The organism is Desulfosporosinus sp. HMP52 (assembly GCF_000765145.1).
GTDB lineage: Bacteria > Bacillota > Desulfitobacteriia > Desulfitobacteriales > Desulfitobacteriaceae > Desulfosporosinus.
On the sequence record NZ_JMGA01000019.1, the window covers coordinates 1 to 57,671 of the forward strand.

A 57,671-nucleotide genomic window follows, 5' to 3' on the forward strand; every position below is an offset into this window, starting at 1 on the left:
AGTAAGTAAGTAAGTAAGTAAAGTACATAGAGAGGAGAAAATAGGTGAACAAAAGTACTAAGTTGGTTAGTTTATTTCTCACGACTACTCTGATTTTTGGCACTACTGCCTGTGCTCCACAACAGCAAGTTGTCTACGACGATGAAGGAAATCCAATTACCATCGAAGAAGAAGAGGATGATGATGGCTTTTTCGGAAGGATCTTAGCTCCTTTAGGATTTTCTAAAAAGCATTCTTCAGGAGCAATTAAATCCCTAAAGCCCTCTGGTATAACTAGTGGTGGTTCAAGTTATCCAAATTCCAGCGGTACAGGGGCCTCGAATAGTTCGGGAATTACATCAGGAAACAGTTCAGCGAAGGCTTCTGGCTCATCAGGATCAAGCGGTATTACAAGTGGGTCTCACGGGGGAATAGGCGGGGGTGGCTCTAGTGCCAGCTGAGCTGCCCTATTCGAAGATCAGGGAACTCCTTTACACACCGCTAAGGACAGTTTTTTCTTGGGATCGTATAGATGGGGTAGAGTACGGCTTGGCTGGAATTCATTATATAAGTCCTGAATTTCGCAAGGAAATTGCCTGGGCAACTGAAGCATTAGGTGAAATATTTGCAAAAACTGTCTATGCTGTCCAAACTGCAGATGAAGGGTTATTGATGGAATTAGGAATTCCCCAGGAAGCGATCCCCGCAGCTCGTGTTGTTGTGAAGCCTGATCTGGTGACAGCGATAGGTCGTTTTGATTTCATTAATACCTCCGAAGGATTGAAAATGATCGAGTTTAACTCTGATACACCAACAAGTGTTGTCGAAGCGTTCTTTGTAAATCAAAAAGCAAGTTCATTTTTTGGCGCTCAAGGCCTAAACGAAGGGATGGAAGCTAATATCCAAGATGCTTTTGCTGAGATGCTTCAATCCTATAAAGAGCTTGGTTACGGAACAGATTCAATAGTGTTTAGTGCTTTGGGGTGGCACGATGAGGACAGAGATACTGTGAAATACTTAATGAAGGAATCAGGACTCACGGCAAAATTTGTTGCTCTTGAAGATTTGAGGATCTTTGATGATCGATTGTGTGCATTAATTAACGATCAGCTCTTACCTATTGACGTATGGTATCGGCTTCATGCTTTAGAGAAACTTGTTGAAGATAAAGATGAAGTGGATAATTATCCTACGGGAGTTCATGTTCTCGATCTTGTAGCTAGAGGAAAGCTGGCAATAATTAACCCTCCATCAGCTTTTGTCGCCCAATCAAAGGCTCTTCTTAGTCTCATTTGGAATTTACACGAAGCAGGTGAGTTTTTTACTCCTACAGAGCATCACTTAATTGAAAAGTATATGCTTCCCACATACATGGAAAACCAGTTCCAAGATAAAGCTGCGTATGTTACCAAACCGGTGTTTGGGCGAGAAGGCGGAGCAGTTTGTTTATATGAATCAAACGGCGAGCTAGTTGAAAAAGACAATGATAGTTGTTATTGGGACCAACCTATGGTCTTTCAGAAACGAGTCGAGATGGAAGAAGTTGAATGTAATACAGAGAATGGTCTGTTTAGAGGCAGATTGCTTTGGGGTTCCTTCTTAGTTGGAGGCAAAGCATCTGCAATAAGTGCGCGGATAGGTGGTAGAATAACAGGCAATTTGGCATGCTATTTACCTACGGGAGTAAAACAAGTTGAACGTTCTTACAAGAAGAACTGATAAGGTGAGGTGGGAATATAGATGTATTTAATGAATTTTTTAATGTATTTAGGTGTAACGATTCCCTTAATGATTATCTCGATGGCTCTTTTTTCCTTAACGACACCCTATAAAGAATTTAAAATTCTTGCTGATGGGGATGATTTGGATAACCTTCGTAAAGTGTCAGCAGCAAAAGCCGTGGCCTTTGATCTTGGCGGTAAAGTATTAGGAACAGCAATCTTGCTTGCCTCTGCCATTTACCACTCAGTAGATATCTGGGACATGATTGTTTGGACAATGACCGGAACTCTTTCGCTAATCATAGTGTATTGGTTGTTTGAACTATTAACGCCTACTATAAAAGTGCGACAGGAAATTCCTAATGGAAATACTGCAGTAGGTTTTTTCTCCTTTTGTTTAAGTGTTGCGACTGGAATTTTGATGGCTTCATTAATTAGTTATTAATCCTTAGTCAATTAATTGATTGATTAAGAATTCATTCATAGCGCCATATGATCATAACTAATGAGGATTCCAAAGCGGAGTAAGATGCCGACTGGAATCCTTATTTTAAATGTGGCTGAAATAGAGAAAAATAGTTTATAATTTGTTTATAGACTGTTTAGGGAAATTCAAGACCACTGGTTTAAACTATAGTTAGGATCTACAAAACATAAGGAGTTGGCAGGGATGAAATTTAAGAAGAAAACAGCAACGCTTGTAAGTTTTACAGTAGGAACTCTGTTGTTAGCCACAACGGCTCTAGCTGATATTGCAAGTAAAAGCGGATACGAGGAACTAAAGGACTCCATTAAACTAACAGCGGAGCAAACCAGTGAAAAATATGACAGCTTCACTATGGATTTTTCTATGGCTCTCAAGGATAACGGAAAAACGATCGTGAGTAATAACGAAGTAGGTAAGTTTGATAGAAAGAACAGTGCTTCTGAAAGTTTATCAACTGGCTTGAGTCTAAACGGAGATAAAAGATCCTCACAAAGCTACTCGGATAAAACCACTGTTATTCATACATCTGCCGGAGACCCAACTTTTTACGTAACTGAATATACCAAGGAAAGAAAGGAAGAAATCTTTAGTAACCCCTTTAAAGAGGAAGAAGCTGAAGATCTCGAAAAAATTGCGGATGCTCTCGTAGGCAGCCTAAAAGATCATGTTGTAGTCGCGGAAAATTCTGATGGAAGTAAAGCTTTAACCGGTTCTCTTACTGAAGTACAAATTCCTTCTTTAATCAATGCAGTAGCATCATTCCAGTTAAAGCAAGAGTTTAACGGTAATGGCAATCAAGAAAGCAGCATGCCACATTTAACAAAGGATGTCTTTGTTAAAGAAGTAACAGGATCAGCTAAGGTAAACCCTGATGGAGTAATGGAGAGTATCCTAGGTACTGCAATATTGTCAGGAAAAGATGAACAGGGAACAGTACATGAGATCTCGATCGAGGCTTTATTTAAAGTTAAAGATATTAACTCCACTGAGGTTTCGAAACCAAATCTTGAAGGAAAGAAAGTAATCAAGAACGTTGCCAAAGATTATTCCGATTCTGAGATCTCCAATCCAGAGAAGTTTATCGGTAAGTTTAAAAATGATATCGTGATTGAGAAAGACGGAAAGTTCGTTAAAGTTGGTGAAAGAACCCTTGATATCACTAAGATGGATAATATAAACGTTGCGGGTCGATATTCCGAGACATTCAAGCAGGGATTTGAAAATTATGCCTCCGATTTCAGTGAGCTAGCCTTTACTGCTCAAATTAAGAAGGATCAGCGAGGAAATGCAGACTTCGAGGGTACCACCAAATCCGGTGAAAAAGTACGAGGCAACATTTATTTTAGTGAGTATGATGGAAAAGTAAACTTTAACATCGACAATATGAATTCGCCATATGCAGGAGGATTAATGATAGATTCCTCGTTTAGCCCAGATTTAGATTAACAATATAAGCGCTTGCGGCGGACTGCCGGGATACTTCTCGGCAGTCGCCTTAGCTTCTCATGATGGAGGTCAGACATGGAAAAGGTAATTGAGATTATAAACTTGACGAAAACATACGGAAATGGTCGTGGAATATACGATTTAAATCTGGATATTTATAAAGGGGATATCTTTGGATTTCTTGGGCCCAATGGTGCCGGAAAAACAACGGCCATGAAAATCATGACGGGACTGATTCGACCGGAAAATGGGGATGTAAAAATCTTGGGTCATAGTGTCGTAGACGAATATGAAAAAGCTATGGCTAAGGTGGGATGTTTGATTGAAATTGCAGAGTCCTACCAATTCTTAAGTGCCTTTGAAAATCTGAAACAAATAGCTCGCTATTATCCGGATGTTGATCATAAAAGAATTGATGAGGTCTTAGAACTAACAGGAATGTACAAGTTTAAATATGAAAAGACGAAAAAGTTCTCTTTAGGGATGAAGCAACGCTTAGGTCTGGCTGCCGCCGTATTATCGAGACCAAAGGTTGTTATTCTTGATGAGCCTCTTAATGGGCTTGATGTCGAGGGAATGATTGATATTCGTAAAATGATTCTGAGCTTAGCGGAAAAGGAACAAACCACATTTTTTATTTCCAGTCACTTAATTCACGATGTGGAGTTAACCTGTAACCGAATCGGTGTAATCTACAATGGAAGAATACTAAATGTCGAAAATACAGATGCGATTTTAAAGAACTATGCGACACTTGAAAATTACTTTGTAAGTGAGGTAGAGAGAAATGGCCGTGTTTCAAGCAGCGCTTCTTAATGAAATTGAGAAGCTCTACAGAAAGAAAAAAGTATTAGTTGCCATTTTGCTGTCTCTGGCCGTAATTGTTATCGGACAGTTGGTGATTGTGGGAGTAAGAAGTGGATTTGGACTTCGAGGAACGGGCAGTGTAGAATTTCCTATGCTCGTTTTGTCTGTAGTAGTGAACACCATATTGCCCTTATTTACTGCACTGGTTACAATTGACAGTTTCTCGGGAGAGTTTAGCCAAAACAGTATGCGCATTACTCTTACTCGACCTATCAGTAGGTTTAAGATCTATACAGCTAAGATCACATCAATAGTCTTATTTATCTTGGGAGCGCTTCTTCTTCTGCTTGTTTTTTCAATGCTTGCAGGATTTATATTCAATGCCAATTCAGCGTCTTTTGATTCTTTGGGGAGAACAGTCTTTTCCTACCTGGTTAGTATTCTTCCCATGACAGTTTTAGCCTTAGGAATTGTTCTCTTAGCGAATATCTTTAGGAGTGGAATTGCGGTATTTTTTATATCAATCTTAATCTTTCTCGCGTTTAAGGTACTGGGGTTACTCTTTTCCCAGTATTCTAGTTTATTCTTGACTACCCAACTTGATTGGTATAATCTATTTTTGGTTAATTCATTTCCTCTTGCTAAGATAGCCCGTCAGTTTCTAATAATGTTGGGATCAGGAATTATGTTGTTCTCGGCAGGTTTCTATATCTTTGATAAAAAGGAATTCTAAGGTGACGACGTCATGAAGCTTAAAACACGTTTAATTTTAGCCAATGCTTCTACAGTAGTGATCCCAATGATTACTACTGTTATTATTGCATTGGCTGTTTTTTTTGTATTTGGCAAATTATTCGGAATTGGTTTTTCTTATGAGCACCAGCAAAAGCAGTCAATGCTAAAATTCGAGTTAATCAGTGAAACTAGTACATGGAGGAGAACACCTGAGGTTTTCGATGAAATAAGTTATCAGAAATACTTGTTAGAGCAACTTCAAGCAATACAGGGCGAGTTGCTTTTACTAAAGGATGATGACGTGAAATTTTCATCTAGGAGTTTTTCAAAAATTGAGGTGGCCAAAGCTCTAGAAGTAGGTGACAGCGCAGGAAAAGGTGAACATATAAGTATTGATAATACCTCCTATTCAGTTCAGAAGTTTGATATCAAGTACAAAGATGGATCTTCAGGAGTTGCTTTGTTACTTCTGCCTATAGATCATGAGACTAGTATGAACAGTTTGTTAATATTGCTGGTTGTATCATTCATTTTGACCTTTGCGTTCACAAATATTATCGTTTTATATCAGTTTTCTCGCAGTATTATTAACCCTCTCCACACCTTGCAAAGGGCTGCAGCAGAAATTGCCAAGGGGAATCTGGATTACTCCATTGGAGAGGAAGGGGATGAAGAAATACAAGCGTTATGCCGTGATTTAGAACTCATGCGTATTAAACTTAAAGACTCTGTTCACACTCAATTAAAGTATGAAGATAATCGCAAATTGCTGGTTTCGAGTATTTCTCATGACTTAAAAACTCCAGTAACATCGATAAAAGGATATGTAGAAGGGATTTTAGACGGAATAGCAAATACTCCAGAGAAAATTGATCGATACTTAAAAACTATTGCTTTGAAAGCACATCAAGTTGATCAAATGATTGATGATCTCCTCCTCTATGCTAAGTTGGATTTAAACCAAATCCCTTTTAATTTTGAAAGGATAGATATTGTAGAGTATCTTCAGTCATGTATTGTAGAAAATGAACCTGAGATAGAACGTAACAATATCAGAATTTCTTTTTCTAATGAATTGAATCAGCATCAACAAGTGGTAATCGATCGTGAACGAATGAGACGTGTCATAATGAACATTTTCGATAACTCTTGTAAATATATGAGCCATGGTCAGGGGGAAATCTCAATTTTTCTTAGAGACACGGTTTCAAGTATTATTATCGAGCTGCGTGATAATGGATCAGGGATTGAGGAGAGAGATTTACCTCATATCTTTGATCGATTTTATCGATCAGATCCAGCACGCAGCAAAGGCAGCGGTTTAGGCCTGGCTATTGCCAAGCAGATTATTGAAGGGCATAATGGTAGAGTATGGGCTGTCAGTCATGGAAAAGAAGGTACTAGTATCATGATCTCACTAAGTAAGTCATGATGGGGGAAAGAAATGAAAAAGAATATTTTAATCATTGAGGATGATCTAAGTATTGCTGAATTGCAAAAAGATTACCTTGAGGTTGCTGGATTTGAAGTTAATGTTTATAACAATGGGATGGAAGGCTTAAAGGCTTTTCAAGAGAATAAAGTTGATCTGCTTATTTTAGATATAATGCTACCTGGTATGGATGGATTAGAAATACTTCGTAATTTGAAAGATGATAAAGATGTCCCTGTTCTTTTAGTCTCTGCTAAAAAAGAAGAAATTGACAAGATTAAAGGATTAAGCTCAGGTGCAGATGATTATATAACAAAACCATTTAGCCCCGGTGAGTTAGTAGCGAGAGTAAAAGCTCATTTGGAAAACTATGAAAGGCTAAAGCTAAGATTTAGTGAAGGGGCAAAAAAAACCAATGCTTTGTCAATTCGTGGCCTAAAAATTGATATAGACTCCCATAGAGTCTTTGTGTTGGGCAAGGAGGTAAATCTAGCCCAGAAAGAATATGCTTTATTACTGTATATGGCCCAAAATCCAAACAGAGTATTCGGGCGTGAAGAATTGTTTGAACGAGTATGGGGCTTGGAAGCTATGGGGGACTCTGCTACAGTCACAGTTCACATCGCTAGAATTCGTGAGAAGATTGAGAGTGATTTATCGAATCCCCAATATATTGAAACAGTATGGGGAGCAGGGTATAGGTTCAGAGTATGAGTTATTAAGGAGGACAAAATGGATCAACAATCGGATGCCCGAAAAAAGGTGGTGGAGAAGGGGAAAGAAATACTTGCCGCTAATCTTACCATCGGAACTTGGGGGAATATTAGTTGTCGAATTTCGGGTGAGAATTGTATAGCAATAACTCCGTCAGGAATGAGTTACAACACCCTAGAGCCTGAGGATATTGTAGTATTGGACTTGGACGGAAATATTGTCAGTGGGAAGCGAAAGCCCTCTGTAGAAGTACCCTTGCATTTATCAATTTATAATGCTCGCCAGGATGTTGCGGCAATAATACATACACACAGTGCTTATGCCACTGCCATGGCAGTGGCCAGAAAAGAAATCCCCGGAGTGGTTGAGGATTTAGTTCAGATTGCGGGTGGTAATGTACGGGTCAATGACTATGCCTTACCAGGGACGGAACAGTTAGGGATTAACACAGTTAAAGCACTGGAAGGGCGTTATGCTGTACTACTAGCAAATCACGGTATGCTTGGTGTTGGACGTGATTTGGATGAAGCTCTAAAAGTCTGTCAAATCGTTGAAAAATCAGCCCAAATCGTTCTTCTCGCCCAGATGATGGGGGGAGTGGTTGAATTGCCACAAGAAGATATCGACGGGATGCGGAAATTTTACTTAGAGGTTTATAGTCAAGGCTGAGATTGTAGATTTATATCAGGGCAACGTAACAGTTTGAAGAGGGATATACTTTTAGAGTATAATCAGTAGGACAACACATAATTGCTGTAACAGCATATAATAAATCTCAATAGGATTGTATTACATGGACGTTAGGATAATCAGTTTTATAAATGTATTCTGGTCCAAATCTATCATTGAGAATTACGAAAGAAGGTTTTTTACACATGGATATCAAATTTACAATTAGAGATTTATCCTTAGCAGCAGAAGGTCAGCGCAAAATTGATTGGGTTATCCCTCGAATGCAGGTTCTTAATAAAGTTCGTGAGGAGTTCGAGAAGGAACAGCCTTTTGCCGGTAAAAAAGTAGTTATCTGCTTGCATTTGGAAGCGAAGACCGCTTATTTGGCCCAGGTCATCAAAGCAGGAGGCGCTGAAGTAACCGTAGTTGCCAGTAATCCTCTTTCAACTCAAGATGATGTAGTAGCCGCTCTTGTTGAAAGTGGAATCGGAGCTCATGCCTGGTATAATGCTTCAGATGAGGAGTATAATGCTCATCTGCAACTAGCCCTGGATACTGAACCGGATTTTATTATTGATGACGGAGGAGATTTAGTCTCTACAATTCATACCACTCGTCCTGAGCTCCTTAAGAATGTTAAAGGCGGAGCTGAGGAGACTACGACAGGTGTGTTGCGCTTGCATTCAATGGCCCGTGATGGTGTTCTAAAGTTTCCGATGATAGCTGTGAATGACGCTCAATGTAAATTTTTGTTTGATAATAGATATGGTACCGGACAATCGGTGTGGGATGGAATCATGAGAACGACTAATTTGGTTGTTGCCGGTAAGACCGCAGTAGTTGCAGGTTACGGTTGGTGTGGAAAAGGCGTAGCTCTGCGGGCCAAAGGATTAGGAGCGAAGGTGATCATCTGCGAAATTAATCCTATCAAAGCTAATGAGGCTCTGATGGATGGCTTCGATGTAATGCCCATGGCTGAAGCTGCAAAGTATGGAGATTTCTTTATAACGGTTACTGGTAACATGAATGTTATTAATAAGGAGCACTTTCACTTAATGAAATCCGGTGCAATTATGTGTAATGCCGGACATTTTGATGTAGAAGTAAACGTTGCTCAACTGAAAGAAATCGCTGTGTCGGAAAGAGCAGCAAGAACGAACATTACAGAGTATGCGCTTCCTAATGGGCATCTATTGTATGTTTTGGCTGAGGGCCGTTTAGTTAATCTTGCCGCCGGGGATGGGCATCCTGCCGAAGTAATGGACATGACCTTTGCCTTACAGGCACTATCCCTAGAATATGTTGCTTTAAATTATGATAAATTATCTCCTCAAGTCTATCAGGTCAATACAGAAATTGATGAGCGAGTAGCAATGATAAAACTACAGTCCCTGGGTTTATCAATCGACAAATTGACGAAGGAACAGGAAGCTTATCTTGGGTCTTGGAGTGCTGAAGCATAATATAGTTTCTCAAAGTCATTCTCTAGTGTTTTAATTATTAATAGTTACCACTAAAAGACGCATGATCAGCAATTTGATCATGTGTCTTTACTTTCTTAGCATGTACTTATGTTCTATCCTTCTGTTAAGGAAGCTCAAGCTTTTCATATAAATAGGACATAAAACTAGATACATAAGAGGTTAGATTCAATTAACCCTTATAGACCTAATCTGTGGTAAGATATAATAAGCTCAATTCCCCTAAACTTAGGTTCATTGATAAAGAGAGGATCGAGATGATTAGAAAACTTATTATTGCGGAAAAACCTTCCCAAGCTCGTGAATATGCTGCGGCCTTAGGTGTGAAAAAGCGAGGGGATGGGTACTTAGAGAATGAAAGCTATGTGATAACCTGGTGCTATGGCCACCTATTAGAGCTAGAGCGTCCGGAAGTATATATGGATTTAGATAGAGTCGGGAAACGTTGGAGTTTAAAGAGATTGCCGGTATTACCTAACCTTAGAGATTTTCGGAGGGTTGTTAAATCCGGGGCAGAAAAGCAATTTAAAGTAATTCAACAATGGTTAAAGTCTGCGGACATTGGTGAGGTTATTTGTGGAACTGACGCCGATCGGGAAGGACAGTTGCTTTTTCAGGAGGTCTGGGATGCCTCCAAGTGCAATAAGCCTTTGTCTCGGCTCTGGATCTCCTCCCTGACCAATGCAGCAATTTTAGAGGGTTTAAAATCTCTCCGCCCAGGTGAGTCAATGGCAGGATTAGCTGCAGCCGGAAATGGACGGGCCTACGCAGATTGGGATTTCGGAATGAATTTGACAGAAGGATTTAGCTCCTTATTTGGTAGCTTTGATGCAGAACGCAAAAAACCCAATGTTATATCAATAGGTCGAGTACAGACACCGACCTTAGCCTTAATCGTAGAGCGGGAGTGGGAAATCGAACAATTTGTTACTCAGCGATTCTTTGAGGTCAAGGCAGAGTTTACAACTTTGCAAGGGGGATATCCAAGTAAATGGTTTGACCATAGAGATGACTCAAAGCGGATAACAGATCCTCAGGTTGCAGAGACTATTGTTGCCAAAACCCTAGGTAAGCAAGGGCAAATTATAAAAATTGAGCAGAAAGATGTACAAGAGCCGGCCCCCCTGTTATTTGATCTAACCTCATTATCAATTGCAGCTTCGAAAAAATACGGGTATAGTGCCGAGAAAGTACTGCAATTAGCTCAGTCACTCTATGAAAAAAAGGCTATAACATATCCGCGTACGGATTGCGCATATTTATCCGAAGACATTTTACCCAAACTGCCAGATCATCTTAGAGCGACTCGCCAAGAACAGTATACGAACTTAGTTGATGAGGCAGCTCAGTTTGGATTACCTAAGGGGAAAAGAGTAATTAATACAATCACTGCCCACCATGCTATTATTCCGACAACTGAAAAAATTGCCCTAGATCGGCTCAATCGCGACGAACAGAATCTATATGACTTAATCGTTCGGCGTTTTCTGGCTGTTTGGTTTCCTCCTGCTCAATACCATCAAACTGATGTAGTAACCATGGTTGAGGAGGAGGCCTTTCGCACGAAAGGTAAAGTATTGTTGAGCCTAGGGTGGAAAAAAGTATACGGTTCAGGTGAGATTAATGAAGAGAGTGAAGGGAAAAGCAAGAAAAAGCCTAAACAAGATCAGACAGAGGATGAAAGTGTAGCTTTGCCCCCTCTGAGCAAGGGAGAAGACGTGAAAGCTAAACGTGTTCTTATTGAAGAAAAAAGCACAAAACCACCGAAACGCTTTACTCAAGGAGATCTGCTTAAAGCCATGGAGGGTGCTGGAAAACAGATTGATGATGAAATACTTCGCCAGCAACTTAAAGGAAAAGGACTGGGTACAGTAGCAACTCGACCGGCTATTATTGAAAGCCTAATTGATCGGGGATATATCCTGCAGGATCACAAGATCTTAAGACCCACTGAAAAAGGCGTGGAATTGATTAAAGTGATTAAGGAAAAGCTGCCTCAAGCGCAGCTCCTGATTAGTGCGGAAATGACAGGACAAATGGAGTTTGACCTGTCAAAAGTTGAAAGAGGAGAACTCACAATTGAACATTACATGACTGAAGTAGAAGAAGCAATTGTACGAATTCTTCAAGAGCTGCGTTCCTTTGAACAAAGACATGGTAAAACCCCTTTAGCTCTTGCCCCATCCTCAAAGAACTTAAAAAAAGGTAAAGGTACTTTCAAGGAAGTAAAGGAATCAGGAAAGAAAGATAAAACAAAACCTGCAGAGGAGAGTCCGGTAAAAGGATTGGGAAACTGTCCAAAGTGCGGCGGGGAAATAATTGAAGGTCAGAAGGGATTTGGATGTTCAAATTGGAGAGAAGGCTGCCGTTTTGTATTATGGAAAACTCCGATTTGTGGTAAAGTGCTGACAGTGAATCAGGTCAAAAGTTTATTGAAAAAGGGGAAAACCCCTTTGATTAAAGGCTTTAAATCTAAATCAGGGAAAACTTTCGCGGCCTACTTGATATGGGAAGACCAACTTGAGGCAAAATTGAAATTTGAGATTGAGAAATTATGAAACAGACATTTACAATGCTGCAAAAGATTAAACAGTTGTTTTCAATTCTATGGCCGATATTGGTTGCTCAAATCACTATGTTCTCCATGAATTTTTTCGATACGATTATGTCTGGACATGCAAGTACTCCGGACCTAGCTGGTGTGGCCATCGGTTCAAGTATATGGGTTCCCATAGGTGCCGGATTTGGGGGGATTTTCGTAGCTGTAACTCCCATTGTTGGACAACTAATTGGTGCAAAACGAGAGGCAGAAGTTTCCTTTAAAGTCGTGCAGGGAATCTATTTAGCCCTATTTATTGCAATACTGGTTATTGGGGGAGGGGCTATTGCTTTAGACTCAATTCTTTTACTAATGGGTTTGGAAAATAGCGTACTACAAATATCCCGAGATTATTTATTAGCACTTGCCTATGGAATCCCAGCATTGTTTACCTATCAAGTTTTACGTGCATTTATTGATGCCCTTGGGAAAACGAGAATAACTATGATGATTGCTGTCGTATCGTTGCCCCTTAATGTATTACTGAATTACATCCTTATTTTTGGTAAAATTGGTTTTCCTGCCTTAGGTGGTGTTGGTGCAGGCGTGGCATCCACTCTTACCTATTATTGTATGGCTTTTATAGCATTGATCGTGATTTCACATCATAAATTATTCTCTTCCTATCAAGTGTTTAAGCATGTTTATCGAATATCGTTGCAAGAATGGAAAGAACAATTAAAAATTGGTTTACCCATAGGATTTGCAATTTTTGTAGAGACCAGTATATTTGCAGTTGTTGCCTTACTAATGAGTACGTTCAATACTGTTACTATTGCTGCTCATCAGGTAGCTATGAATTTCGCTACTATGCTTTATATGGTACCATTGAGCATTTCTTCTGCCCTAACTATTTTGGTCGGTTTTGAAGTAGGTGCTAACAGGCTGAGGGATGCTCGTCAATATAGCTATCTGGGTATGGGTATGTCTATTGGAATGGCTTGCATTTGTGCTTCTATTCTACTGCTTTTTAGCAAGGAAGTAGCAGCCTTGTATTCTAAAGAGGCTGAAGTCATTAAAATGGCACAACATTTTCTCATATACGCTTTATTCTTTCAATTATCAGACGCAATAGCTGCACCGATTCAAGGAACTTTGCGGGGCTATAAAGATGTGAATATTACCTTTCTTATGGCATGTATTTCTTATTGGGGTATTGGTTTGCCTGCAGGGTATTATATGGCCAACAACACTCCACTTGGTGCATCGGGTTATTGGATTGGACTAATATTGGGTTTGGCAGTAAGTGCAGTCAGTTTATTCGCACGTCTCTTGGTGGTGCAGAGAAGACAGAAAGCTACAAGAGTAACTCAATAAAGAAGAGAAAAGTGGTAAGTCTTGTTGACTCAAGGGTTTGCTTCCTTTGAAATCTACTCCCTTAACATGATGGTTATCATGCTGTTATCAAGATACCTTGGACAAAGTTATATGTAGATCAATTAAAATTAAGTCTAATTGACTCAAGAAAAGTCAATTAGACTTAATTTTTTACATAATTGAAAATAATCAAGAAGCTGAAATGTTAAATTGATCTTAGAATATCTTTTTTATTGAATAAGAAAAACTTTTTATTAAGTTATATAGCCTATAAACCGAGAGAATACTACTCAATTATAAATTATTTCGCATAGGAATATTTGTTTTATTGATAGTTGGCAGCAAATTTGCAAACAAATGTCTTATAGAGTTTGACAGTTATTACGTGAAGGAGGTTAGAAGAGGTATAGATATCCTGGTCTTAGATTCTAAGACCAGCTAATAATGGCAAGAGATTTTGATTAAACTCGAATTTGCTAGGTTAGAAAAGGAGGGTATAACAAACTACTCCATGAAGAATTTGATCGGAGGAATAAAAGTAAAGGATTAGCGGTATTATAACGCATTTTTCATGATAGCGGGCATCAGCATAGGATTTTTATCACGGTTTGAAAATACCAAGAGGGTAATAACCAAGGATTTTGTTTTGGTAACACACACTATAGATAGACACGTGGAATTTATCAACTGACTTATCTTCTACCCGGTTCTCAGATTAAATCACAAGAAAGGGTGAATAACTTGTCACAAGAGAAGTCTAAAGGTAAATCTGTTCTTATTAATCCTGTTGTTTTCTGGGGCAGTGCTATTTTATGCGTTCTATTATATGCCCCAATGCTTATTTTTGGTAAGGAATTGCAACCCTATGTATCAATAATATTAAAAGCTATAACTTATAGAATGGACTGGTTATGGTTATTATTTGCTTTAGGTTGTGTAGTGTTTTCACTTTGGTTAGCTTTTGGCAGATATGGCAATGTAAAATTGGGCGGAAAAGATGATAAACCTGAATTCTCAGACTTCAGTTGGGTATCGATGATGTTCACAGGCGGTGTCGGAGCAGGTTTAGTTTATTGGTCCATGGCTGAGCCTATTTTTTATCTTAAGTTTCCTCCTTTCTGGAATGAGGCATTTTCAGGGCAAGCTGCTCAATTCGCTATTGCTTATGGAATATTTCACTGGGGTATTACGGCCTGGGCTATCTTTGTCCCAGGGGCCATCGCCTTTGCCTACATGCTTCACGTACGAAAAAAACCCTTCTTCTATCCAAGCTATGCTTGCCGGGGAGTATTGGGGGACCGGGTTGACGGATGGCTGGGCAGAGCTATCGATATCTTCGTAGTTATCGGTCTGGTAGGTGGATTAGGAACAACCTTAGGAACGGTTATACCTATGATGTCGGCTGTCAGCGCCGATATGTTGGGAATTGAGAATACTATGACGGTAAAAGTTGCGGTCACCCTGGTGGTTGCAGCGGTATTTACCTATAGTGCTTTTGCTGGTTTAAATAGCGGAATTAAAAAGTTGTCGGAATTAAATAGTTGGTTGTGTATGGGATTATTAGCTTTCGTTATGCTTGTAGGCCCCACCTTATTCATGTTATCCTTTTATGTTGACAGCCTAGGGGTTTTAGCTACTAACTTTTTACGGATGAGTTTATACACAGATCCCATTACCAAATCCGGTTTTCCTCAAGACTGGACAGTGTTTTACTGGGCATGGTGGGCAGCATGGGCCATGTATTTCGGCTTATTTGTTGCTAGGATCTCCAAGGGGAGAACGATTAAAAACGTTGTTATAAATATGATGGTTGTAACGACAATTGGCTGTTCACTGTTCTTCTTAGCCTTCGGCACTTATGCAGTAGATCTTCAGCTTAATCAAGGGATGGCCCTTGATCAGATTATGAAAGACGCCGGTCCTGCGGGAATGATTTCCGCAGTCTTGCATACCTTACCCTTAACCAAAATAGTGATTCCTTATTTCTTATTTGTAATGCTTATTTTCCAAGCTACGACTATTGATTCCAATGCGTATATTATTTCCATGATTTCTTGCAAAGAGGTTAGGAATGATCAGGAATCCCCCCGCTGGACAAGACTTTTCTGGTGTTCACTCCTTGCTGTGATCGGGGTGGCTATCATGATGGTGGGTGGATTACCCGTAGTTCAGCTTTCATCTGTTGCCACCAGCGTACCTATTATATTAATTATCATCATCTTAGGGCTATCCCTTCGCAAGTGGCTCAATGAGGATTTCGGCGGAGATAGTAAAGTGCAAGCTGTCGATTATCCCGAAGAAGACTAATTATAACAGGGCTGTCGTAGTAAGACCGCCCGGAAAATAGTCAAAAGGCGGCTTCAGCCAGAAGCCGCCTTTTGACGTCAAATATATAATGAGGTTGATTAAGTAAAAGTATACCAAAGAGGATGGCTCATCCCGGACATCCTCTTTGGTATTTTTCTCTCTTCAGATAAGATACCCCTTGCATTCTAGTTGCTAACTTGAAATTGGCGCAGCAGTTTTACACATAGATTTCAGGGCTTCCACAAATTCCTTTTCAACGAGAGAGACTGCATGGCGAGTTGATCTTATGAGACCGACGGTAATACCTAAACTAACGTCACTGATAGGTATCGGGACTATCTCTCCGGATTGCAAATAAATATCGTCTATCGACATAAATCTGGGGAAAAAGGAGATGGCGATTCCCTGAGATACTACTCTTTTAATCAATTCAAAATTACAAAATCTAAAGACTACATTAGGTTCACCATGTTTTTTAAGAATACTTGTAATACCACCATTATTCTTCGTGAATTCATCATTATAAGCAACAAAGGGATATCCAAGTGCTTCTTTTAGCGATACTGATTCCTTTTGAGCAAGAGGGGAGTCTTTAGAAGCATAGATTAGAAATTCATCTTTGAATAATTCTTCACAGAAAATGTCTTTGCCGGTTATTTCTTCAGTTAGTAATACAATCCCAATGTCGTTTTTGCCGGATTGAATATTCTGCAGGATGTTAATCGATTCAGCAACAGTTAAGGAAATATTAATACTAGGATGCTTTTCCTTTAAGTAATATAAAACATTAGGAATAATTTTATCCCCCATACTGGGTATAATCCCAACGGATAGGTTGCCTGTTAATGCTGAGGTGTTGGAAATCTGTTTGATTTCTTCGATGGTATCAAGAATATGGCGAGCCTTTTCAATGACAATTTCTCCGATTGAAGTCGGATAAGCACCCTGAGGAGTTCGCCTAAAAAGTTGTGTTCCCAGCTCATCTTCAAGTTTACTAATTGATGAGCTTACAGCCGGCTGGGTAATAAAGGCATGTTCAGCTGCTAATGAAATTGAGTTATATTTAGCGACTTCGATTAAAAGAAATAATTGTTCTAATCTCATAATCTATATACCTCCGCTGCGTAATCCCTCGGTGCTACTTATGAAACTAACCCTACACTTTATCCAGCAAAATATTCCGTATTATAGTGTTTTACTTGAGAGTAGAACGTTGCTTATGGTTGCGTACGATACGTGTTACTTTACTTTGACTAATATTTAAGGTGTTTGCAACTTTATATGAACTCCCCAGCATATTATACAATCTGATTATGATAGCCTCTTCATCACTGGTTTTTTTGAGATTTTTCCAGTTGGATAGTTCCTCTTCTAAAATGTTTGAGTGTACATGTCCAGATGGTATTTTAAACATTTTACTGGGTAAATGTTCGGGTAGTATATATCCCTCCGGAACTGTAACCACCAATCGTTCGGCTAAATGCTCCATCTCTCTAATATTTCCGGGCCAGGCATAGCTTTTTAGAACAGCGAGACTTTGTTTATCAAACTTGTGAGTGTATTTATACATCAAGTCATATTTATTCAAAAAAAACTCCAATAGCGGAATAATATCATTAGTTCTTTCTCTTAAAGGCGGAGTATCAATTTCAATGACGCTTAATCTATAGTACAAGTCTTCGCGAAACTTTCCTTCATCGATTAATTGAACTAGGTTTCTGTTAGTCGCGGCGACAATTCTTACATCAATTTTCTTATGCTCCTTGCCACCAACGGGAATAAATCGGCGCTCTTGAATAAGTTCTAATAGTTTTGCTTGGATTCCCAAAGGTATTTCTCCGATCTCATCCAGAAATAAAGTGCCACCATGGGCTAGTTCCACTAATCCTACTTTCCCGAACTTATCTGCGCCGGTGAAAGCGCCCCGGCAATATCCAAATAGTTCTGACTCTAAGAGGTGCTCCGGGATAGTGGCTCCATTAATGCAGATGAAGGGACCATCTTTCCGCTCACTCATTTTATGAATATCCATGGCCAGTACATTTTTTCCGGTACCGGATTCCCCAAGGATAAGAACTGTAGAATTAACTAAGGCAACCCTCTTAACTATTTCCAGACATAACTTCATTCTTTCGTCTCGAAAGGAGTATCCCTTAAAATAGCTGACTTGTTGACTTAACTCATCGACTTTGTTTTTGTAATGTTTTACTAGTTTTTTAGTTTTATCTAAATCCTGTTTTAACTCTTCAAGCTGTGTGATATCACGGCTATTCATAACGATGAATTCAACTTCACCGTCCTGGTTAATCACTGGAGTGGCGGTGACAACAAGTTTTATTCCGGTTTTCGTTTGCTGTTCAACGGTAACAGTTTGCTTGTTTTGAAAGACAATGGGAGCCAAGGCAGGTGAATAATAACCTTCACTCAATAAATAGCTTACATTTTTTCCGATTATCTCAGAAGGATCTAAGCCATAATGCTTCTTACATACTTTATTGACATAGGTTACAATTCCCTTGCTATTAACGACAAAGATCTCATCGAATGAATTATCCAGGATCATTTTGAAGTCTTCTCTGTTCAAACTTTGTTCGTTTATATCTAGCAACTTCGACAACTCCCTTTTTGCAATATTCACAGCAAAATTGATTGAGTATCAACAATAATTGGTATATATTATAGTCTAATGTCATACAAGAGAGTTTGTTTTGAAAATATTTAATTAACTGATTTTATTTATTCGTTAAGATAAACATAAAATCCTGCCACGTTGGAATATTTGAGTCAATATGACTTAAATATTCTGCCATTTTATAACGAGGGTAAGGTGAACAAATAGAAAGGGAAGAAAAACCCGCCTGATTAATGATTTCGGCGATGATAGTTAGATAAAACAAGCATTGACTTACAAGGTTTTACCATTGTAGAGAACAAGTTGACTCAATACTTAGAACGGCATGAAAATTGCATTATATTTTGACATGTTGACTTAAACTTCAGCTAAACAAAAAAAGGAAGGCTAGACTACCTCTATCTAGCTATAAAACCGACGAGTGGTAGTAGTTTATAGGCCAGCAAGGAGATTTGGGGGGTGAAAAGCGCATTATTAAAAAATAAGGAATTCCTGGAGTTCTGAATCACTAGGTATTGAATTAGAGATCGTTTTATTTTTAACATCAAGTCAAATAGACTCTACCTAAGTCTATTTGACTCAAAGTGACTTTAAGGATTAAAGCTAATTAGCTGCCTGAAGTTTCGCGCAAGTACGATAGGAGATGGTGTAATAATGGCTTTAAAATCACGGCTGGAAGTCTTAACGAAGGATGATTTAGTGAGGGTTCATGATGCCACCCTAAAGATTCTTCGGGAGACCGGAGTAGTATTTCACAATGATGAAGCTATTGAAGTCTTTAAGAAACATGGAGCAAGAGTAGAAAATAAAACAGTTTTCATTACTCGGGAATTGGTAGATCAAGCTCTGGCTACAGCTCCACGTACCTTCCGCATGAGGGCTCGTAATGATAAATACTCGGTTACCGTTGGGGAAGGTTTTTTGATACAGCCAAACGTTGGGCCGGTTTATATTCAAGACTTACAGAAGGGACGTCGAGAGGCAACTCTTGAGGATTATGCAAATATCCAAAAACTCTGTCAAGCCAGCGATGTTGTTGATCTAGTAGGCACAATCCCGGTTGATCCCAGTGATGTTAAGAGCAGTGATAAGTATCTACTTATGATGTACGAAGCATTAAAAAACACTGAGAAACCAGTGATAGGATTCTGTGCTAATACCCAACAGGTTCGCCAACAATTGGATATGGTTGAGATGGTCTTGGGTAAACCTGGATTTTTATTGGAGAACCATTGTACAGCGGTACTAGTAAATTCATTAAGTCCATTAGCCTATGCTCCTGATACTCTCGAAACTATGATTGAATATGCAAAACGAAATCAAGTTATCCTACTTGCACCGTGCATTATGGCTGGAGTAAGTGGCCCAATATCACTTTTAGGAACGGCAGTTTTGCAAAACACTGAAACCATAGCAGGACTGGTACTGGTTCAATTAGTGAATCCGGGGACACCGTTAGTCTATGCTACAGCATCAACTTCAGGTTATATGAAAGAAGCTACTTTTGCTGCAGGTTCTCCTGAGGCTATGTTAATAAATACTGCCAGCTTGCAAATGGGTTTAGATTACTATCACTTACCTGTTAGAACTATGTCGGGAATCACCCATTCAAAGACAGTTGATTGTCAGGCAGGGTATGAAACCATGCAGAGCCTGCTAATGGGAATGATGAGCGGTGCCCAGATGTCAGTTCAAAGCTTGGGTGTTTTAGACGCCATTATGACCACTTCCTACGAAAAGTTTATTATTGATGAAGAATTGATCAGAAGAGTACGGCGGATTTCTCAAGGGATCGATACCTCGGATGAAGCATTAGCTGTTGATGTTATTCAAGAGATAGGACACACTGGAACCTATTTGTCGCATATAAGCACATTTGAGAATTTCAGATCATTGTGGACGCCTACTGTTTCAGATTGGGGAAATTATAGCGATTGGAAGAACGCCGGTTCAGAAGATGTTGTTATCAAGGCAAACCGAAAGTATCAACATATTCTGCAAAATGCACCTGAGACTTTACTCGATTCAGAGACGGATAAGGCTTTATTAGAGTTTATCGAGAATGCTAGAGCTCATTAATTTTAATAATTTTTCTAGCTGTCCAGATTTATACCCGGCATAAAAAGACGGAATTATACAACGAAATGTAATTATAATATGATCTATTTGGGAAAGGTTACTAGTTTGTAATTTACAAAAGGTATTGCATAAAGGGAGGATTTATAAATGAGCGATTTCGATCAATTAGCCGATTATGTGTTTAAAGGAAATGCTGCTGCAGTAAAAGAGCTTACCCAGAAGCTGGTAAATGCCGGTGGCGATCCACTGGAAATCATCTCCAAGGGTCTACTAATTGGTATGGATATTGTAACTCCAAAATTTAAAGCCGGAGAGATGTATGTTCCTGAGGTAATGATGGCGGCAAGGGCTTTATCAGAGGGGATGAATATTGTTAAGCCGTTGCTTACCGGAGAAGACATTGCAGTTAGTAAAACAATCATTATTGGAACAGTTGCCGGAGATCTACATGATATCGGTAAGAATTTAGTTGTCATGATTATGGAAAGCGGCGGTTTTAATGTAGTTGATTTAGGTGTCGATGTATCTCCGGAAAAATTTGTAGCAGCTATTAAAGAGCATAATGCAAAAATCGTTGGTTTATCTGCTCTCTTGACCACAACAATGCTAAATATGAAAGTCACAATTGACCATATCGCCAAAGAAGGATTACGAGATCAAGTTAAGATTCTTGTGGGAGGGGCTCCGGTTTCTCAAAGCTTTGCAGATGAAGTCGGGGCAGATGGTTATTGTGCAGACGCTATGGCTGCTAAAGAGATGGCTACTGCATTCTTAAACTAGTTTTCTGTGAAAAGATATCAGAACATATTAAATGTTGCAGAAGTTATGGAGGTGGAAGAATTGAGAAGTGAAGTTCAAGCAGGAGTTTCAAAATTTGAGGGTTTCGGACTTAATATTTTTTCTGACAATGAACTTTATGATATCCACAGTGGAACCCTTGAAGTTCTGGAAAAAACAGGGATTAAAGTCGAGTCTAAAGAAGCCTTAGAAATTTTCGCTGCAGGAGGAGCTAGTGTAAATTTCGAAACACGAGTCGTGAAAATTCCTCCGCATATTGTAGAGGATGCTATTCGCTCAGCTCCTAATACAATTCTTTTGGCAGGTAGAAATCCTAAACATGATATTATACTGGGTGGCAAAAGAGTTCACTTTATTAATTTTGGCGAAGGAGTCTCAATCATCGACCCGTATACCAAAGAGTATCGGAAGACTACTAAGCAGGATGTAGCTAATATTTCGCGTTTTTGTGATGCAATGAGTGAAATGGATGCGGTTTTACGTCCGGTGGCTCCTCAGGATGTACCGGCAGAGGCTGCTGTCGTTCATAATGCTGAGGTGATTTTCAATAATACTTCCAAGCATGTATTCATCGGTACTGAAGGTGGAAAAAACTTTAAAAAGGTTCTGAAGATGGCTGCTGCCATAGTCGGGGGAGAAGAAAAGCTGCGGGAAAGGCCAATCTTCTCTTGCAATGTTTGCCCAACAAGCCCGTTACAATTAGTAGGCCATTGTACTGAAGTAATTATTGAAGGTGCCCGGGCTGGCATAGCAGTAAACGTACTATCAATGGCTATGGCTGGAGCTACCTCCCCAATTACCTTAGCAGGGAGTCTTGTAACACACAATGCTGAAGTTTTAAGTGGCATCGTCTTAAGCCAGCTAACCCGCAAGGGAGCACCGGTTATCTATGGTAGTTCAACAACAATTATGGATCTGCGTTTTGCTACGGCACCGGTTGGATCTCCGGAACTCGGAATGATCAATGCAGGTGTTGCGAAACTTGCCCAGTTTTACTTACTGCCGAGCTGGGTAGCCGGTGGCTAGGTAGATAGCAAACTCCCGGATGCCCAGGCATCTCATGAGTTCACAATTACCGCTATGCTGACAGCGTTGGCAGGGTCCAACCTGATCTATGGCGCAGGTATGTTGGAACTCGGCATTACCTATGACTATGCACAAATGGTCATGGATAATGAGATGGCTAGGATGATTAAAAAGGCTGTTTGTGGGATAAGTGTGTCTGATGAAACTCTGGCAATAGATGTTATTAAAGAGGTAGGTACCGCTGGTAACTTTATTGGTCAAGAGCACACCTTCAAACACATGCGTTCTCAATCTAAAAGTAATGTTATTGACCGCCGTATGAGAGACGTCTGGCTGGCTGATGGTGGTAAAGATTTTTCGGAAAGAGCTTATGATGTGGCTAGATCCATACTCGAAGACTATAAGCCGGAGCATCTGCCAGAACGTGTTCAAGCGGAATTACGCGCTATAGTAGAAGAAACTGAAAAAGAGTATGGTGTCAACCGTTAAGTTACGACAGAAATAACTAAATATTAAGGATAGTAATGAGGAGAACGAGCTAACAACTTTAGTTCTTCTCATTGCTAAATAAAGATACCTAATGAGTTCCAACCCATGGTAATACTCAGGCCACCATCAATAGCGATTCTTGGATGGGGCTAGGAGTAATTCTAGCTGTTAAGCGTAGATAGTCAGATAGTAGGCCTGAAAGTATTGAGCTCGAAATGAGTAAACCGGGAAGGTCGACAGTTTCGAAACTCTTTGAGGAGTTGTGATTTAACAATGAAAAGAGAAGCACTAACCCAGAAATTATTGGTATTAGGGGTCGACGGGATGGATCCCAAAATAACCCGGAAGTTCTTGGCAGAAGGAATAATGCCAAACTTACAAAAATTTATAGAAAAAGGTTCGGCAAGAGAAGACTTATCCCACTTAGGTGCCCTGCCAACGATTACACCTGCCTGCTGGACGACCTTGGCAACAGGCGCTTATCCTGGAACACACGGAATTACCTGCTTTTGGCGGCAGTCACCAAAGAGCTTGGACGCTGTTGTCTATAATATGGATTCTAGAAATTGTGAAGCTGAGCAGTTATGGAATGTAACGACTGAAGCCGGCCTCAAAACCTTAGTATGGCATTGGCCCGGTTCCGCCTGGCCTCCGACCAGTGACAACCCAAATTTACACGTGGTTGATGGAACACAACCGGGTTCTGTTAATATGGGTGTGGCACAACTTGATTGGGAAAAAGTTATCGCTGCTAATGAGGAAATTACAGAATTAATATATGCTCCCAAACTTGAACGTCCTGCCGGTACCGGTTGCATGATTTCCGATCTGAGTGCTATTACTGAGGATGAAGAAGAACCAGCTACCGATATGATGGAATTATGGTATGGTGAAGCTGCCATGACAGGCAGTGAAATCCGCGAATATATCATGGGACCAGAAAATATGGAAATGGTCATTGAATCTATTCCTCATTATGATGTAGTCAATTCACCGCTGAAAAATGCAGAAGGATGGGCAGCTGCACCGGCCGACGCCAAAGAATTTACTATTTTAACCTCCGATGGTATTGTAAGACGACCCACCCTGATTTTGAAGAATGCTGATGGTATTTATGACCGTATAGCAATTTATAAAAATAAGAAGGCAGAGAAGCCAATCGTAGTATTAGAACTCGGGAAAATGGTTTCCGGTATTGTAGATGACATTAATAAAGAAGGTGTATTAAAACCAGCCTGTCGTTCAATGAAACTCCTGGAACTTTCTACCGATGGTACATCGGTGAAACTGTGGATCAGTAATGCCTTGGATATTGCCCAGGATAAATTATGGCATCCAAAAGAATTGTTAAAAGATGTCGTAGAGAATGTTGGACCGGTTCAGCCTGTCAGCTTGGTTGGGGGAGAAGATGCTTACCTGGTTGAGAAGGTTTATGAACCTGCCTGGGATTCATATAGTCAATGGCAAGCAAAGGCTTTAAATCATTTAATTAAAACCCGGGATTACCAGGTAGTGTTTACTCATTTGCATAATGTTGACTGTGCAGGTCATATGTTTTGGCACTTAGCGAAAAATCTAGAGCGCTGGAGTTATACTGACCCTGAAGTTAATCAGAACTTTATTCGGAAGTTTTACATTCAGACAGACAAATATTTAGGCGAATTCTTACATCTGTTAGATGAAGGATGGACAATCATGATTCTAGCTGACCATGGTTTATTGGTAGGGGAAGAATTCCCACCACAAATCGGTGAATATGGCGGCATGAATGTACAGGTAATGGAGGAACTCGGTTATACCGTAATGAAAAAGGGCGAAAACGGTAAAACTTTGAAAGAAGTAGATTGGGAAAAGACAACAGCTGTTCAGACTCGAAGTAACTATATATATATCAACTTAAAGGGTCGTGATGCCCATGGCATTGTTGATCCGGCAGACAAATATGAGCTGGAAAGAAAAATCATGTCCGACTTGTACTCCTATAGATATAAAGGACAGCGAGTTATCGGGCTGGCAATGCGGAATAAAGACGCCGTTGTCTTAGGAACAAACGGTCCTCAGTGTGGGGATATCTTCTTTACTGTCGATGAGGGGTTTAGCCGTTTACATGGCGATGGGTTATCCACTGTAGAGGGCGCTTTCGAGACTTCTGTTTCCCCAATTTTCCTAGCAGCAGGGAATGGAATTAAAGAAAACTTTAAAACAGTTCGAACCATTAGACAAGTTGATATTGCACCGACTATCGCAACATTAGTAGGTGTAAGAATGCCTGCCCACTGTGAAGGGGCACCAATCTATCAGATTTTAACCGAAGAATTCTAATAAGGAAAAGGCAGGCTGATTCGCTGACTTCGTGGAATAGCCTGCCTTTTTGATGAAATTTTTGTCAATAGGGACTATCTTAAAGGAGTGAAAAACATGTCCTTAGAACAATTAAATGCAAATAGTTTCGAAAAAATAATCTATGATAATGAGGAATCATGTCTCGTTATTTTCTCAAGAAAAGCTTGCCATGTTTGTAAAGAGGTCGTTCCTCTTTTGGAAGAGCTTCAACCGCAATACCGAGACAGAGTTGGTTTCTATTACGTGGATGTAGAAGAAGATAAAAACTTGTTCCAACGATTCTCTTTAAAAGGAGTTCCTCAAATTCTTTTCTTTAAGGACGGTGAATATCAAGCAAAATTGGCAGGGGCTGTTGACGAAGAGAAAGTCATAGATAAAATTGCAGAAGTTATGGAATCGTAATCACAAACATTCTACAGAGAGGAGTAATATGGAAAAATGGGATATGTGACCTACGATTTAATCATTATCGGCGGGGGGCCCGCAGGACTAACGGCGGCTATTTATGGGGGAAGAGCGAAGCTGAGAACTTTGGTTATTAACAAAGGGACGGTTGGCGGTTTGGTCAATACGACACGAGAAATTGTCAATTATCCGGGCTATGGCCAAATCAGTGGATCCGATCTTATGAAAGACTTTAAAAAGCATGCTGATTCCTTTGGTGTTGAATTCTCACGAGATGAAGTTGTAAGTGTTAATTTTTCTCAAGAAGATAAAATCATCTGTACGAAGAAAGGGAAAGAATACATGGCTAAGGCGGTTATCATTGCTTGTGGCAGTGAGCCGAGACTATTAAATATTCCTGGCGAAAAGCGGCTTCAGGGTAGTGGAGTTGCGTATTGTGCAACTTGTGATGCCGAGTTTTTTGAAGGCGAAGAGGTTGTTGTCGTTGGCAGCGGGGATCAAGCCATTGAAGAAGGTATGTACATTACCAAGTTCGCTCGCAAAGTCACTGTGATTGTACTTCATGATGAAGGCGTGCTCGATTGCAATAAAGTGAGTGGGGAAAGGGCTTTCCAAAATGAAAAGATGGAGTTTGTATGGAACTCCACTATTCAAGAAGTCCTGGGCGAGGCTAATGTCGAGGGGGTTAAAATCAAGAACTTAAAAACGGGACTTTCCAGCGAACTTACTTGCCAGGGTGTTTTTTTCTTTGTTGGGATGATTCCTTCGACTCATTTTCTTAAGGAAAGTGGCATTGGGATGGACAGAAGAGGCTATATTCCTGTCAATGACTTAATGGAAACAGATCTAGAAGGGGTCTATGCGGTGGGAGACAATCGGGTTAAATATTTAAGGCAAGTGGTTTCAGCGGCAGGTGATGGGGCAACGGCCGCAGTCGCTGCCGAGCGCTATATTGAGGAACTGAACGGGTTTCGTACCAGTGTACTGAAAAGCGATAAAAAAGTGCTCTTACTTTTCTTCAATGCCTTAAATAATGAAAGCTTGGAGTTTAGCACGTTATTAGAAGAGGCAAATCAAGAACTATCGGAACCCTACAAGGTGTTGAAAATCGATACGGCTACAAAGAAAAGTCTGGCACAAAAGTATGATGTTGAAATCGTGCCAGCAGTTGTTGTATTGGACAGAGGGCAAGAGATCAAGCGATTGGACTATTCAATGGATAAAGAAAAACTTAAAGCTCAATTAAGATAAGACAAATCATTATTAGGAAATAGTAAAGAATTAAAATCAAAGGAACCTACCTTTGTGGGATGGGTTCCTTTAATTTTTGCCTATTTTTTCAGTTTGGGTTAAAATGATCAGTGGCCTGAATTTTATAACCATTAGAATAGGTTTGCTGTAATGAGTTAATTATGACGCTTTATTTCTGATATGCGAAAAAAAAGGATATAATGAAGCTATACTTTATTTTAGACAGGATGGATTATCAATGAATACCTTTAATAAACTTGGAATCGACGAATCTTTAGTAACTGCTCTTAAACAACAAGGGATTGTTGAGCCAACTGTAATTCAAGAGCAAGCAATACCCTATATCTTAGCTGCGAAAGATGTATTGGGCCAGTCAGAAACAGGAACAGGTAAAACCTTAGCTTTTCTGCTTCCGATTATTCAAAAGATCGATACTCTCAAGAAAGAAACTCAAGCAATGATTCTTACTCCTACCCATGAACTAGCAATCCAAATTCAGCGTGAGATAGAAACTTTAGTAAAAGATTCTGGTATTGCAGTTACTTCCGCTGCAATCATTGGAAACGTAAATATTTCTCGGCAAATTGAAAAATTAAAGCAAAAACCGCATATAATAGTGGGTTCCAGTGGAAGAATTCTTGAGCTAATTCAAAAGAAAAAGATAGTAGCTCAAACTGTTAAGACAATTGTGCTTGATGAAGCTGATCGTCTGCTTGATGAAAATAACAGCGATATTGTTAAAGGGGTAATAAAGACGACCCTAAGCAGAACCCAGCTATTGTTGTTTTCGGCGACCTTATCCCCGCTGACCGAACAGAAGGCATCGGCACTATTAAAAACTCCTGAAGTCATTCGAGTGACCGAAACAATCATGATTGCTCCCACTGTTGAACATATGTATTTTTTAGCAGAACAGAGAGATAAAATTGAAGCCCTGAGAAAATTAATTAGAATAATCATCCCTACGCGAGGGCTGATTTTTATTAATAAAAGTGAAGAGATTGAAAAAACCGTCTTAACACTAAAATATCACGGTTTAGAAGCAGAAGGCATTTTTGGAGGGGCTAAAAAGGCTGAACGAAAAAAGGCGATGGATGACTTTAGGAGTGGAAAAAGCTCATTGTTAGTGGCTTCAGATATAGCTGCCAGAGGATTAGACATAAAGGGTATCACCCATATCTTTAACTTAGATTTGTCGGAAGATCCTCAGCTTTATCTTCATAGAGTCGGCAGAACAGGCAGGGCAGGTAATAAGGGGATTGCAATTTCAATCGTCAATCCACAGGAGGTTCAGGTTTTAAGAAAGTTAGAAAGCGTTTTTGGAATTCAGATTAGCTCCAAGGAAATGTCTCAAGGAAAGATCGTTGACGTAAGAAAAAAGTTACAGAGGAAAGTGTGATGTAGTATAATCAAGTAAAACCTAGATGGAATCCAAGGGTTTAGCCACGAAGTGGAGGGAATTCTTGATATGCAGTCTTCTCCTTTAGAGTTAGCGCAAAAACTAGATGAAGAAGGTTATTTAATAGATCCAATAACAGCGACAACCTTATTTCTTGCTTTAGCCCTAGATAAACCTTGTCTTATTGAAGGGCCTGCCGGGGTGGGCAAGACACAGTTGGCTTTAGCTCTGGCGCGAGCAGAGAAAAGAAGACTTATTAGGTTACAGTGTTATGAAGGACTTGATTTAAGTAAGGCGTTGTATGATTGGAATTATGCTAAACAACTCTTGCGCTTGCAGCTTGCCAAAACTGAAGAGTGGGATGAAATAAAGTTTGATTTATTTTCGGAAGAGTTTTTACTCTCTCGGCCGCTTTTAGAAGCAATTCTATCTTCTGAGCCAGTTCTATTACTCATTGATGAGTTAGATAAAAGCGATGAAGAATTTGAGAGCTTTCTTCTGGAGCTGCTAGCTGAGCGACAGGTTTCTATTCCCGAATTAGGAACTATAACTTCGAAAACAAAACCAATTGTAATTTTAACCAGCAATAATTCTCGCGATTTTAGCGATGCCTTAAGACGACGTTGTATACATATTTATTTGACATATCCCAGCTTAGATAGAGAAATATCGATTCTTAGAGCCCATGCTCCGGAGCTGGCGGATAGCTTAGTTAGAGATGTTTGTGAGTTTGTTGCTAAAGTAAGAAAATTGCCGTTGCAGAAGCTGCCTAGTGTATCCGAGACCATTGACTATGCTCGGGCCTTAAAAGTTCTTCAGATGGAGGAATTGAATTATGGTAACCTCCTTGGGACTTTGAGCGTTTTGTTAAAATACCCTAAGGACATTGGGAAGCTAGAAGAACGCCTTAAAAAGTGGGAAACCGAGAGTAGACAAAGTAAGGATAATCAATAAATGGGAGCTATGAATGGATGGACTTTTATTCGTCTAATCAATGCTCTCAGGCAAGTTTCTCTATCAATATCCGCTAAAGATATTCTGGATGCTCAAACCTGTCTGGCTCGCTACCCGGAAATACCGCCTAAACAAATATTGAGATCATTATTTATTCATCGCCCACAAGATACTGGGGTCTTTGAGGCGGTATGGAGAATAGTCGTAGGATGTGCAGAGTCCTTAAATTCTCAGGATTCAAAGGATACATCTGTCAAAAAGGATTTGGAAGACCATAATAGTCCAGGGATAGGCGGACAAGGCACGGGTCGCGGTACCGGAGGAATTAGCCTTACAAGTTGCAGAAATATTCTGGATTCGTCTAAAGTTTCCAGAATGATTTCCTTATCGAGGATAGAAGAGTTGGTAGGTAGTGAGCAGGAATTTGAAGATATTGTGAAAAAGATTTTAACGGATCTGGATTATTTTACTTGGATTAATTCTTCTGACTTGGCTTATCAACGGGGTTCGCTTTCAGAAGATGATTGGATTTTACATCATAATGCTCGAGCCACTATCATAAATGAAATTCAGCAGCAGATTTTGACGGTTCAGGTAAAGCACCATAACAGTTGGGAACCCCTGGTTCGACAGCATTGGCTATATAAATCTTTAAGTTTATTGTCAGAAGAGGAAAAGGAGCTTGTAAAATCCAGTATTAGAAAATGGACCCGGAAATTAGCCTTAAATCAAGGAGCTCGATGGAAATCCTCTAAGAAAGGAACCATAGATATAGCTCAAATCATTCGGCAAAGTGTTCAATGGGATGGACATTTCTTTAAACTATACTTTAGAAATAAAATACCGCAAGTACCGGAATTAGTAGTGCTTTGCGATGTTTCAAATTCAATGGCCTCCTTCGTGGAATTCTTAATCTATGTGGTGACCTGCTTTAGAGAGAGAATTAGAAAGGTACGAATATTGTTTTTCATTGATTCAATATGGGATGTGACTGAGCTTGTTAGGAATGAAGAATTAACTGAAGTAAAACAGGAAATAAAAAGCTGGGGTCATAAAGTGAGTTCTGGCTTTTCGAATTATGGAGCTGTCTTCAGAGAACTTGCAGAGAAAAAACTCCAAGATATATCTTCGCAAGCAGTGCTTGTTATTCTGGGAGATGGTAAGAACAACTATCATCAAGCTCAAGCAGAATATCTTGCTCAGATCGCGGAAAAAGTACGCAAGGTGTTTTGGCTGAATCCTTTGGAAAGAAGTGAGTGGTCGGAACCGGATAATACAATGAGAGAATATCAAATCTATTGTTCTAAGGTATATCGGTGCCGTACTGCGAGAGATTTACAGAAAATCGTAAAAGATGTGTTTTAGCGATAAAGGCATATAAGCTGAAGCTTTGTACAATGCATATTGTAAAAATGTCGGTTGTCTTCGATGAAGCAGCCGGCATTTTTTTTTTGACTATTATCAGACCTCAGAATCTCCACTTCTTTTCTGTGAGCTCTTCAAGCCACTTTACAATTTTAACAAGTACTACATTTTACTGACACCAAATGATTATGTCATGTATATACTGCTATAAGGCATATGCTGATATTGTTGACCGATACATATAGGTAGGTATTTAGGGGGTGTCTTGTAATGATAAAACATACTGTTAAAAAGGGTGAAACACTACATAATATTGCAAAGAAGTACGGTATAAACCTTAACGCATTACTGGCTGTTAATTCATCGATTAGAAACCCTGCGTTAATCCAGCCGGGTCAAGTAATTAACATTCCAAGGCCGGCAGTTCAGAGAACCATTGTAATTCCCCGAGAAAACTATGGTTATGACGAAATGCTTAATGATCTGCAGTCTCTGGAAGAGTTATATCCTTTTATTGAAGTCAACTCTATTGGATCTACCGTTATGGGCCGTTCTATTCCGGTTGTAAAGCTCGGACATGGAAAAAAGGAAGTCCACTATAATGGTTCTTTTCATGCTAATGAATGGATTACAACTGTCCTGTTAATGAAGTTCATTGAAAACTATGCTAAAGCATATGCTTCAGGGAAAAAAATCGGTTCCTTTAATATCCCAGGCTTGTTTGAAACGACTTCTTTATGGATTGTTCCTATGGTCAATCCGGATGGAGTGCAGCTTGTGCAGGGGAAAATTGCGACGAACACTAAGACTTATCAAACTGCCTTAATGATTAATTCAGGTTCTCGAGATTTCAGTGGGTGGAAAGCCAATATTCGAGGTGTAGACTTAAACGATCAATTTCCAGCTCATTGGGAAACTGAAGTTTCGAGACGAGCAGCATCTGCGCCTTCCCCGCAGAATTATCCCGGGAATGCACCTCTATCAGAGCCGGAGTCTAGGGCTATAGCGGAGTTTACCCGATCACATAATTTTCGGTTGGTTAGTGCATTCCATACCCAAGGAGAGGAGATTTATTGGGGATATCGGGGGTTAGAGCCTAATGAATCTCAACTGATCGTAACCCGTTTGGTTGAAGTCAGTGGATATGAAGCTGTTCGTTATGTTGAAAGTGATGCAGGGTATAAGGATTGGTTTATTCAAGATTGGAGACGCCCGGGATTTACCGTCGAGTGTGGTCTTGGGGTAAATCCTCTGCCCATTGCTCAGTTCTGGGATATTTGGGGCAAAGTGATCGGGATTTTCTTGATGGGAATTAATGTTTAGAAAACTGGTTGAGTTTATCTCATTTCTTAATTTCCCTGGCAATTAATGCAGCCCCTAAAGCGGCTGTGATGACTGGTTCTTGTGATATAAGTAAGGAAAAGAACTTTTTGTCTGGGTAACGCTTCATTCGATAATTGCCCTTTAAGCTGGCCTCTTTAAGAAGTAATTCCAGTGCATTTGAAAAGTTTATTTGGCCGTTATTATCAGACATTCATAGTACTCCTCTCCATATGTTTAACACTTTGATTTTGGGTTTGTTGATAAGATTGATACTATTCCTCACGAAGAGCACGTTTCAAAATTTTCCCAATAGCAGTCATAGGAAGCTCATCTCGAATCTCTACCTGCTGAGGGACTTTGTACGGTAAAAGATGTTGTCGGCAAAATTTGATAACATCATGCTCCTTGGCACTGGCGTCTTCTTTTAAAGTAATAAATGCCTTAACGACCTCCCCTTTATAATCGTCAGGAATACCGATTACGCATGCCTCTTTTACAGATGGATATTGGTAGAGGACATCTTCAACTTCGCGGGGATAGACATTAAATCCCCCGCTAATAATCATGTCCTTCTTGCGATCGATTAAATAGAAGTAACCATCTTCATCCATATAGCCAATATCGCCGGTATATAACCAACCTTCTCGAAGTGCTTGAGAAGTTTCTAGAGGTTGATTATAATATCCGAGCATGACCTCCGGACCCGTGAGTGATATTTCGCCGACTTCTAGGGGCGGCAAGTTCTTCCCGGTCTGAAGATCTTTTACTTGCATATAGACATCCGGAAAGGGTATCCCAATACTGCCGGTTTTATTAACACCACGATAGGGGTTGGCACAGACAGCTGTAACCACTTCAGTCAACCCATAGCCTTCCATAAGCCTGCTTCCTGTTAGGTCTTCGAATTTGCGCTTAACTTCAGGGGCTAAAGGAGCTGCTCCGACAAAACAACCTCGCAGAGAGGAAAGATTATACCGAGATAAACAGGGATTGTTAATAAGGCCTATAAACATGGTAGGAACTCCAGCAAATAGTGTTGGATGGTAGCGATGAATACCTTTGAGAATCTCATCTCCATTAAAACGCGGAATAAGGACACAGGAAGATCCTGAGATTAAAGGTGCATTCATACAAACTGACATTCCAAAACCATGAAATATTGGTAGAACTGCAAGTAAACGATCATTTTTATGCATTTGAACCCAGGCTGCGCCCTGACTCGCATTGGCAACTAAGGCTTGATGTGTGAGCATAACCCCTTTCGGCTTACCGGTTGTTCCTCCGGTATAAATTAACACTGCGATATCTCTATAAAGATCAATTGCGCAAGGGTTGGGTAGCTGTTCTTTTTGAACAAGTAGGGTTTTAAGCCACTGGCAATAGGGTAAGCGTGCTTTGGTTTCGGCAGGTACTTTCCTTGACAATCGATAAATATATTTAATTGGGATAGGCATAAATTCATTTAGCCCCGTATAATAGGTATGTTCTAAGATCAGATGCTCGTTATTGTTGTGTAAAGATCGCCGTACGTTTTCCAATCGCCCAGCTAAGAGATCCAAACTAATAACCATACGGACTTGGGCATCACGAAAAATATGAATTAGTTCAGATTCTGTGCTTAAAGGATTAACTGGGACTACTATTGCGCCTAAACTTAAGATGGCATAGTAACTTATTACATATTGAGGGCAGTTCGGCAGTAATAATGCGATTCGATCACCCTGTTGAATGCCAATTTTATGTAATGATGTTGTTAAGCTATTAATATATGAGCCTAATTGTTGATAACTTATCTTGCGGCCGAAAAAAATCAAGGCAATAGCCTCAGCGTGATTTTTGACACTTTTATGAAATAAACTAGGAAGAGGTTCTTGAGGATAACTCAATGTTATAGGAACCTCAGAATCATAATGTTTGGTCCAAGGAAGGAATTTTTCATGGGTAGAGACCTTGCTCATCGCTTTTCCCCCTTTGAAAAAGTTAATTTAGTATATATCATTACTATATAGGGATATGTTTTGATGATAAAAAATATTTTAAATATTCAAAAAATAACCATTCTTAGAGTTGTCTTTGCGATTTGAAATTATTGGAGATAAATTCGTTTTTAATTTTTATTGCAAAAAAGTAATATTTATAAGGAGGAAAATTTAAATATTTGGAGAATACTATTACACATAGAATTAATCTAAAAGATGGAGGCTGAACTATGACAAATCTAAGAGAACTTTATGTATGTAGCATTTGTGGTAATGTTGTGGAGGTTGTTAATACTGGAGCATCTGCATTGGTCTGTTGTAATAAACCGATGAATATACTACAGGCGGGTACAACAGATGCTAGCCTAGAAAAACATGTTCCTGTAATTGAAGCAGTAAGTGGGGGTATTAAAGTTAAAGTTGGCAGTGCTGCTCACCCTATGGAAGAAAAACATTTCATTCGGTTTATAGAGGTTTTGACAAAGGAACAAGTCCTTAGGGCAGAACTTGAACCGGGGCAAGCGCCTGAAGCTACTTTCTTGGTTGCTGAAAACGAGGTTATTGAGGTTAGAGAATACTGTAACATTCATGGTCTATGGAAGACGAGTAAGTAAAATGGTTAATAGAGCAGGTAGGTAGGCAAGTTTTACCTGCCTGCTTTTTTCAGCATCCACGGTTATTTATTACAACGGCGATGCTTTTGTTCTTTTATGACTTTAAATTAGGATTGCTTGACACTTTTAGAGGGATATTCTATAGTTTTATTGTAATAGGTAAAAATGTTCTATTATGATTACAATGTGGTGTTTAGAACTTTACATAATCACCAGTCTGTTATAGCAAAATGTTAATGGAAGGGGTAAAAACTATGAACCTAACTAAAGAGAATACAATTATTGGCTTTATTGGTACAGGTGTTATGGGTAAGAGCATGGCCGGTCACTTGCTTAAGGCGGGATATAGGGTAGTGGTCTACAACCGCACTAAGGCAAGCGCTGAGGATTTAATTATAATGGGTGCAGTGTGGGAAGATTCAATTGCGGCGTTAGCTGCCAAGTGTAATGTAGTTATTACAATGGTTGGTTATCCAAAAGATGTAGAAGAGGTATATCTAGGAACTAATGGAATTCTGCAAAATGCTAAGAAGGGCAGCTATTTCGTTGATATGACTACCTCATCTCCCGACCTTGCTAAGAAGATCTATAATGAGGCATCAGTCCTCGGTATGTATGTACTAGATGCACCCGTATCTGGAGGAGATGTAGGAGCCAAAGAGGCTCGTCTGGCGATAATGGTCGGTGGGGATGAAGAAGTATTTAATAGAATACTGCCAATTTTTGGTTGCTTAGGGAAAAATATTGTTTTACAAGGAAGTGCCGGGGCCGGTCAATACACAAAGATGTGCAATCAAATAGTAATTGCCTCAACCATGATCGGGGTATGTGAATCAATGGCCTACGCTCAAAAGGCAGGGCTTAAGCCTGAGGTTGTCTTAAAAAGTATTGAAACGGGAGCGGCAGCAAGTTTCTCCTTAAGTAACCTTGCGCCGCGTATGTTAGCTAATAACTTTGCGCCGGGTTTTTATGTTAAGCATTTCATTAAGGATATGACGATTGCTTTAGAGTCCGCAAAACAGATGGGATTACTCACACCGGGTTTAGAGTTAGCAAAGACCTTATATGAGAAGCTCGCAGAACGTGGAGAGGAGAATAGCGGGACACAAGCGCTGTTCAAACTGTATCTGGAGCATAACTAAAGATAATCGTAAATTGGTTAAGGAGAGCATATATGCTCTCCTTTTTAACAAGCTCAATATTAAGATTACATGAGGTTTCCTTATTGTGAATTTAAGGTTAGCAATAAAACAGTAAAAAACTAGAAGGTATTTTTGGGGGATATGTAGAAGAGATGATAATATAAGGAAAAATTCGTAAAGATTAAGAAATAATATCCTGTATAAGGTGATTCCTTAGCTTTTTACATATTTTTCTGCCTATTTATAGCCGGAAACGATAATCGTATTTGCATAATAACTTCTATAGGAAGAGAATAGATCGTTAGAATATCATTTCAACTAGATTTACCAAGGTATCGGAGATCAGTTCACTATATAATATCTTAATTATCGCCATATTGACTTATTACGACCACAGTGCTAGTCTTATTTTGTAAGTGAAATAAATAATTTGCAAAATAATTAAATACAAGTTTGTGCATTTTGTTACGTTTGACGTGATATATATCTAATAGGACAAGTTTTGTTGCTAATTAGTATGTGAAAGAAATCATATACCTCATGATCAACGAGTTAGTGGGAGCGAGAAAAAGCTAAATACTATGAAAGCAAATATCTCCTATTAAGGTAGGAGGAGTGCTATAAGGTTGGTTCGAGAAAGCTCTTGATCCAACTGCCTCGGTTAATGCCGAGAGTCTATTGACATATAAGGGAGGTAGAAGGATGGCGCATAAGAGTATTTTAGTGGTCGGAGGAGGAGTGAGCGGACTTACAGCCGCTATTGAAGCTTCCGAGGCAGGAAGCGAAGTTTATCTGGTTGAACAGAAATCCTACCTAGGTGGTAGAGTGGCCCAGATGAATCAGTACTTTCCTAAGCTGTGCCCACCGAACTGCGGGCTGGAGATTAATTTTAAACGGATTAAGCAAAATCCCCGCATCAAATTCTTCACTTTGTCAGAAATCGAAAAGATTGATGGAGTAGAAGGAGACTATACTGTAACTGTTAAGTCAAATCCTCGTTATGTGAATCATAATTGTACTGCATGTGGCAAATGTACAGAGGCATGTCCGGCAGAGCGGGCTAATGAGTTTAATTATGGAATGGGTAAAACAAAGGCTATTTATAACGCTCACGAGTTTGCATTCCCAATGAAGTATGTGATTGATGGATCAGCTTGTTTGGGAGCAGAATGTGGGAAATGTGTTGCTGCCTGTGAATATGGCGCTATTGAATTAGATATGTCGGCTAAAAGCTTTAATTTAAATGTTGGAGCAATCGTGTGGGCTACCGGTTGGGAACCCTATGATGCTAAAAAGGTAGACTATTACGGTTTTGGACGTCATCAAAATGTTATCACAAACGTTATGATGGAAAGATTGGCTGCTTCCAATGGTCCTACCGCGGGAAAAATCCTTCGTCCATCTGACGGAAAAGAAGTAAAAACCATTGCTTTTGTTCAGTGTGCAGGATCCCGAGATGAAAATCATCTTCCTTATTGTTCAGGAGTTTGTTGTATGGCTTCGCTTAAACAAGCAACCTACGTAAAATCCGCCAGCCCAGATGCAAAAGTCTATATGTTTTATATAGATGTTAGAGCGATGGGAAAGCACGAAGATTTTTATACAAAAGTCCAAGATGATATAAACATGATAAAAGGAAAAGTTGGCGAGATTTCAGAAGATCCTGAGACGAAGGATTTAATCGTCCAAGTTGAAAACCAATTAACTGGTGAAATCATGAAGGAAACCGTTGATATGGTTGTACTAGCGACAGGTATGGCGCCATCTACCTCGAGTGCACTCGATACAATATCCTATGATGAGGATGGCTTTATTGTTTCCCAACCAGGAATTTTCGGTGCAGGATGCGCTAAGAAGCCTTTGGATGTTTCCTCATCGGTAAAAGATTCTACATCTGCAGCGCTTAAGGCCATTCAATCTACGGTGAGGAGGTAGCCCAATGGTTAAAAAAACAGGTGTTTATATCTGTACTGGATGTAGTCTAGGAGAATCTCTGGAAATAGAGAGCCTGTCCAAGGTTGCTACCAAGGAAGGCAAGGTTCCTGTATGTAAGACCCACCCCTTTCTCTGTGGTTCTGAAGGGGTAGAGTTAATAAAGAGCGACATTGAGAATGAAGGCGTTAACACAATTCTTATTGCTGCTTGTTCCCCGCGTGTTAATTATGATGTTTTTGAATTTGACTCAGTTATTATGGAGAGAGTAAATCTTCGGGAACAGGTCATCTGGAGTCAAACAGCAAACGACGAAGACACCCAGATGATGGCTGAAGATTATCTAAGAATGGGTCTTGCTAAGGTGAAGCACATTGAATTGCCTGAACCTTATCAAGGTGTAAATATGGTTAAAACCCTATTAGTTGTTGGCGGTGGCTTGACAGGTATGACATCTGCGCTAGAAGCTGCCAAAGCAGGGTATAAGGCTGTTTTAGTTGAGAAAAGCCCAGCTCTTGGAGGCTGGATGAATAGCTTATTTAAACAAGTTCCTCGAAAAGCACCCTATACTGCACCTGAAGAGGTAGATGTTGCTGAGTTAATTAAAGAGGTTGAAGCTAATCCAGATGTTACAGTCTATACAGGTGCAGAGATTCTTGAAATAGCTGGTTCACCAGGTATGTTCGATGCATCAATCAGCCAAAATGGTGCAACAATTTCGGAAAGAGTCGGCTCCGTCGTTCTTGCTACAGGAGCTGTGCCATATGATCCGACAAAATTGGATTATCTTGGGTATGGTAAATATGAGAATGTAATCACTGGACTGCAAATGGAAGAAATAGCTTCTAAAGGAAAAATCCTTCGTCCGGATGGTAAAGAAGTACAAACTATTGCCTTTATCCAATGCGCAGGATCACGGGATCCTGAACACTTACCCTATTGTTCGGCAACATGTTGCGTAGAGTCCTTAAAACAGGCTTCTTATATTAAAGAACAAAACCCGGAAGCAAATGTTTTTGTTTTCTATAAAGATATGAGAACACCGGGTCAATACGAGAGGCTCTATCAACAAGTTCAAAAAGATGGAAGTATTTTCGTCAGGGGAGAAATTAAAGGTATTACCGAAGATGGCGAAAAGAACCTGCTTATTGAAGCAACCGATGTTCTATCTGGAGCAACGATATCTACTGAAGCAGTAGATATGGTAGTTCTAGCAAATGGTATGGTTCCAACAACAGCGTTGGGAGAAGATTTCGCAGCTAAAGCTGATGCAGAGGAAGATAAGAAGGATGATGGTCCTAAGCCGGAAGTTATTCTTAAATCAAATCTCCTCAATCTCTCATATCGTCAAGGCCCTGAAATGCCTACTTTGAAATATGGATTTGCAGACTCTCACTTTATCTGCTTCCCATATGAAACTCGCCGTACCGGAATTTATGCAGCCGGTAGTGTAAGGGCTCCAATGGATGAATTGTCTTCGATTGAAGATGCTACAGGAGCAACCTTAAAGGCAATTCAATGTATGGAATCAAGTGCCCAAGGCATGGCGGTACACCCTCGAGTAGGGGATATGTCTTTCCCAGACTTTGCAATGTCGAGATGTACTCAATGTAAGCGTTGTACTGTAGAATGTCCTTTCGGTGCTATTAACGAAGATGATAAATTCAATCCGTTGCCAAATCCGACCCGCTGTCGCAGATGCGGAATCTGTATGGGCGCATGTCCTGAACGGATTATTACCTTTAAGAACTACTCTGTTCCTATGATTGGTAATCTGATTAAGTCAATCGAAGTTCCTGATGAAGATGAAGAAAAACCAAGAATCCTGATTTTTGCTTGTGAAAATGATGCTTACCCCGCTTTAGATATGGCTGGTATTAATCGGCTTAAGTATAATGCATGGGTTCGTGTTATCCCTCTAAGATGTTTAGGCTCATTGAGTTTGGTTTGGATAGCTGATTCGATGTCAGCTGGCATCGATGGAATCTACCTATTGGGCTGCAAGCATGGTGATGATTATCAGTGTCACTTCATCAAAGGAAGCGAGTTGGCCGAGATCAGATTATCCAAAGTGTCGGAAACCTTAGACAGACTGGATCTGGACTCTGAACGAGTGCGAATGGATCAAATCTCCATCACGGATTACGACAAAATACCTGCTATGTTAGATGACTTCGCCGCAAAACTAGAGGAACTAGGCCCCAACCCATACAAAGGGTTCTAAGTGGATCTAAGGTTAGGGGGACAAACTTCCTATTCAGGTAGAAAGAATGTCCCCATAAGATAGCAAAGGAGCAGTATTATGGATGAAATAAAAGAAGTATCTCTGGAGATGAGAGAATATATTATTTCTTCAGGAGCCGAAACGCTCAACTGGTGTATGCAGTGCGGTCTCTGCACCAATCTATGTCCATACCGACAGGTTCCCGGTGAGCTTAGCGAAGTATTTAATATTCGTAAAATGCAACGACAAGGACAACTCGGCTTGGAAGGTTTCGATGATGAAGAAGTTCTTTTTGCCTGTGTCACTTGTGGCATGTGTCAAACAAATTGTCCGAGAAGTGTTGAGATTATTAAAAACGTACGCTCAATGCGTAATACGATTGTAGGTGCCGGCATCTTGCCGAGTCACTTAAGACCTGTAGCAGGAAGTCTTCATGCCAATGGCAATCCTTGGGCCGGACCTCGTGAGAAGAGAGCTGACTGGCTAGAAGGCTTGAATGTTCCAGAATTTACAGAAGGCACGGAATATCTGCTTTATGTATGCTGCACATCCTGTTACGACACGCGCAGCCAAAAGATTGCTAAAAGTGTTGTCAAACTTCTCCAACAAGCTGGAGTTAGCTTCGGGGTCTTAACAGCTGAAGAGAGTTGTTGTGGTGAAACTATCCGTAAAATCGGAGATGAAGAACTTTTCGCTAAATTAGCTGAATCTAACATCAAGTTGTTTAATGGAAAAGGTGTTAAGAAAATCATTACAACATCTCCACACTGCCTGTACTCCTTTAAACAAGATTATCCAGAGCTTGGTGGAGAGTACGAAGTAATGCACTATTCTGAGCTCCTTAGTGAACTCTTGAAAGAAGGAAAGCTTTCCTTACCAGGGGAAATTGCAAAAAAAGTAACATTCCACGATCCGTGTTACTTAGGACGACACAATTTAGTCTATGACGCACCACGTGAGTTGCTTCAAGCAGTTCCAGGGGCTGAGCTTGTTGAATTAGATCGAACTAAGAATAAGAGCCTTTGCTGTTCAGGCGGCGGCGGACGGATTTGGGCCGAAGTACCCTTTGGTGAGCGCTTCGGAGAATTACGGATAAATGATGCAGTGAAGCAAAATGCTGATGTCATAGTCACTGCTTGCCCATACTGTATTACAATGTTAGATGATGCTTGCGCAGGACTAGAAAAGAATGACGTGTTAAAAGTAATGGAGATGTCAGAATTTCTCTGCGAGTCCCTTGAAAAATAATAAGGGTCAATGTTGACAAAGGGTTTGTGCTTGAGTCTAGATGTTGAGCTAACCTCATATCAAAGATGTTCTTTACTTAGAATTCAAGTTATGAGGTTAGCTAACTGATATGGTGAAAAAAGTATCAAACGTTAGTGAAAGGGGGGATGCCAGAAACGCTGTTTATATAGTATCCTTCCGACAGAAATGATGTTGGCTGTGTGCATCATAAACACTAGTTTCTGCAGTATACTCACATTCATTATAAAAAAATTTGAGGAGGATTGTACTATGTCAAAACTAGTACCACCCCATGGTGGAAAGTTAACACCTGTATTGCTCCCTGAATCACAAAGAGCTGATGCATTAGCAAAAGCAAAAACCTTACCAGTGGTTCGCATGTCTTCAAGAGAAACATCTGACCTTTTAATGATCGGGATGGGGGCATTCAGCCCACTAACAGGATTCATGGACAAAGCCAATTATGAAAGTGTTGTAAACACAAAACACTTAACCAATGGCTTAGCATGGCCTCTCCCAATTACATTGTCAGTTACTCCTGAACAAGCTGAAACTATCAAAATTGGTATGGAATTGGCTTTAGTTGATGATGAAACTGATACGTATTGCGGTATCTTAACAGTGAACGATAAATATGAGTATGACAAAGTTAAAGAGTGCAACGCTGTATTCTTTACAGATGACGCAGCACATGACGGCGTTAAAAAAGTTATGTCTCAAGGAGATATCAACATCGGCGGTGAGTTGGTAACCTTTAGCCAACTGGGATACGCTTCAAAATATGGTGACTACTATGCTACTCCTGAACAAACCAGAAAAATCTTTGATGAAAAGGGCTGGGCAACTGTAGCAGCTTTCCAAACCCGGAATCCTTTACATCGTTCACATGAGTTCCTCTGCAAAATGGGAAATGAAGTTTGCGATGGACTATTCATACATCCTATCGTAGGAAAACTCAAAGAGGGAGATATTCCTGCTGAAACTCGCTTAGAGTGCTACGAAGTTCTTTTGAAAAATTATTTCAATGAGAAAAATGCTGTGATGAAAGTTTATCCTATGGAAATGCGTTATGCAGGACCAAGCGAAGCTATCCTCCATGCTATTTTCCGTCAAAACTTTGGCTGCAGCCACATCCTTGTTGGCCGTGACCATGCTGGCGTTGGCGATTACTACACAGCTTATCAAGCTCAAGAAATCTTTGATACCTTTAAGCCAGGCGAAATCCTTTGCCAACCTCTTAAAGTAACAGCTGCTATGTACTGCAATAAGTGCGAAGGCATGACTACTGAAAAAACTTGCCCACATGGCAAAGAAGATCATCTGAAAATTAGCGGAACTAAGCTGAGAGCTATGTTAGCTGCCGGCGAAGTACCACCTAGCAATTTCAGCCGTAAAGAAGTACTTGAAATTCTGCTCAAATATTACTCCTCAAAGTAAGCTAACCATTGGTTGAAGACTAAACTAAAGAATCCTAAGTTCTTTAGTTTAGTTTCAAAAATATATGAATGATGGAGGTAAAACGAATGCCAAGTTTTGTAATTGCAGAAAAATGTGACGGATGTAAAGGGCAAGACAAAACAGCTTGCATGTATGCATGCCCCAATGACCTTATGTTGTTAGACAAAGAGAAAATGAAGGCTGTAAACCTTGACCCTTCCCAATGCTGGGAGTGCCTATGCTGTGTTAAGGCTTGCCCACAACAAGCAATGGATCTTCGTGGTTATGCAGACTTTGTTCCACTAGGCGCCTCATGTGTACCTCTTCGTAGCTCTGACAGCATTATGTGGACTGTTAAATTCCGTAACGGCATGACCAAACGCTTCAAATTCCCGATTCGTACAACCGAAGAAGGTTCCGCAGTACCTGATGGCGGTTATGAAGTGACCACAGACATCGACAGCATCGAACTGTATACCGAACCAGCTTCAAATCATATGCCGATCTGGACTGTTAAGAAGTAAGCTCTTGTAAAAGGGAATAAATAGGGAGGTTAAAATCAATGCCAATGAACTTTGAAACAGTAGAAGTAACAACCGACCTTCTGATCATCGGAGGCGGAATGGGATCCTGTGGTGCTGCAGTAGAAGCAGCATACTGGGGCAAAAAACATGGAATTAAAGTAACCTTAGTTGATAAAGCATCAATGCCACGTTCCGGTGCAGTCGGAATGGGATTGTCCGCTATTAACTTATATGTTGGTCTTGCTGAAGGTAAAAACACAGTTGAAGATTATGTTAGATACGTTAAAGGCGACTTAATGGGTATTGCTCGTGATGACTTGGTCGCTAACATCGCCCGCCACGTTGACAGCTCCGTTCACCTCTTTGAAAAATGGGGTCTCCCATTATGGAAAGACGAAAATGGCGGATATGTTCACGAAGGTAAATGGCAATTAATGATCAGCGGTGAGTCCTATAAGGTTATCGTTGCTGAAGCTGCTAAAAATGCTTTAGGCGAAGAAAACATTTATGAGAGAGTTTTCATTACCGAACCACTCATGAAAGATGGCAAATGCGTTGGAGCTGTCGGATTCAGTGTTCGTGAAAACAAAATCTATGTCTTCAAAGCAAAAGCTACATTATGTGCAATGGGTGGAACCGTCGGTGTCTTCAAACCAAAATCCACTGGTGAAGGTGCTGGACGTTCATGGTATCCTCCTTTCTCCACAGGTTCATCTGCTTACTTCACCATGAAGGCTGGAGCAGAAATGACTTGTCAAGAAGTACGTTTCGTTCCTATCCGCTTTAAAGATGCTTATGGTCCAGTAGGAGCTTGGTTCTTACTATTCAAATCCCGCGCTACCAATGCACTGGGCGAAAACTATATGGAAACCCGTGCTAGCGAATTAGAAAACTGGGGCGTATTTGGTAAAATTAAGCCAATTCCTGCTAACCTCCGTAACCATCTCGGATTATTAGACATCCAAGAAGGTAAAGGACCTCTCTTCATGCGTACTGAGGAAGCTATTGCTAACTTAGCTAAAGCTTATGAGGGTGACGAGAAAGCCTTCAAGAAGAAAATGAAAACCTTAGAGAATGAAGCTTGGGAAGACTTCCTCGATATGACAATTGCACAAGCTTTACTTTGGGCAGCTACCAACGTAGAGCCAGAAGTAAGATCTTCCGAAATCGCTGCTACAGAGCCTTACTTCATCAGCTCTCACTCCGGTGCATCAGGTGCTTGGGTATCTGGTCCAGAAGATCTCTCTGCTGGAACCGACTACTTCTGGGGTTATGCTAACATGACCACAGTTCCTGCACTCTTTGCTGCTGGTGACGCTACAGGAGCTTGCGCTCATAAGTTCTCATCAGGTACACACGCTGAAGGACGTATTGCAGCTAAAGCAGCTTGCAAATATATCTTAGACAACAATACCTTAATTGAGGCAGATGCTCAAGTTATTGAAGATATCAAAGCAGCAATCATAAAACCACTTGAACTATACGAACAACACAAAGATTTCAGTACCGATCCTAGTGTTAACCCTAATTATATTGTTCCAAAGCAATTCATGTATCGTCTACAAAAAATGATGGATGAGTATGTTGGTGGAGCAAACGTGTTCTTCAATATGAACGAAGCTTCCTTAACCAGAGCAGCAGAACTGATGGAGTTCCTCAAAGAAGACTCCGAAAAATTAGCTGCAGCTGATCTTTATGAACTGTTAAGAGTTTGGGAAAACAAACACAGATTATGGCAAGCTGAGTCTCACCTCAAAGCTGTAACCTTCCGTGAAGAAACACGTTGGCCTGGATACTATATCAGAACAGACAAACCTACTCTTGATGAAGAGAACTGGCGCTGCTTCGTAAACATGAAGTGGGATCCAAATACCAATGAATGGTCAATATTCAAAAAGCCTGTTCTTGATATGTTTGGCGTATCCTTTTAATCCAACCATGTAAGGTCAAGTAGACTAAGTAAAAATAATAGTCTATTTGAAGGCTGATTTCAAGAGGGGATGGTGCAAATTTTCGTGATCTCTCGGAATTTTGTATCCATTCCCTATTTCTTTAACACAAATATCTAAATTCTTCCTTTAAGAATTTGTGGTAATCAGTTATTATTTAATTGTAAGTGTGAAATAATATAATAATTTAAAGGAGGAAACAAACATGGATCAAATTGAGGAATTAATGCAAAAGAGTATCGAACTAGGTAAAGCGATTGCCCAATCTGATATCTATAAAGATTTCAAAAAGGCTGAGTATGATCTTTTTCAAGATGCTGAAGCTCGAAAGTTAGTAGAAGATCTTCAAAAAATGAAAAATGAACATCGCGGCAAATTAATGGCCGGGATTGAAATTACCAAAGAAGAAGAAGAAAAAATCCAAGAATTAGAGAAAACATGCATCAGAAATCGCCAAGTTTTAGCAAGTAATCAGGCTAACACAAACTTCCAAGAGTTTATGGAGCAGATATCTGGAAATATCAAAAATGGGATAAAAAGTATCGATAAATAATGGCAATTGACAAATTTAATCCCTAGATTAGCTTGTCACTAGCTTTCTACTTCGAATTCCTTAAATGGAAGTAATGTACATGAATATAACACCTAATCAGTGAAAATATATACCATAAACTAGATAAAATGGCAATACATATACGCCTTGATAATCTTCAATTGCGTATTGTGTATTGCCATTTTAGATTAACCGGATTTCCTTTCAAATCCGCAGTCACAGCAATAGGATATATTGATTGCGGTAATATTGACTTGATATACTATCAATGCTAATCTACAAATAATAGGAAGTTAAACGTATCTTATGAAATAGCTTGTGCAATTTATAACGTTTGACTAACCCATCCAGCCAAGGTGAAAAATAGGTAGTAGGTGTAAATATATAGAGAGTTTGATGATTGGAGGTGAAATTGAGGGTGTTTCTAAGACTTGTATCTCAATGAATTAGCCTTGATTTTAGATTAAAAATAGCGGAAGACACTAATTTATTGGAATCAATAAACTGTCTGTAGGTTATAAGTGAAATAAATCTCTTTCAACTGTCTCCAAATTCTGCCGCTTAACTATAATACATCGTACTCTTAAGTTTTCACCATTAATAATCCTGAGTTTGACGGATTCGATAAACCCTTTCAAGAGGAGGGAGGGTATTTTTTATAGCTATTAATTTTATTGTTATAGGAAATATAAATCGGGGAAATAAAGTGAGTCTATGACGAAAAAAGTTTGGGTATTGTCAGCTTAAACTAACGTGAAAGGTGGAATTCCTTTGTACTTAACAAGATTTAAGTATATTCCTTTAATCGGCACCTTAATGAATTATAAAAAGGAATATTTAAGTAAAGACTTAATTGCCGCATTAACTGTAGCAGTTGTAGTCATTCCCCAGTCAATGGCATATGCCTTAATTGCTGGTGTTAATCCTGTTTATGGTTTGTATACTGCTATTGTATCGACTATTATTGCCTCGGCATTTGGTAGTTCTAATCACGCAATTGCTGGTCCTACTAATGCTATTGCACTACTCGTAGCAAGCAGTCTAGGCAAGTATATGGGCCAAGAGAATGTCTATCAGATGCTCTTTTTAATGACCTTTATGGTTGGGGTGTTACAGATCCTATTTGGAGTTATAAAACTTGGGAAAGTTATTAACTTTGTGTCTCATTCTGTTGTAATTGGTTTTACAGCCGGTGCAGGAGTATTGATCGGCTTAGGTCAACTCAGTACACTCCTGAGTATTTCGATTAAAGATTCCGCTCATATGTCAACGATGCAGAAGTTCTATTATGTTATGACCCATTTAAATCAGACTAATCTGTATGCACTTGGACTTGGCGCGATGACTATGGCCATTATTATAGTTTGCAAAAGAATCAATAAGAAAATCCCAGGAGCATTGATCGGAATCATTATTCCAATTATCTTTATTGTAATGTTTTCCCTGGATCAAAAGGGTGTAAAGCTAACTGGATTTATACCTTCCTCCCTTCCGCCCTTTAAAATGATTCAATTTGACCTTAACGTTATGCAGAATCTTTTTGGTGGTGCAGTTGCAATTGCCATCATTGGCTTAGTTGAGGCTATAGCAATTTCAAAATCAATTGCCACAACATCAAGGCAGAAAATAGATGCAAACCAAGAATTTATTGGCCAAGGTCTGGCTAATGCCGGAGCTGCATTCTTTCAATGCTTTGCCGGGTCAGGATCCTTTACACGTTCAGCAATCAATTATCAAAGTGGTGCAGTTACCAGACTTGCCGGAATAATGTCAGGTATTGTAGTTGCCTTAGTCTTACTGTTTTTTGCACCTTATGCACAATATATTCCTAATCCATGTCTTGCTGGTGTAATTCTGGTTATTGCTTATAACATGGTAGATAAAAAGGAAATCATGCATATTGTTAAGGCTGGTAAGTTTAAATCGGATTCTATTGCCATGTTTACTACAGCCATTGCTACAATTGTAATGCCTCATTTAGATGTGGCAATCTACACAGGGATAGCAATTTCTATTGCCTTATATCTTAAAGACACTAATAAGGCACCTTTAAAGATACTTCTACCTTCACAAGAGCAGAATGGCCATGTGATCGAAAAAGAAGTTAAATCCCTTAAAGAAAAAGTTGATATTCTAATCATTCAGTTAGAAGGAAACCTTTTCTTTGGTTCTGCGGAGGATTTACAAACAAAATTGGATGATCTAACGGATAAATCAAAAGTATTTATTTTAAGAATGAAATATGTAGCTACAATTGATTTAACTGCATTAGGCGCTTTGCAGGTGTTTATTAGAACAGTTAAAGAATCTGGTGGAATTGTTATCTTCAGCGGAGTAAAGTCTGAGTTCAACTCCTTATTGCTTAATTCTCATGTGACTTCGGATATTGGAGAAGATAACATCTTTATGTCTGAGAATGAAATATTTGCATCTTCTACTAATGCCTTAGAAAGAGCAAAATCCGTTTTAGGTTGTGAAATTACTGGCAGTAAGGAAAAATCTGCAGCATGTAATTTATTAGAATCTGAAACCGTATCGAAGGTAAATAACGGTATCAATAATCGAAACACAGCAGCCTTTTAAATAGAAGAAAGAAATACGAAGGAGGTATTTATATGGGCGACTCAAAATTCAATGTGCTCCTTTATTCTGATGGATCACAGCAGGCATTTTCGGCTGCAGTTTACGCGGCAAATTTGCTGAAAAATATGCCGAATATGCATTTAACCATTGTGCAGGTTCAGGAAAGTGATGAAGGTTCTATGGGTACAGAGTACAGTTGGATCGATACTTGGCCAGTTAGTCCTACGTCTGAGTGGATGAAACGTGTCATTGAGTCAGATACTAATGTAAGAAATTTGTATAATGATATTCTTAATAGAACTAACGAAATTTTTACTGAAAGAGGTAAGAATGTCAGTCACCATGTAATCTATTGTAACCCTAGCATATCTGATACAGTAGATGCCCTTCTTGAGTATGCGGAAAAGAAAAAATTTAAATTAATTATCATGGGTACTCGGGGTTTAACCACGCTAAAAGGCTTGATTTTTGGTTGTTTAGCTCACAATGTCCTAAATAGATCACCTATCCCTGTTTTGTTAATTAAGAAGCTCCCCCAAGACTTTATTGATAATTATTGTTCAGATGATAACAGCAATGGTTTGAAAGTTAATCATCTATAGTCCCGGTTCTCTTAGTTGATCTCCTATCTTTTTTTAAAAACCTAATCAGCCCCGCAGAGAATCGTCTCTTCGGGGCTGATTAGGTTTACCTCAATTCATAAGAACTTATTTTGGGTGTATATTACTATCATATTAAGAAAGGCGGGATCAGGTTGACTGATTCAACTCTTAGCAGAGATCAGTCTTTGACGGATCAGGCAAAAGGGAAGTCGGAAGAGATGATATATCCAATCTGGTTACTATTTAATCCTAAGCATCCTGCTGTGCGACATTATATTTGGACGCCTGTATTGGCGGAAATTCAAGACCTGGTATATAGGGAATTGCGTAAAAGGATAGATTCTTCTAAAATTTATACGCGGTTTGCTGTTTCTGACAGTAGTATTGTTCCGAACACCTTGAATTGGTGGGATGCTAAAGTGGCTGCAGAAATAGCCGATTTTCGAGAGCTTGCTTCATTGCATAAGCCGAAAATCCTAATATCGTTTGGTGCCTTTCCCTTTGAGTTTTTAAGACGAGTCTATGCAATGAAACCTGAGAAAGGACCAAAGTCTTGGGGAACTACAAATTTAGGGGACGAATTTGTAAAATCCATTGAGCATTTTGACCTCAATAAAACCAATATTTTTCCTTTGCTTCGTAGAGTTGTCGAAAGTGACAAATACATTGATGATCCTGATTATACCGATAAATATTTTAAATACGTCGGAACTAATATTGCCAGGAGAATTATCGAGCATAAGGATCAACTTAATATTTGGATGGATTAAAAACCAAGATTACTGAGTTATGTAATAGTTGTAATAAGAGAATCTAATTAGGCTTCATAGAGATTAACCTCCCTATGAAGCTTTTTGTAGTATATTTTTCATCAAAAAGGACAACAATTAAAAATTAAAGAATTTGATTAAGAAGAATTGGGTTTGATCAACAGGCCAACCTTATCATTGAAGCAAGAAGGTAATTTTCCAGCTTTCAGATCCCCTAAGTAGGCTAACTAGCAACTTATGGCTGCTTTGTAGCCTAAAAGTATGTCAATTGAATGTAGATTTGCTATCACATAACAAATCTATAAATCTCGCTATCAGGTATATTAATTATGAGCATATTGTTTTGCTCTAGACACATTTCTTTCATAATGTTAATCTCTAATTGTGATGAATCACACATGATAGTTAAAGAGAGGGGGTTATAAAAAATAAATAGCTAGGGTCGTACTGGTTCTAGAAATAGATAGATATATAAAGCAGCCTGATGGCCGCTAAGAAATTTAATCGAGTTATAAATGCTTAAAGTCATAAACATGAGGATTTTGAGTTAGTGAGCTAAATTCTATCAATCATTGGTGACCCGCCAAGATTCTTATGTGAATGGCAGTACAAGCAAAGAAAGGTGGAAATTATTTTGTCCTGCTTGACTCCAAAAGAATCCTTTTCTAAGGGTGAGAGTATGAAGAGAGAACTAGGAGAAAGAACTTATCCGATATGGCTATTAATAAACCCCAAATACCCGGCAGTTCGCCATGATATTTGGAGACCTATATTAGATGAGATCCAAGACAGAGTATTTAGAGAATTGTATACTAGGATAGATACCTCTAATATTTATATTCGTAGTGCTGTAAATGACGGAGGTATCGTTCCTAATACCTTAAACTGGTGGGGTAAGGAGGTAGCAAAAGAAATTGAGTATTACAGAGAGATTGTAAATGAACACAAGCCCAAGATGCTCATATCATTTGGTGCATTTCCCTTTGAATTTGCAAGGCGTGTCTTTGAAGTAAAACCAGAAAAAGGGCCGAAAGCCTGGAGTTCTTCCATTCTTAAAGATGAATTTGAAAACGCTATGGAAAACTTTGATATTAACCAAACTAACAGGATACCACTCCTCCGTCGTGTGATTCCTACAGATAAATTTATCGAAAACCACAATTTTCTGTCGCGAACAGATAGGGAGACTTATTTTCAACATGTTGGGGCGAAAATCGCTGAAAAGATAATTGAAAATAAGGAACATCTAGATATCTGGATTAAGTAAAACTAACTCCAGGGTGAACAAGGGGATTTCCAATTTGTCACTTTCCGTTAAGCGAAGGAAGTGTTTTTATTGAATAAGATACTAGTCATTGATGATGAAGAGCATCTGTGTTGGGCTCTCGAAAAAGGCCTCCGACAGGAAGGGTATCAGGTGATAACTGCCACGCGGGGGAAAGAAGGCCTGGAACTAATTCAGAAAGAAACACCTTCCTTAGTTCTGCTTGATCTCAAAATGCCTGAAATGGATGGCTTAGAAGTGTTGGTTAAAGCCAGAGAACTCTTTCCAAAGCTTCTGGTAATTATGATTACTGCTCATGGATCAATTGATACTGCCATTGAAGCTATGAAGCTTGGGGCAATCGATTATATTTCCAAGCCATTTGACCTTAATGAGCTCAAGATAGTTGTGAGGCAGGCCTTAATGGTAAGCCGTTTGCGGGAAGAAGTTGTCTTTTTGCGCTCTGAACTGAATAAAAAACATGGCCGAATTTTGGGCAACAGTCCGGCAATTCAAGAGGTCAACAACCTTATTGAAAGGGTTGCAGACAGTAATGCTACAGTAATGATTACCGGAGAAAGTGGTACCGGAAAAGAAGTTACGGCACTTTCAATTCACAATCTTAGCTATCGTCGAGAAAAGTCCTATGTTCCTATCAACTGCGCAGCACTCCCCGAAACCCTACTAGAAAGTGAATTGTTTGGCCATGAAAAAGGAGCATTCACCGGCGCTGTGAGCAGAAAGCTAGGTCGCTTTGAATTAGCTGATAAGGGAACAATATTTTTGGATGAGGTTACTGAAATGCCTCTGTCAATGCAAGTTAAACTCCTTAGAGTACTTCAGGAAAGACAGTTTGAAAGGGTAGGAGGAACCGAAAGCATCAAGGTTGATGTAAGGGTTATAGCTGCAACAAACCGTGATCCGCTGGACTGCATTAAACGAGGAACTTTCAGGGAGGATCTGTACTACCGTTTAAATGTACTGCCGATCCACATTCCCCCCTTAAGGGAACGATCAGAAGATATATCACTATTGACCATGCACTTTATGCAAAGGTTTAATCCCTCTCAAGAACAAATGATCTCTCCTGAGGCTTTAACATTATTAATGAACTATGAATGGCCCGGGAACATTCGAGAGTTGCAAAATGTAATCGAAAGGTCTGTCATCCTCTCTCAAGGGCAGGAGATTAAGGTGCAACATCTACCGAAAGAAATACAAAAAGTTGAAAACAAAAAAAACGATGCAGATCAAGGCTTGATTCTAAATTTCCCTGACAAGGGGATTTCATTCGACGAAGTGGAAAGAGAATTGATTCTTAAGGCTCTTGAGAAAAGTAGAGGGAATCAGACTAAGGCAGCACAGCTACTTGGACTTACACGATCAGCACTTCTTTATAGAGCTCAAAAGTACCAAGTAAAATTATAATGAGAAATCTACAATGGTTCTATGTAGAGAGGGAGGGAACTATGAAAGAGACTTCAAAGTGCAGCCAATGTATTAATAAGGAGTTATGCCATATTCGCTCTAGTCTTAATAGGATTATTAATGATGTAATAAAGACTTCTGAAGCAGAAGTACACCAGTTGTCACCTAAAGAGATAGACTTTATAATATATACGGACATTTCGATAATTCCAACACGCTGTGAGAGTTTTAAATGCCGTCCGGATGCGTCTGGAATTAGAGAGGGTTTATCTGTATTTAGATTACCCCTGGCAACACCTGCAATATGAATATACTGCTATTATTAACTCGATACTCTAGGCACCCTGTTTTTTTCAGGGGGCGATTAAATATTTGAAATAGCCCTCGAAAGATTAGATGATCTTTTCGAGGGCTATTTTAAATAAGGTCTTAGTATGCCTGGGCAGATCGGTTCTCCGAGGTATAGCTGACATTTCTGACAAAAGAGTTTGCATGCTCTATAGCTTTCTCAGATGAGGCAAAAACCTCATCCTCTTCCATATAGATATTTTCTTTACCAACGTGATCAACAATGTTCATTTTTTTCAGCATGCCTAAGATTTTTGGTGTGACTCCGGAGAGAATAACCCTTTTTTCTTCCTTTAAAGCTCGGTCAATATAAGTTTCAATAACTTCCATTGCGGTAATATCGATGATTGAAACGCCCTTGAAACGTATGAGATAAACTTTGGAGTTTGGGAATGAGTCGCTTAACTTCTTGTCAAGATCCGCTGAGGATCCGAAATATAGGTTTCCCTCTAGTTGATGAATTGCAACGGCGGTGTCGTTTTTACAGGCTACTTGTTCAATAAATTGCCCGTTACTTCCTCTGACCGTTTCTAGAGTTCTGACGGTAGCTACGGCAGAATCCTTTAGGTATAGAATTACTGAGACAGCAACTCCGGCATAAATTGCTTGCTCTAAATGAGGGGCAAAAATGGTCGTCAACATGGTCACCAGTAGGACGATGGCATCATTACGATTAGTTGTTATAACCTTTACTAAAGCTCTTTTATCAATCATTGAGTAGGCAACTACCATGATAACCCCAGCTAAACTTGCATTTGGAATATATCTCGCGTAGGGTGCAAAGAAAAATAAAACAATGAGGATTATCAAACCTACCAGTACCCCTGTTAACCGGGTTTTTCCTCCATTTTGATGGGTTATAGCAGAACGTGTAAAGGAACCGGAGCCTGCTATACTGCTGAAAAATGATCCCACTAAATTAGCTATTCCTTGGCCAATAAACTCCTGATTGGGATCTATCTTTTGTTGGGTTTTAGTTGCAATTGCCTTGGAAATTGATACTGCTTCAACTAGACCAATAATGGCAATGACGGCTGCCCCGGTAGTTAAATCGCTAATAGCAGAGAGATTGAAGTTGGGCATGCTTAGCGGCGGTATAGCTTGAGGAATTTGTCCCACAACCTTTACCCCTAATTCCTCTAAACCTAGGATCATCACAAGAACTACTGAAAAGATAACACTTAACAAAGCACCGGGGATATTCTTATTAATTATTTTGCTGACTATAATTATTGTTATAGTAAATAGGCCAATACCTAGAGCGTAATAATTAATTTTATCAATACTCTGTAAACAAGTAACTAATTTTCCAATACTTGAAAGGTGTGGATCAGCCAGACTAACTCCCATTATGTTATTTAGCTGACCCATAGCAATAATAACACCTGCCCCGGCGGTAAAGCCTACGATCACAGCATGTGAAACATAGTTGACTAAAGAACCCAGTTTTAGTACCCCCATGGTAAATTGTATAGCTCCTACTAAAAAGGTTAGGAGAAATAAGTTTGCAAAAAAGTTATCGCTTCCTGCAAAGGGTATCATATAAGATGCTATCAAGAGACAGATAGCATTAGTTGGCCCGGTTGCCAGCTGATTAGAACTTCCAAACGAAGAAGCAATAATTGTTAGCACAATACCAGAGTATAAACCGTAGGCTGGGTGAACACCGGCGATCATTGCATAAGCCATAGTTTGAGGTAAGGCAACTACTGCAACAGTTAATGCAGCGATTAGATCAAACTTAAAATTCTTTTTATCATAATTGATTAAGGTATCAATAAGTGGAATAAACTTTGAAATGTTCATGGTTATTGCCTCCAAACAGTAATTTTTCACTACTAATCAGGTAATAACTTAAATGAAGTTTTGTGAAACATAGTACGTATTTAGCTGTACATATTTATTAGCATATAGGTTTAGTAGATGACGTAGAGGAGGAAATCAATTTTAAAATTTTCCAAAGCCGGGAAGGATCTACTATTCGGAGAATATACAAAGATTTCTTGATGGTTATGCGCTTCCGGCGTTCTCTGCTTGAGGAATGTCAACCGGAAGCATGATAACTTGGATTCTAAACTCCCGTGGATTCATTTTCGCTGATTGGCCAAAGCCAGTCTCCAAAGAAAACCAAATAGTCCCAACAGAATTTCAAGGCACTCATGTTAATCATCCTTTCTCCTTATTAGATCCATATTTCCAGACGATCTTTGTTTTCGATAATTCTTTCAGCAATCTTCGTTGCAACATCATAATAGTAATTATCTTGGTCTATCCAATCTTTGGTATTGGCTGTTTTAGAAATCCTTCGCACCAAAGGAATGCAGTTTGGTCGATTAATATCAAAGTTGGCAATTGCCTGCTCAAATTCGTTGCTTAAATTTCCGGTATTCCAATACTTAGTTTGACCTTCGGAGCCTTGATCGAAGGCTCGCTTGATATACTCATTGGTAATGGCACCAAAAGTAATTAGAAGTTTAGGTTGGTACCTATAGACACTCTCTTTGAGTATTAGAATCTTTTTAGTTAACTCCTCCTCCATTGGAGTGTTACATATTTTGCCAATATTACTGAAAGCGCTCAGAATAAATATATTTCTGCTGTTAATCCTTGCTCTGAGTTTACGATAGACTTTATCTTGAATCTCATACATTATTGGATTCCATATATTACTGATGTCATCAGGGTATTTCGGATTTGCGATGAGCCAGATTGGAAAAGATTTATCTCCTGCTTCAATTTTCATCTGGTCAATAGGCGAATGATTATTGAGTAATAAGCTGGACAAAGGAATTTCCTCCTTTCAAAATAATCCTATCAAGAATATTGATTGTGAAGATACAGAGGGGATGTAGACGGTAATAATCTTATAATGTTATTCTTTAAATGAGATCAAGGACATGGAGGAGCTTTTAGAGATTAAAAGTTTTCTAATCTAACGTAGAATTGGTCTTGCTGTTACTTGTTCTTGAATTTTTTCACTGTTTAGAGTGTGGAATTTCTTCATCACTTCCACAATTAGTTTGCTTGTTTCAATTTCATTATGAATGTTACAAGAATCAAATAATTCTTGGACCCAAACGGTGAATTGATTAGTAGTCATATAAATTACCTCCTATGTTTCTAGTTATTGCAATTAACATGCCAGCCATTTTAGCTGTTTTTTGAGGATATTTTGTATGTTTTCAGCCACTGTAATCTGTTTTGGAGCAATAGTTAGAGCTTTAGTAGACTCACAGAACTTGTGATATGCTTAAAGTGGGTCTTTGTAGGTATTGTTTGTTTTCAAGCACTATTAAGGGATCTGTCTGAAATCGTGCTATGGGAGGTGGTTGCTTGTTTAGGATTCTCAAGAATAAATCTTTCGCTTCGCAAATAATGTTTGTTGTTTCGGCAATTCTACTTATTCCTATCTTGGTAATGATGTATGACATCTTTTTTTCTGGAGCAAAGGATGAAATGCTCTTAACTACTAAAGAAGAGCGATTAGGAACCATGGTCAATGCCACTGTCCAAGGCTTAACGAAAAGTTTGGAGCGTTCCAATTTAGAATACAGCTCGCCACTCTCTAAAGATGATATCAACACAATTGCCAATGCCTTTGATTCAATAGCCAAGCCATTAGCCGATGGTAATCCAGGAGTACGGTTGGGGTTATACATTCCTGAGACAAATGATCTTTTTGTCTATGGTTTTCTACATCAATACAGGCCTCAAACCCCCGAGGAAATAAAAGCTCGAGAGTATCGCATTTTAGACGAAGCATCCTCAGGTCTTATAGCAGTCAACGCAACTAAAGAGCCCCTAGCGCGTATTGCAGGTTCATTGGGAGATCAGGCATTTGAATACTTGGTACCGGTAATTAAGGACGAAAAACTGATTGCCATTGCCTGGGCAGATGAACAGGTTCATCCAGTCTTTGCACAAAGCAGGCAGTTCAGCCTTATAACCCGCTACATGACTTTGTTTGGTTTAATACTTGGTCTGGGGACAGCCCTTTATATTATTCATAACTTAGCTTCAGAAGTGCAAATAATTAAGAATGGGATATTAAGTATGCAGGAAGATAGTGAAAAAAGGCTTCCTGCGCTGCCGGGAGAAATCGGAGAGGTTGTTCAAGCTATCAACAATATGGCTGACAACTTAAAGGAAAAGAAAAGGCTGGAAGAAGAATTAATGCGCTCCGAGAGACTTGTGGCTTTAGGCCGACTAGTTACAGGTGTTGCCCATGAATTAAGGAATCCTTTGGCCATTGTTAAATCAACCGTCCAAGTGATGGAGGGTGAGTTCAAAACCCAAGAAGGATTATCGGAATATACAAAAGTAATTTGTGATCAAGTGGATCGCGGCAATCTTGTTATTAAGGAGTTATTAGATTTTGGCCGACCAAGTAAACCTATCGTTAGTCCGACTGAGTTAAATAGTTTATTGTCATCTGTTCTTACATTTACCTATCCCATGCTAAGACAAAATAATATTCAATTAGAGAAGAGGTTTGAACCCAATCTGCCTTTGGTAAATATCGATATGGATCGAATGAAACAAGTTTTTGTAAATTTAATCATTAACTCTGTCCAAGCAATGCACAACGGAGGGAAGCTTGTCATTCAATCACAGGCTAAAGCAGAAACCATCGAAGTTCAGATCACTGATACAGGTACTGGAATTGAAGCAAGTGATCTCTCGCGTGTTTTCGATCCGTTTTACACAACCAGAGACGATGGTGCCGGATTAGGCTTGTCGATTAGCTATCAAATTATCCATATGCACTTAGGCAATATATGGGTCGCCGAAACCTCTCCCAGAGGGACTACAATAATTGTGAGTATACCTAAATCGAACTCACTTCCAATAAATCTGTAAAGTAAAGACTATAAAAAAAACTCCGAGGAGAAAGAATTTTCTCTTCGGAGTTTTTTTATAATTAATAGGTCTTATTAAGAAAGATTTGGACGAAAATTCTTATAGCCCTTATTGATTAAAAGTGAATTTGTATTTAGGTAGCCAGAGTCACCTGTAAGTCTATTTTAGTCGAAATTAAGGAGCAAAGGATTATAACCTTAATTAGGCTAGATGATTACTAAGCAAATAACAAAGAAAGTTATGTAATGGCAATAGACAATACTGATTAAGAGCATTTTGATTTGCTATAGACGTAATTCTATCACGATGGTAATCTTATCTTGTGAGTATAGTCACATACATAGTTGAAGGGAGGGCGATACAATTCACAAGACTTATAGAAAAATATCGATCCGTGATAGATGGGAAATAATTGACTATAAAGGATTGGAGGGGAATCTATCAAAGAACCAA

The 57,671-nt window shown here is 39.4% G+C and carries 45 protein-coding genes and 1 pseudogene; 39 read left to right on the forward strand and 7 right to left on the reverse strand.

What is annotated here, in order from left to right:
* Nucleotides 1-44 precede the first annotated feature (44 nt).
* The 13 genes from DP73_RS08130 to DP73_RS08190 all read left to right on the forward strand — a co-directional run bounded on the left by DP73_RS08130 (nucleotide 45) and on the right by DP73_RS08190 (nucleotide 15,697).
* Nucleotides 45-440 carry a hypothetical protein gene (locus DP73_RS08130; protein ID WP_034598751.1) on the forward strand — a complete coding sequence of 132 codons (396 nt, stop codon included), beginning with the start codon at nucleotides 45-47 and terminating at the stop codon, nucleotides 438-440.
* Entirely contained in the window at nucleotides 421-1,698 is a 1,278-nt protein-coding gene (locus tag DP73_RS08135) for a glutathionylspermidine synthase family protein (protein ID WP_242865724.1), read from the forward strand. Before DP73_RS08130 ends, DP73_RS08135 begins: the two co-directional genes overlap by 20 nt.
* 21 nt (nucleotides 1,699-1,719) lie before the next feature.
* Nucleotides 1,720-2,145, forward strand: a complete 426-nt coding sequence (locus tag DP73_RS08140; RefSeq protein ID WP_034598753.1) for a DUF350 domain-containing protein — start codon at nucleotides 1,720-1,722, stop codon at nucleotides 2,143-2,145.
* 225 nt (nucleotides 2,146-2,370) lie between these two features.
* The gene (locus tag DP73_RS08145; protein ID WP_034598754.1) at nucleotides 2,371-3,633 is read left to right on the forward strand and encodes a hypothetical protein; all 1,263 of its coding nucleotides are present in this window, start codon (nucleotides 2,371-2,373) and stop codon (nucleotides 3,631-3,633) included.
* Between the two features lie 75 nt (nucleotides 3,634-3,708).
* Nucleotides 3,709-4,449, forward strand: coding sequence for an ABC transporter ATP-binding protein (locus tag DP73_RS08150; RefSeq protein WP_034598755.1), 741 nt, complete (start codon nucleotides 3,709-3,711; stop codon nucleotides 4,447-4,449).
* Nucleotides 4,421-5,173, forward strand: a complete 753-nt coding sequence (locus tag DP73_RS08155; protein ID WP_034598756.1) for an ABC transporter permease — start codon at nucleotides 4,421-4,423, stop codon at nucleotides 5,171-5,173. The genes DP73_RS08150 and DP73_RS08155 overlap by 29 nt, the downstream gene beginning before the upstream one ends.
* Before the next feature lie 12 nt (nucleotides 5,174-5,185).
* Nucleotides 5,186-6,607 carry a HAMP domain-containing sensor histidine kinase gene (locus DP73_RS08160; RefSeq protein ID WP_034598757.1) on the forward strand — a complete coding sequence of 474 codons (1,422 nt, stop codon included), beginning with the start codon at nucleotides 5,186-5,188 and terminating at the stop codon, nucleotides 6,605-6,607.
* A 12-nt stretch (nucleotides 6,608-6,619) separates the two neighbouring features.
* The gene (locus DP73_RS08165) at nucleotides 6,620-7,321 is read left to right on the forward strand and encodes a response regulator transcription factor (RefSeq protein WP_034598758.1); all 702 of its coding nucleotides are present in this window, start codon (nucleotides 6,620-6,622) and stop codon (nucleotides 7,319-7,321) included.
* 18 nt (nucleotides 7,322-7,339) lie between these two features.
* Entirely contained in the window at nucleotides 7,340-7,990 is a 651-nt protein-coding gene (locus tag DP73_RS08170) for a class II aldolase/adducin family protein (protein ID WP_034598759.1), read from the forward strand.
* A 206-nt stretch (nucleotides 7,991-8,196) separates the two neighbouring features.
* Nucleotides 8,197-9,456 carry an adenosylhomocysteinase gene (locus DP73_RS08175; protein ID WP_034598760.1) on the forward strand — a complete coding sequence of 420 codons (1,260 nt, stop codon included), beginning with the start codon at nucleotides 8,197-8,199 and terminating at the stop codon, nucleotides 9,454-9,456.
* A 275-nt stretch (nucleotides 9,457-9,731) separates the two neighbouring features.
* A complete protein-coding gene (locus DP73_RS08180) occupies nucleotides 9,732-12,032 on the forward strand; it encodes a type IA DNA topoisomerase (protein WP_034598761.1) in 2,301 nt (766 codons plus the stop codon).
* A complete protein-coding gene (locus tag DP73_RS08185) occupies nucleotides 12,029-13,390 on the forward strand; it encodes an MATE family efflux transporter (RefSeq protein ID WP_034598763.1) in 1,362 nt (453 codons plus the stop codon). The genes DP73_RS08180 and DP73_RS08185 overlap by 4 nt, the downstream gene beginning before the upstream one ends.
* A 741-nt stretch (nucleotides 13,391-14,131) precedes the next feature.
* The gene (locus DP73_RS08190) at nucleotides 14,132-15,697 is read left to right on the forward strand and encodes a BCCT family transporter (protein ID WP_034598764.1); all 1,566 of its coding nucleotides are present in this window, start codon (nucleotides 14,132-14,134) and stop codon (nucleotides 15,695-15,697) included.
* A gap of 192 nt (nucleotides 15,698-15,889) precedes the next feature.
* Here DP73_RS08190 and DP73_RS08195 read toward each other — a convergent pair whose 3' ends face one another.
* A complete protein-coding gene (locus DP73_RS08195) occupies nucleotides 15,890-16,801 on the reverse strand; it encodes a LysR family transcriptional regulator (protein ID WP_034598765.1) in 912 nt (303 codons plus the stop codon).
* A gap of 91 nt (nucleotides 16,802-16,892) precedes the next feature.
* Nucleotides 16,893-18,305, reverse strand: coding sequence for a sigma 54-interacting transcriptional regulator (locus DP73_RS08200; RefSeq protein ID WP_081962993.1), 1,413 nt, complete (start codon nucleotides 18,303-18,305; stop codon nucleotides 16,893-16,895).
* Nucleotides 18,306-18,983: 678 nt separating this feature from the next.
* On the opposite strand from DP73_RS08200, the gene DP73_RS08205 reads away from it, so the two are divergent.
* The 10 genes and pseudogenes from DP73_RS08205 to DP73_RS08255 all read left to right on the forward strand — a co-directional run bounded on the left by DP73_RS08205 (nucleotide 18,984) and on the right by DP73_RS08255 (nucleotide 31,761).
* Nucleotides 18,984-20,408 carry a trimethylamine--corrinoid methyltransferase gene (locus tag DP73_RS08205; RefSeq protein WP_034598767.1) on the forward strand — a complete coding sequence of 475 codons (1,425 nt, stop codon included), beginning with the start codon at nucleotides 18,984-18,986 and terminating at the stop codon, nucleotides 20,406-20,408.
* Between the two features lie 147 nt (nucleotides 20,409-20,555).
* Complete coding sequence (locus DP73_RS08210; RefSeq protein ID WP_034598769.1) at nucleotides 20,556-21,188, forward strand: corrinoid protein; 633 nt, start codon at nucleotides 20,556-20,558, stop codon at nucleotides 21,186-21,188.
* Between the two features lie 60 nt (nucleotides 21,189-21,248).
* Nucleotides 21,249-22,721, forward strand: a pseudogene (locus DP73_RS08215) (trimethylamine methyltransferase family protein).
* A 273-nt stretch (nucleotides 22,722-22,994) separates the two neighbouring features.
* Nucleotides 22,995-25,043: an alkaline phosphatase family protein gene (locus DP73_RS08225; protein ID WP_034598771.1), complete on the forward strand. Its 2,049-nt coding sequence runs from the start codon at nucleotides 22,995-22,997 to the stop codon at nucleotides 25,041-25,043.
* A 96-nt stretch (nucleotides 25,044-25,139) separates the two neighbouring features.
* Nucleotides 25,140-25,466: a thioredoxin family protein gene (locus tag DP73_RS08230; protein WP_034598772.1), complete on the forward strand. Its 327-nt coding sequence runs from the start codon at nucleotides 25,140-25,142 to the stop codon at nucleotides 25,464-25,466.
* A 36-nt stretch (nucleotides 25,467-25,502) separates the two neighbouring features.
* Entirely contained in the window at nucleotides 25,503-26,720 is a 1,218-nt protein-coding gene (locus DP73_RS08235; protein WP_034598773.1) for an FAD-dependent oxidoreductase, read from the forward strand.
* 238 nt (nucleotides 26,721-26,958) lie between these two features.
* Nucleotides 26,959-28,119: a DEAD/DEAH box helicase gene (locus DP73_RS08240; protein ID WP_034598774.1), complete on the forward strand. Its 1,161-nt coding sequence runs from the start codon at nucleotides 26,959-26,961 to the stop codon at nucleotides 28,117-28,119.
* A gap of 69 nt (nucleotides 28,120-28,188) precedes the next feature.
* Complete coding sequence (locus DP73_RS08245) at nucleotides 28,189-29,073, forward strand: MoxR family ATPase (RefSeq protein ID WP_034598775.1); 885 nt, start codon at nucleotides 28,189-28,191, stop codon at nucleotides 29,071-29,073.
* Nucleotides 29,074-30,438 carry a VWA domain-containing protein gene (locus DP73_RS08250; protein WP_081962995.1) on the forward strand — a complete coding sequence of 455 codons (1,365 nt, stop codon included), beginning with the start codon at nucleotides 29,074-29,076 and terminating at the stop codon, nucleotides 30,436-30,438.
* A gap of 270 nt (nucleotides 30,439-30,708) precedes the next feature.
* Complete coding sequence (locus DP73_RS08255; protein ID WP_034598776.1) at nucleotides 30,709-31,761, forward strand: M14 family zinc carboxypeptidase; 1,053 nt, start codon at nucleotides 30,709-30,711, stop codon at nucleotides 31,759-31,761.
* Between the two features lie 19 nt (nucleotides 31,762-31,780).
* On the opposite strand, the gene DP73_RS08260 is transcribed toward DP73_RS08255, so the two are convergent.
* The gene (locus DP73_RS08260) at nucleotides 31,781-31,972 is read right to left on the reverse strand and encodes a hypothetical protein (protein ID WP_034598777.1); all 192 of its coding nucleotides are present in this window, start codon (nucleotides 31,970-31,972) and stop codon (nucleotides 31,781-31,783) included.
* A 61-nt stretch (nucleotides 31,973-32,033) separates the two neighbouring features.
* Nucleotides 32,034-33,719 (reverse strand): long-chain fatty acid--CoA ligase, encoded by a 1,686-nt coding sequence (locus DP73_RS08265; protein ID WP_034598778.1) that lies wholly within the window; start codon nucleotides 33,717-33,719, stop codon nucleotides 32,034-32,036.
* A gap of 251 nt (nucleotides 33,720-33,970) precedes the next feature.
* Here DP73_RS08265 and DP73_RS08270 point away from each other — a divergent pair, with 251 nt between their 5' ends.
* The 15 genes from DP73_RS08270 to DP73_RS08340 all read left to right on the forward strand — a co-directional run bounded on the left by DP73_RS08270 (nucleotide 33,971) and on the right by DP73_RS08340 (nucleotide 52,318).
* Nucleotides 33,971-34,354: a desulfoferrodoxin gene (locus DP73_RS08270; protein ID WP_034598779.1), complete on the forward strand. Its 384-nt coding sequence runs from the start codon at nucleotides 33,971-33,973 to the stop codon at nucleotides 34,352-34,354.
* A gap of 254 nt (nucleotides 34,355-34,608) precedes the next feature.
* Nucleotides 34,609-35,496, forward strand: coding sequence for an NAD(P)-dependent oxidoreductase (locus DP73_RS08275; protein WP_034598780.1), 888 nt, complete (start codon nucleotides 34,609-34,611; stop codon nucleotides 35,494-35,496).
* A 702-nt stretch (nucleotides 35,497-36,198) separates the two neighbouring features.
* The gene (locus DP73_RS08280) at nucleotides 36,199-37,431 is read left to right on the forward strand and encodes a CoB--CoM heterodisulfide reductase iron-sulfur subunit A family protein (protein WP_034598781.1); all 1,233 of its coding nucleotides are present in this window, start codon (nucleotides 36,199-36,201) and stop codon (nucleotides 37,429-37,431) included.
* A 4-nt stretch (nucleotides 37,432-37,435) separates the two neighbouring features.
* Nucleotides 37,436-39,652 carry a hydrogenase iron-sulfur subunit gene (locus tag DP73_RS08285; RefSeq protein WP_034598783.1) on the forward strand — a complete coding sequence of 739 codons (2,217 nt, stop codon included), beginning with the start codon at nucleotides 37,436-37,438 and terminating at the stop codon, nucleotides 39,650-39,652.
* A 78-nt stretch (nucleotides 39,653-39,730) separates the two neighbouring features.
* Entirely contained in the window at nucleotides 39,731-40,900 is a 1,170-nt protein-coding gene (locus tag DP73_RS08290) for a (Fe-S)-binding protein (protein ID WP_034598784.1), read from the forward strand.
* Nucleotides 40,901-41,170: 270 nt separating this feature from the next.
* A complete protein-coding gene (sat, locus tag DP73_RS08295; RefSeq protein ID WP_034598785.1) occupies nucleotides 41,171-42,337 on the forward strand; it encodes a sulfate adenylyltransferase in 1,167 nt (388 codons plus the stop codon).
* 86 nt (nucleotides 42,338-42,423) lie between these two features.
* Nucleotides 42,424-42,861, forward strand: a complete 438-nt coding sequence (gene aprB, locus DP73_RS08300; protein WP_034598786.1) for an adenylyl-sulfate reductase subunit beta — start codon at nucleotides 42,424-42,426, stop codon at nucleotides 42,859-42,861.
* A gap of 38 nt (nucleotides 42,862-42,899) precedes the next feature.
* Nucleotides 42,900-44,792, forward strand: a complete 1,893-nt coding sequence (gene aprA / locus DP73_RS08305; protein ID WP_034598787.1) for an adenylyl-sulfate reductase subunit alpha — start codon at nucleotides 42,900-42,902, stop codon at nucleotides 44,790-44,792.
* Nucleotides 44,793-45,015: 223 nt separating this feature from the next.
* Nucleotides 45,016-45,363, forward strand: coding sequence for a YlbF family regulator (locus tag DP73_RS08310; protein WP_034598788.1), 348 nt, complete (start codon nucleotides 45,016-45,018; stop codon nucleotides 45,361-45,363).
* A 771-nt stretch (nucleotides 45,364-46,134) separates the two neighbouring features.
* On the forward strand, nucleotides 46,135-47,946 hold the full coding sequence (locus DP73_RS08315) for a SulP family inorganic anion transporter (RefSeq protein WP_034598789.1): 1,812 nt from the start codon (nucleotides 46,135-46,137) through the stop codon (nucleotides 47,944-47,946).
* A 32-nt stretch (nucleotides 47,947-47,978) separates the two neighbouring features.
* Entirely contained in the window at nucleotides 47,979-48,548 is a 570-nt protein-coding gene (locus tag DP73_RS08320; protein WP_034598790.1) for a universal stress protein, read from the forward strand.
* A gap of 152 nt (nucleotides 48,549-48,700) precedes the next feature.
* The gene (locus tag DP73_RS08325) at nucleotides 48,701-49,318 is read left to right on the forward strand and encodes a hypothetical protein (protein WP_034598792.1); all 618 of its coding nucleotides are present in this window, start codon (nucleotides 48,701-48,703) and stop codon (nucleotides 49,316-49,318) included.
* Nucleotides 49,319-49,997: 679 nt separating this feature from the next.
* Nucleotides 49,998-50,585 carry a hypothetical protein gene (locus DP73_RS08330; RefSeq protein WP_242865726.1) on the forward strand — a complete coding sequence of 196 codons (588 nt, stop codon included), beginning with the start codon at nucleotides 49,998-50,000 and terminating at the stop codon, nucleotides 50,583-50,585.
* Between the two features lie 69 nt (nucleotides 50,586-50,654).
* Nucleotides 50,655-52,010, forward strand: a complete 1,356-nt coding sequence (locus tag DP73_RS08335; protein WP_034598796.1) for a sigma-54 dependent transcriptional regulator — start codon at nucleotides 50,655-50,657, stop codon at nucleotides 52,008-52,010.
* Between the two features lie 41 nt (nucleotides 52,011-52,051).
* On the forward strand, nucleotides 52,052-52,318 hold the full coding sequence (locus DP73_RS08340; protein ID WP_034598797.1) for a hypothetical protein: 267 nt from the start codon (nucleotides 52,052-52,054) through the stop codon (nucleotides 52,316-52,318).
* Between the two features lie 121 nt (nucleotides 52,319-52,439).
* On the opposite strand, the gene DP73_RS08345 is transcribed toward DP73_RS08340, so the two are convergent.
* From DP73_RS08345 to DP73_RS23390, 3 genes are all read right to left on the reverse strand, one after another.
* Entirely contained in the window at nucleotides 52,440-54,164 is a 1,725-nt protein-coding gene (locus tag DP73_RS08345) for a SulP family inorganic anion transporter (protein WP_034598798.1), read from the reverse strand.
* 376 nt (nucleotides 54,165-54,540) lie between these two features.
* A complete protein-coding gene (locus DP73_RS08350) occupies nucleotides 54,541-55,143 on the reverse strand; it encodes a hypothetical protein (protein ID WP_034598799.1) in 603 nt (200 codons plus the stop codon).
* Between the two features lie 147 nt (nucleotides 55,144-55,290).
* Entirely contained in the window at nucleotides 55,291-55,458 is a 168-nt protein-coding gene (locus DP73_RS23390) for a hypothetical protein (protein ID WP_014902590.1), read from the reverse strand.
* Between the two features lie 233 nt (nucleotides 55,459-55,691).
* On the opposite strand from DP73_RS23390, the gene DP73_RS08355 reads away from it, so the two are divergent.
* Nucleotides 55,692-57,218: an ATP-binding protein gene (locus DP73_RS08355; protein WP_034598800.1), complete on the forward strand. Its 1,527-nt coding sequence runs from the start codon at nucleotides 55,692-55,694 to the stop codon at nucleotides 57,216-57,218.
* Nucleotides 57,219-57,671 lie beyond the last annotated feature (453 nt).

What these genes read in the sequence shown, in the direction of transcription:
- DP73_RS08245 (WP_034598775.1), top strand. Translation starts at nt 28,189, where the DNA reads ATGCAGTCTTCTCCTTTAGAGTTAGCGCAAAAACTAGATGAAGAAGGT.
- DP73_RS08340 (WP_034598797.1), top strand. Translation starts at nt 52,052, where the DNA reads ATGAAAGAGACTTCAAAGTGCAGCCAATGTATTAATAAGGAGTTATGC.
- DP73_RS08195 (WP_034598765.1), bottom strand. Translation starts at nt 16,801, where the DNA reads ATGAGATTAGAACAATTATTTCTTTTAATCGAAGTCGCTAAATATAAC.
- DP73_RS08240 (WP_034598774.1), top strand. Translation starts at nt 26,959, where the DNA reads ATGAATACCTTTAATAAACTTGGAATCGACGAATCTTTAGTAACTGCT.
- DP73_RS08320 (WP_034598790.1), top strand. Translation starts at nt 47,979, where the DNA reads ATGGGCGACTCAAAATTCAATGTGCTCCTTTATTCTGATGGATCACAG.
- DP73_RS08290 (WP_034598784.1), top strand. Translation starts at nt 39,731, where the DNA reads ATGGATGAAATAAAAGAAGTATCTCTGGAGATGAGAGAATATATTATT.
- DP73_RS08160 (WP_034598757.1), top strand. Translation starts at nt 5,186, where the DNA reads ATGAAGCTTAAAACACGTTTAATTTTAGCCAATGCTTCTACAGTAGTG.
- DP73_RS08230 (WP_034598772.1), top strand. Translation starts at nt 25,140, where the DNA reads ATGTCCTTAGAACAATTAAATGCAAATAGTTTCGAAAAAATAATCTAT.
- aprA (WP_034598787.1), top strand. Translation starts at nt 42,900, where the DNA reads ATGCCAATGAACTTTGAAACAGTAGAAGTAACAACCGACCTTCTGATC.
- aprB (WP_034598786.1), top strand. Translation starts at nt 42,424, where the DNA reads ATGCCAAGTTTTGTAATTGCAGAAAAATGTGACGGATGTAAAGGGCAA.
- DP73_RS08275 (WP_034598780.1), top strand. Translation starts at nt 34,609, where the DNA reads ATGAACCTAACTAAAGAGAATACAATTATTGGCTTTATTGGTACAGGT.
- DP73_RS08310 (WP_034598788.1), top strand. Translation starts at nt 45,016, where the DNA reads ATGGATCAAATTGAGGAATTAATGCAAAAGAGTATCGAACTAGGTAAA.
- DP73_RS08225 (WP_034598771.1), top strand. Translation starts at nt 22,995, where the DNA reads ATGAAAAGAGAAGCACTAACCCAGAAATTATTGGTATTAGGGGTCGAC.
- DP73_RS08285 (WP_034598783.1), top strand. Translation starts at nt 37,436, where the DNA reads ATGGTTAAAAAAACAGGTGTTTATATCTGTACTGGATGTAGTCTAGGA.
- DP73_RS08175 (WP_034598760.1), top strand. Translation starts at nt 8,197, where the DNA reads ATGGATATCAAATTTACAATTAGAGATTTATCCTTAGCAGCAGAAGGT.
- DP73_RS08165 (WP_034598758.1), top strand. Translation starts at nt 6,620, where the DNA reads ATGAAAAAGAATATTTTAATCATTGAGGATGATCTAAGTATTGCTGAA.
- DP73_RS08150 (WP_034598755.1), top strand. Translation starts at nt 3,709, where the DNA reads ATGGAAAAGGTAATTGAGATTATAAACTTGACGAAAACATACGGAAAT.
- DP73_RS08205 (WP_034598767.1), top strand. Translation starts at nt 18,984, where the DNA reads ATGGCTTTAAAATCACGGCTGGAAGTCTTAACGAAGGATGATTTAGTG.
- DP73_RS08255 (WP_034598776.1), top strand. Translation starts at nt 30,709, where the DNA reads ATGATAAAACATACTGTTAAAAAGGGTGAAACACTACATAATATTGCA.
- DP73_RS08270 (WP_034598779.1), top strand. Translation starts at nt 33,971, where the DNA reads ATGACAAATCTAAGAGAACTTTATGTATGTAGCATTTGTGGTAATGTT.
- DP73_RS08155 (WP_034598756.1), top strand. Translation starts at nt 4,421, where the DNA reads ATGGCCGTGTTTCAAGCAGCGCTTCTTAATGAAATTGAGAAGCTCTAC.
- DP73_RS08145 (WP_034598754.1), top strand. Translation starts at nt 2,371, where the DNA reads ATGAAATTTAAGAAGAAAACAGCAACGCTTGTAAGTTTTACAGTAGGA.
- DP73_RS08250 (WP_081962995.1), top strand. Translation starts at nt 29,074, where the DNA reads ATGGGAGCTATGAATGGATGGACTTTTATTCGTCTAATCAATGCTCTC.
- DP73_RS08260 (WP_034598777.1), bottom strand. Translation starts at nt 31,972, where the DNA reads ATGTCTGATAATAACGGCCAAATAAACTTTTCAAATGCACTGGAATTA.
- DP73_RS08345 (WP_034598798.1), bottom strand. Translation starts at nt 54,164, where the DNA reads ATGAACATTTCAAAGTTTATTCCACTTATTGATACCTTAATCAATTAT.
- DP73_RS08180 (WP_034598761.1), top strand. Translation starts at nt 9,732, where the DNA reads ATGATTAGAAAACTTATTATTGCGGAAAAACCTTCCCAAGCTCGTGAA.
- sat (WP_034598785.1), top strand. Translation starts at nt 41,171, where the DNA reads ATGTCAAAACTAGTACCACCCCATGGTGGAAAGTTAACACCTGTATTG.
- DP73_RS23390 (WP_014902590.1), bottom strand. Translation starts at nt 55,458, where the DNA reads ATGACTACTAATCAATTCACCGTTTGGGTCCAAGAATTATTTGATTCT.
- DP73_RS08170 (WP_034598759.1), top strand. Translation starts at nt 7,340, where the DNA reads ATGGATCAACAATCGGATGCCCGAAAAAAGGTGGTGGAGAAGGGGAAA.
- DP73_RS08185 (WP_034598763.1), top strand. Translation starts at nt 12,029, where the DNA reads ATGAAACAGACATTTACAATGCTGCAAAAGATTAAACAGTTGTTTTCA.
- DP73_RS08280 (WP_034598781.1), top strand. Translation starts at nt 36,199, where the DNA reads ATGGCGCATAAGAGTATTTTAGTGGTCGGAGGAGGAGTGAGCGGACTT.
- DP73_RS08235 (WP_034598773.1), top strand. Translation starts at nt 25,503, where the DNA reads ATGGGATATGTGACCTACGATTTAATCATTATCGGCGGGGGGCCCGCA.
- DP73_RS08210 (WP_034598769.1), top strand. Translation starts at nt 20,556, where the DNA reads ATGAGCGATTTCGATCAATTAGCCGATTATGTGTTTAAAGGAAATGCT.
- DP73_RS08265 (WP_034598778.1), bottom strand. Translation starts at nt 33,719, where the DNA reads ATGAGCAAGGTCTCTACCCATGAAAAATTCCTTCCTTGGACCAAACAT.
- DP73_RS08140 (WP_034598753.1), top strand. Translation starts at nt 1,720, where the DNA reads ATGTATTTAATGAATTTTTTAATGTATTTAGGTGTAACGATTCCCTTA.
- DP73_RS08330 (WP_242865726.1), top strand. Translation starts at nt 49,998, where the DNA reads ATGAAGAGAGAACTAGGAGAAAGAACTTATCCGATATGGCTATTAATA.